The organism is Mycobacterium sp. 852013-50091_SCH5140682 (assembly GCF_001665685.1).
Classification (GTDB): Bacteria; Actinomycetota; Actinomycetes; order Mycobacteriales; family Mycobacteriaceae; genus Mycobacterium.
This window is the reverse complement of the sequence record NZ_LZTB01000104.1, coordinates 1-55,150: the sequence shown is the minus strand read 5'-3', so window position 1 is coordinate 55,150 and position 55,150 is coordinate 1. Positions and strand designations below refer to the sequence as shown.

Annotated in this window: 64 protein-coding genes and 1 tRNA gene (1 of these 65 cut by a window edge); 6 read left to right on the top strand and 59 right to left on the bottom strand. The window is 66.3% G+C overall.

Features of this window, described 5'->3' with window-relative positions; genetic code table 11:
* The 5 genes in view from A5784_RS27140 to A5784_RS27120 are tightly spaced (at most 42 nt apart) and all read right to left on the bottom strand, a layout consistent with a single transcriptional unit that may run on beyond the window.
* Positions 1–571: the beginning of a glutamine synthetase family protein gene (locus A5784_RS27140; protein WP_064947967.1), read on the bottom strand. It extends 806 nt beyond the left edge of the window; the window shows 571 of its 1,377 coding nt (coding positions 1–571); it begins with the start codon at positions 569–571; the stop codon falls past the left edge of the window.
* A 30-nt stretch (positions 572–601) separates the two neighbouring features.
* Positions 602–1,864: an NAD(P)/FAD-dependent oxidoreductase gene (locus tag A5784_RS27135; protein ID WP_064947966.1), complete on the bottom strand. Its 1,263-nt coding sequence runs from the start codon at positions 1,862–1,864 to the stop codon at positions 602–604.
* Between the two features lie 3 nt (positions 1,865–1,867).
* Positions 1,868–2,059 carry a ferredoxin gene (locus A5784_RS27130; protein WP_064947965.1) on the bottom strand — a complete coding sequence of 64 codons (192 nt, stop codon included), beginning with the start codon at positions 2,057–2,059 and terminating at the stop codon, positions 1,868–1,870.
* A gap of 42 nt (positions 2,060–2,101) precedes the next feature.
* A complete protein-coding gene (locus tag A5784_RS27125; protein WP_064947964.1) occupies positions 2,102–3,301 on the bottom strand; it encodes a cytochrome P450 in 1,200 nt (399 codons plus the stop codon).
* On the bottom strand, positions 3,291–4,841 hold the full coding sequence (locus A5784_RS27120; RefSeq protein ID WP_082945095.1) for an APC family permease: 1,551 nt from the start codon (positions 4,839–4,841) through the stop codon (positions 3,291–3,293). The genes A5784_RS27125 and A5784_RS27120 overlap by 11 nt, the downstream gene beginning before the upstream one ends.
* A 249-nt stretch (positions 4,842–5,090) precedes the next feature.
* On the opposite strand from A5784_RS27120, the gene A5784_RS27115 reads away from it, so the two are divergent.
* The 3 genes from A5784_RS27115 (at position 5,091) to A5784_RS27105 (ending at position 7,590) form a co-directional block, all read left to right on the top strand.
* Positions 5,091–5,885: a FadR/GntR family transcriptional regulator gene (locus A5784_RS27115; RefSeq protein WP_353651923.1), complete on the top strand. Its 795-nt coding sequence runs from the start codon at positions 5,091–5,093 to the stop codon at positions 5,883–5,885.
* Positions 5,882–6,610 (top strand): PDC sensor domain-containing protein, encoded by a 729-nt coding sequence (locus tag A5784_RS27110; protein WP_064947962.1) that lies wholly within the window; start codon positions 5,882–5,884, stop codon positions 6,608–6,610. The genes A5784_RS27115 and A5784_RS27110 overlap by 4 nt, the downstream gene beginning before the upstream one ends.
* 167 nt (positions 6,611–6,777) lie before the next feature.
* Positions 6,778–7,590 (top strand): gamma-glutamyl-gamma-aminobutyrate hydrolase family protein, encoded by an 813-nt coding sequence (locus A5784_RS27105; protein ID WP_064947961.1) that lies wholly within the window; start codon positions 6,778–6,780, stop codon positions 7,588–7,590.
* Between the two features lie 108 nt (positions 7,591–7,698).
* Here the strand turns inward: A5784_RS27105 and A5784_RS38505 are convergent.
* Positions 7,699–7,767: transfer RNA gene (locus A5784_RS38505), tRNA-Tyr, on the bottom strand.
* Positions 7,768–7,948: 181 nt separating this feature from the next.
* Here A5784_RS38505 and A5784_RS27100 point away from each other — a divergent pair.
* Positions 7,949–8,242 (top strand): CDGP domain-containing protein, encoded by a 294-nt coding sequence (locus A5784_RS27100; RefSeq protein WP_064947960.1) that lies wholly within the window; start codon positions 7,949–7,951, stop codon positions 8,240–8,242.
* A gap of 29 nt (positions 8,243–8,271) precedes the next feature.
* The gene (locus tag A5784_RS27095; protein WP_156750799.1) at positions 8,272–8,856 is read left to right on the top strand and encodes a DUF4352 domain-containing protein; all 585 of its coding nucleotides are present in this window, start codon (positions 8,272–8,274) and stop codon (positions 8,854–8,856) included.
* Positions 8,857–8,981: 125 nt separating this feature from the next.
* Here the strand turns inward: A5784_RS27095 and A5784_RS27090 are convergent, their stop codons facing one another.
* The 39 genes from A5784_RS27090 to A5784_RS26905 all read right to left on the bottom strand — a co-directional run bounded on the left by A5784_RS27090 (position 8,982) and on the right by A5784_RS26905 (position 47,215).
* Positions 8,982–9,887 carry a hypothetical protein gene (locus A5784_RS27090; protein ID WP_064947958.1) on the bottom strand — a complete coding sequence of 302 codons (906 nt, stop codon included), beginning with the start codon at positions 9,885–9,887 and terminating at the stop codon, positions 8,982–8,984.
* Positions 9,884–10,276 carry a DUF3307 domain-containing protein gene (locus A5784_RS27085; RefSeq protein ID WP_064947957.1) on the bottom strand — a complete coding sequence of 131 codons (393 nt, stop codon included), beginning with the start codon at positions 10,274–10,276 and terminating at the stop codon, positions 9,884–9,886. Before A5784_RS27085 ends, A5784_RS27090 begins: the two co-directional genes overlap by 4 nt.
* Positions 10,273–10,494: a hypothetical protein gene (locus A5784_RS27080; RefSeq protein ID WP_064947956.1), complete on the bottom strand. Its 222-nt coding sequence runs from the start codon at positions 10,492–10,494 to the stop codon at positions 10,273–10,275. Before A5784_RS27080 ends, A5784_RS27085 begins: the two co-directional genes overlap by 4 nt.
* The gene (locus A5784_RS38865; protein WP_082945094.1) at positions 10,494–11,951 is read right to left on the bottom strand and encodes a glycoside hydrolase family 25 protein; all 1,458 of its coding nucleotides are present in this window, start codon (positions 11,949–11,951) and stop codon (positions 10,494–10,496) included. The genes A5784_RS27080 and A5784_RS38865 overlap by 1 nt, the downstream gene beginning before the upstream one ends.
* Entirely contained in the window at positions 11,948–12,253 is a 306-nt protein-coding gene (locus A5784_RS27070) for a hypothetical protein (protein ID WP_156750798.1), read from the bottom strand. Before A5784_RS27070 ends, A5784_RS38865 begins: the two co-directional genes overlap by 4 nt.
* Positions 12,254–12,286: 33 nt before the next feature.
* Positions 12,287–12,973 carry a DUF7257 domain-containing protein gene (locus tag A5784_RS27065; RefSeq protein ID WP_064947954.1) on the bottom strand — a complete coding sequence of 229 codons (687 nt, stop codon included), beginning with the start codon at positions 12,971–12,973 and terminating at the stop codon, positions 12,287–12,289.
* Positions 12,973–13,386 carry a hypothetical protein gene (locus A5784_RS27060; protein WP_064947953.1) on the bottom strand — a complete coding sequence of 138 codons (414 nt, stop codon included), beginning with the start codon at positions 13,384–13,386 and terminating at the stop codon, positions 12,973–12,975. The genes A5784_RS27065 and A5784_RS27060 overlap by 1 nt, the downstream gene beginning before the upstream one ends.
* A gap of 28 nt (positions 13,387–13,414) precedes the next feature.
* On the bottom strand, positions 13,415–14,101 hold the full coding sequence (locus A5784_RS39360; protein ID WP_232006257.1) for a DUF7240 domain-containing protein: 687 nt from the start codon (positions 14,099–14,101) through the stop codon (positions 13,415–13,417).
* A 9-nt stretch (positions 14,102–14,110) separates the two neighbouring features.
* The gene (locus A5784_RS27050; protein ID WP_064947952.1) at positions 14,111–15,421 is read right to left on the bottom strand and encodes a DUF7172 family protein; all 1,311 of its coding nucleotides are present in this window, start codon (positions 15,419–15,421) and stop codon (positions 14,111–14,113) included.
* Complete coding sequence (locus A5784_RS27045) at positions 15,418–16,017, bottom strand: DUF7172 family protein (RefSeq protein ID WP_064947951.1); 600 nt, start codon at positions 16,015–16,017, stop codon at positions 15,418–15,420. The genes A5784_RS27050 and A5784_RS27045 overlap by 4 nt, the downstream gene beginning before the upstream one ends.
* 97 nt (positions 16,018–16,114) lie before the next feature.
* Positions 16,115–16,756, bottom strand: coding sequence for a DUF7172 family protein (locus tag A5784_RS27040; RefSeq protein WP_064947950.1), 642 nt, complete (start codon positions 16,754–16,756; stop codon positions 16,115–16,117).
* Between the two features lie 129 nt (positions 16,757–16,885).
* Positions 16,886–17,314 carry a hypothetical protein gene (locus A5784_RS27035; RefSeq protein WP_064947949.1) on the bottom strand — a complete coding sequence of 143 codons (429 nt, stop codon included), beginning with the start codon at positions 17,312–17,314 and terminating at the stop codon, positions 16,886–16,888.
* A complete protein-coding gene (locus A5784_RS27030; protein ID WP_156750797.1) occupies positions 17,314–17,598 on the bottom strand; it encodes a hypothetical protein in 285 nt (94 codons plus the stop codon). The genes A5784_RS27035 and A5784_RS27030 overlap by 1 nt, the downstream gene beginning before the upstream one ends.
* 14 nt (positions 17,599–17,612) lie before the next feature.
* Complete coding sequence (locus A5784_RS27025; RefSeq protein ID WP_064947947.1) at positions 17,613–18,005, bottom strand: phage tail fiber protein; 393 nt, start codon at positions 18,003–18,005, stop codon at positions 17,613–17,615.
* Between the two features lie 29 nt (positions 18,006–18,034).
* Positions 18,035–19,537, bottom strand: coding sequence for a glycine-rich domain-containing protein (locus A5784_RS27020; protein WP_064947946.1), 1,503 nt, complete (start codon positions 19,535–19,537; stop codon positions 18,035–18,037).
* 10 nt (positions 19,538–19,547) lie between these two features.
* On the bottom strand, positions 19,548–20,882 hold the full coding sequence (locus tag A5784_RS27015; RefSeq protein ID WP_064947945.1) for a glycine-rich domain-containing protein: 1,335 nt from the start codon (positions 20,880–20,882) through the stop codon (positions 19,548–19,550).
* Positions 20,882–23,266 carry a phage upper tail fiber protein gene (locus tag A5784_RS27010; protein WP_064947944.1) on the bottom strand — a complete coding sequence of 795 codons (2,385 nt, stop codon included), beginning with the start codon at positions 23,264–23,266 and terminating at the stop codon, positions 20,882–20,884. The genes A5784_RS27015 and A5784_RS27010 overlap by 1 nt, the downstream gene beginning before the upstream one ends.
* Positions 23,263–24,312 carry a hypothetical protein gene (locus A5784_RS27005; protein WP_064947943.1) on the bottom strand — a complete coding sequence of 350 codons (1,050 nt, stop codon included), beginning with the start codon at positions 24,310–24,312 and terminating at the stop codon, positions 23,263–23,265. The genes A5784_RS27010 and A5784_RS27005 overlap by 4 nt, the downstream gene beginning before the upstream one ends.
* Before the next feature lie 2 nt (positions 24,313–24,314).
* Positions 24,315–25,805, bottom strand: a complete 1,491-nt coding sequence (locus tag A5784_RS27000; protein ID WP_064947942.1) for a hypothetical protein — start codon at positions 25,803–25,805, stop codon at positions 24,315–24,317.
* Entirely contained in the window at positions 25,805–31,216 is a 5,412-nt protein-coding gene (locus A5784_RS26995; RefSeq protein ID WP_064947941.1) for a hypothetical protein, read from the bottom strand. The genes A5784_RS27000 and A5784_RS26995 overlap by 1 nt, the downstream gene beginning before the upstream one ends.
* 28 nt (positions 31,217–31,244) lie before the next feature.
* A complete protein-coding gene (locus A5784_RS26990) occupies positions 31,245–31,784 on the bottom strand; it encodes a hypothetical protein (RefSeq protein WP_156750796.1) in 540 nt (179 codons plus the stop codon).
* Positions 31,785–31,820: 36 nt separating this feature from the next.
* A complete protein-coding gene (locus tag A5784_RS26985) occupies positions 31,821–32,225 on the bottom strand; it encodes a hypothetical protein (protein WP_064947939.1) in 405 nt (134 codons plus the stop codon).
* Between the two features lie 3 nt (positions 32,226–32,228).
* Positions 32,229–32,555 carry a hypothetical protein gene (locus tag A5784_RS26980; protein WP_064947938.1) on the bottom strand — a complete coding sequence of 109 codons (327 nt, stop codon included), beginning with the start codon at positions 32,553–32,555 and terminating at the stop codon, positions 32,229–32,231.
* A gap of 13 nt (positions 32,556–32,568) precedes the next feature.
* Positions 32,569–33,102 (bottom strand): hypothetical protein, encoded by a 534-nt coding sequence (locus tag A5784_RS26975; protein ID WP_232006256.1) that lies wholly within the window; start codon positions 33,100–33,102, stop codon positions 32,569–32,571.
* Positions 33,099–33,863 carry a hypothetical protein gene (locus A5784_RS26970; protein WP_064947937.1) on the bottom strand — a complete coding sequence of 255 codons (765 nt, stop codon included), beginning with the start codon at positions 33,861–33,863 and terminating at the stop codon, positions 33,099–33,101. The genes A5784_RS26975 and A5784_RS26970 overlap by 4 nt, the downstream gene beginning before the upstream one ends.
* Before the next feature lie 102 nt (positions 33,864–33,965).
* Positions 33,966–35,486: a glycosyl hydrolase family 28-related protein gene (locus A5784_RS26965; protein WP_064947936.1), complete on the bottom strand. Its 1,521-nt coding sequence runs from the start codon at positions 35,484–35,486 to the stop codon at positions 33,966–33,968.
* Positions 35,487–35,574: 88 nt separating this feature from the next.
* A complete protein-coding gene (locus A5784_RS26960; protein ID WP_064947935.1) occupies positions 35,575–36,642 on the bottom strand; it encodes a hypothetical protein in 1,068 nt (355 codons plus the stop codon).
* Positions 36,643–36,727: 85 nt separating this feature from the next.
* Positions 36,728–37,063: a hypothetical protein gene (locus A5784_RS26955; protein WP_064948052.1), complete on the bottom strand. Its 336-nt coding sequence runs from the start codon at positions 37,061–37,063 to the stop codon at positions 36,728–36,730.
* A complete protein-coding gene (locus A5784_RS26950) occupies positions 37,060–37,518 on the bottom strand; it encodes a hypothetical protein (protein ID WP_064947934.1) in 459 nt (152 codons plus the stop codon). The genes A5784_RS26955 and A5784_RS26950 overlap by 4 nt, the downstream gene beginning before the upstream one ends.
* Positions 37,515–37,898 carry a phage holin gene (locus tag A5784_RS26945; RefSeq protein WP_197514885.1) on the bottom strand — a complete coding sequence of 128 codons (384 nt, stop codon included), beginning with the start codon at positions 37,896–37,898 and terminating at the stop codon, positions 37,515–37,517. Before A5784_RS26945 ends, A5784_RS26950 begins: the two co-directional genes overlap by 4 nt.
* The gene (locus A5784_RS26940; RefSeq protein ID WP_064947933.1) at positions 37,895–38,383 is read right to left on the bottom strand and encodes a hypothetical protein; all 489 of its coding nucleotides are present in this window, start codon (positions 38,381–38,383) and stop codon (positions 37,895–37,897) included. The genes A5784_RS26945 and A5784_RS26940 overlap by 4 nt, the downstream gene beginning before the upstream one ends.
* Positions 38,384–38,385: 2 nt before the next feature.
* Entirely contained in the window at positions 38,386–39,234 is an 849-nt protein-coding gene (locus tag A5784_RS26935; protein WP_064947932.1) for a hypothetical protein, read from the bottom strand.
* 96 nt (positions 39,235–39,330) lie between these two features.
* Entirely contained in the window at positions 39,331–41,364 is a 2,034-nt protein-coding gene (locus A5784_RS26930) for a major capsid protein (protein WP_156750795.1), read from the bottom strand.
* A gap of 170 nt (positions 41,365–41,534) precedes the next feature.
* Positions 41,535–41,720, bottom strand: coding sequence for a DUF7196 family protein (locus A5784_RS26925; RefSeq protein WP_064947931.1), 186 nt, complete (start codon positions 41,718–41,720; stop codon positions 41,535–41,537).
* Positions 41,720–44,149, bottom strand: coding sequence for a hypothetical protein (locus A5784_RS26920; RefSeq protein WP_064948049.1), 2,430 nt, complete (start codon positions 44,147–44,149; stop codon positions 41,720–41,722). The genes A5784_RS26925 and A5784_RS26920 overlap by 1 nt, the downstream gene beginning before the upstream one ends.
* Complete coding sequence (locus tag A5784_RS38860; RefSeq protein ID WP_197514884.1) at positions 44,149–44,313, bottom strand: hypothetical protein; 165 nt, start codon at positions 44,311–44,313, stop codon at positions 44,149–44,151. The genes A5784_RS26920 and A5784_RS38860 overlap by 1 nt, the downstream gene beginning before the upstream one ends.
* Positions 44,313–46,226, bottom strand: a complete 1,914-nt coding sequence (locus A5784_RS26915; protein WP_232006255.1) for a hypothetical protein — start codon at positions 46,224–46,226, stop codon at positions 44,313–44,315. The genes A5784_RS38860 and A5784_RS26915 overlap by 1 nt, the downstream gene beginning before the upstream one ends.
* 27 nt (positions 46,227–46,253) lie before the next feature.
* Positions 46,254–46,676 carry a DUF1360 domain-containing protein gene (locus A5784_RS26910; RefSeq protein WP_064947930.1) on the bottom strand — a complete coding sequence of 141 codons (423 nt, stop codon included), beginning with the start codon at positions 46,674–46,676 and terminating at the stop codon, positions 46,254–46,256.
* Positions 46,677–46,735: 59 nt separating this feature from the next.
* Positions 46,736–47,215: a hypothetical protein gene (locus A5784_RS26905; protein WP_082945090.1), complete on the bottom strand. Its 480-nt coding sequence runs from the start codon at positions 47,213–47,215 to the stop codon at positions 46,736–46,738.
* A gap of 160 nt (positions 47,216–47,375) precedes the next feature.
* Here A5784_RS26905 and A5784_RS26900 point away from each other — a divergent pair, with 160 nt between their 5' ends.
* Positions 47,376–47,573: a hypothetical protein gene (locus A5784_RS26900; RefSeq protein WP_064947928.1), complete on the top strand. Its 198-nt coding sequence runs from the start codon at positions 47,376–47,378 to the stop codon at positions 47,571–47,573.
* 32 nt (positions 47,574–47,605) lie between these two features.
* On the opposite strand, the gene A5784_RS26895 is transcribed toward A5784_RS26900, so the two are convergent.
* The 14 genes from A5784_RS26895 to A5784_RS26835 all read right to left on the bottom strand — a co-directional run bounded on the left by A5784_RS26895 (position 47,606) and on the right by A5784_RS26835 (position 54,883).
* Positions 47,606–49,084 (bottom strand): terminase large subunit domain-containing protein, encoded by a 1,479-nt coding sequence (locus A5784_RS26895; protein ID WP_502687546.1) that lies wholly within the window; start codon positions 49,082–49,084, stop codon positions 47,606–47,608.
* 82 nt (positions 49,085–49,166) lie between these two features.
* Positions 49,167–49,580 (bottom strand): hypothetical protein, encoded by a 414-nt coding sequence (locus A5784_RS26890; protein ID WP_064947926.1) that lies wholly within the window; start codon positions 49,578–49,580, stop codon positions 49,167–49,169.
* A 5-nt stretch (positions 49,581–49,585) separates the two neighbouring features.
* A complete protein-coding gene (locus tag A5784_RS26885) occupies positions 49,586–49,807 on the bottom strand; it encodes a type II toxin-antitoxin system HicA family toxin (RefSeq protein WP_064948047.1) in 222 nt (73 codons plus the stop codon).
* Between the two features lie 62 nt (positions 49,808–49,869).
* On the bottom strand, positions 49,870–50,199 hold the full coding sequence (locus tag A5784_RS26880) for a hypothetical protein (protein ID WP_156750794.1): 330 nt from the start codon (positions 50,197–50,199) through the stop codon (positions 49,870–49,872).
* The gene (locus A5784_RS26875; RefSeq protein ID WP_064947924.1) at positions 50,199–50,402 is read right to left on the bottom strand and encodes a hypothetical protein; all 204 of its coding nucleotides are present in this window, start codon (positions 50,400–50,402) and stop codon (positions 50,199–50,201) included. The genes A5784_RS26880 and A5784_RS26875 overlap by 1 nt, the downstream gene beginning before the upstream one ends.
* Positions 50,402–50,974 (bottom strand): recombinase family protein, encoded by a 573-nt coding sequence (locus A5784_RS26870; RefSeq protein ID WP_064947923.1) that lies wholly within the window; start codon positions 50,972–50,974, stop codon positions 50,402–50,404. The genes A5784_RS26875 and A5784_RS26870 overlap by 1 nt, the downstream gene beginning before the upstream one ends.
* Positions 50,971–51,264 carry a hypothetical protein gene (locus A5784_RS26865; RefSeq protein ID WP_064947922.1) on the bottom strand — a complete coding sequence of 98 codons (294 nt, stop codon included), beginning with the start codon at positions 51,262–51,264 and terminating at the stop codon, positions 50,971–50,973. Before A5784_RS26865 ends, A5784_RS26870 begins: the two co-directional genes overlap by 4 nt.
* 4 nt (positions 51,265–51,268) lie before the next feature.
* Positions 51,269–51,568 carry a hypothetical protein gene (locus A5784_RS38490; protein ID WP_064947921.1) on the bottom strand — a complete coding sequence of 100 codons (300 nt, stop codon included), beginning with the start codon at positions 51,566–51,568 and terminating at the stop codon, positions 51,269–51,271.
* A gap of 65 nt (positions 51,569–51,633) precedes the next feature.
* A complete protein-coding gene (locus A5784_RS38485) occupies positions 51,634–51,780 on the bottom strand; it encodes a hypothetical protein (RefSeq protein ID WP_156750793.1) in 147 nt (48 codons plus the stop codon).
* Between the two features lie 153 nt (positions 51,781–51,933).
* The gene (locus A5784_RS38480) at positions 51,934–52,392 is read right to left on the bottom strand and encodes a hypothetical protein (protein ID WP_064947920.1); all 459 of its coding nucleotides are present in this window, start codon (positions 52,390–52,392) and stop codon (positions 51,934–51,936) included.
* Positions 52,389–52,859 (bottom strand): hypothetical protein, encoded by a 471-nt coding sequence (locus tag A5784_RS26850; protein WP_156750792.1) that lies wholly within the window; start codon positions 52,857–52,859, stop codon positions 52,389–52,391. The genes A5784_RS38480 and A5784_RS26850 overlap by 4 nt, the downstream gene beginning before the upstream one ends.
* A gap of 391 nt (positions 52,860–53,250) precedes the next feature.
* Positions 53,251–53,622 (bottom strand): hypothetical protein, encoded by a 372-nt coding sequence (locus tag A5784_RS26845; protein ID WP_064947918.1) that lies wholly within the window; start codon positions 53,620–53,622, stop codon positions 53,251–53,253.
* Positions 53,619–54,695, bottom strand: a complete 1,077-nt coding sequence (locus tag A5784_RS26840) for a hypothetical protein (RefSeq protein WP_064947917.1) — start codon at positions 54,693–54,695, stop codon at positions 53,619–53,621. Before A5784_RS26840 ends, A5784_RS26845 begins: the two co-directional genes overlap by 4 nt.
* Positions 54,695–54,883: a helix-turn-helix domain-containing protein gene (locus tag A5784_RS26835; protein WP_064947916.1), complete on the bottom strand. Its 189-nt coding sequence runs from the start codon at positions 54,881–54,883 to the stop codon at positions 54,695–54,697. The genes A5784_RS26840 and A5784_RS26835 overlap by 1 nt, the downstream gene beginning before the upstream one ends.
* Positions 54,884–55,150: the final 267 nt, after the last annotated feature.

Here is a 55,150-nt window from a genome sequence, read left to right as displayed (position 1 = left end):
TCGGCCGCATGAGTTCGAGATTGGCGGTCTGGTAGGCAGCGCTGCCGCCGGGTCGCACTGGGACATCCATTCCTGGTCCATACCAGGTCATTTCGGGTTCGCAGCCGCTCTTGAGGACGAAGCCGGTGTCTTCGGTGAACGCGGCGTGGGCACGCTTGAGGGTGGCACGCGTGTCCAGGCCGAGGTAGCTGCCGCCGACGTTGGCGATGTGGTCGGGCTCGTAGGCGGTGCAGAGGAATCGGGCGACCGAGGTGTCCCAGGGTAGGACGGCGAAGGTGTCCAGATCGGGGATGGCGGTCAGCTCGGCAGCGTCGACTCCCCCGCCGAGCAGGCGGCCTGTGCGGTCGCTGTGCAAGTCGGTCATGGCGGTGCGGTGGAACTGGACGCCTTTTTCGAGGTTGCGTCGAAGATGTTCGGCGGGAACGACTTTGGCGACGGTGCGGCCGGTCAGGGTGACCAGCTGGTAGTAGAGGTATTCCACACCGCGGTCTTTCATCGCCGTTTCGATGTCGGCGATGCGGGAGTCGGTGGTGTTGACGTGGCGGTGCTGGTCGAGCGCTGTGGTGGTCATGTCGGTTCCTGGTGTTCTGGAAGGGGTGGGTCAGGCGGGCTGCAGCTGCGCGCGGGCGGTATCGACTTGTTGGCGGTAGTGCAGGTTTTGAGTGGAGGTGGGGGTGATCATTACGACGCCGACGAGGGCATCGCTGCGGTAGTAGCCCACGACGGTGCCCGGCAGCGGTGGGGTATTTCCGGTCGGGTCGAGAGTTCCTTCCAGGACGGCGCTGCGGTCGGCGTCACCCGGTGAGCCGTAGCCTTGCAACCGGACGTCGTACTGGTCGCTCCAGAACGACGGCAGCGGCAGGAATGGCACAGTGTCATCGGGTTGCCCGGCGAGATCTGCGATCAGGGTTTTGGCGGCACGTTTGGCGGTATCGGTTGGTATGGACCAGTGTTCGATGCGCCGGGCCGCGTCGCCGGTGGTGACATCCGGGAAGCGGGCGACGTCGCCGACGGCGACGGTGCCGCGCTGAGTCAGTACCCGCATGTGGTTGTCGCAGAGCACCCCGTTGCTCAAGTCGAGGCCGTTGCCGTCGAGCCATTCGACATTGGGGTGTGAACCCACCGATTCGATGAGCACGTCCGCGTCGATGGTGATTCCGTTGGTGAGCTGAACACCGCGCAGCTTGTCCGGTTGGGCCGATTCGGCCAGCAAGGCGGCCACCTGGACACCGGTGTGCACGGTGACCCCGTGGGACTCGTGCACACGTTGCAGGGATTGTCCCAATACCGTTCCGAGCGGCCGGATCATCGGGACGGGTTGGGGTTCGACGATGTGTACTGTTGCGCCGATCTTGCGGGCGGTGGCAGCAGTCTCGCATCCGATGAATCCGCCGCCGACCACCACCACTTCGGCCTCGGGTCGCAGTTCCGCGCGCAGACCGATGGCGTCGTCGAGGGTACGGATGACGTGCCGGCCGTGCTGCGGTCGGTCGAACGGCAGCCTGCGTGGGCGCAGGCCGGTGGCGATGACCAGACCGTCGTAGGACAGGACGGTGCCATCGGCCAGCGTGACGGTCCGCGCATCGAGGTCGCTGGATACGACGGGTTGACCGAGCCGCCACGTGACGTCGGCGGTGCTTTTGCGCTGCCGGAAAGCGACGTCGCGGTGCCAGTGGTCCGGTCCTGAGTTGTCGTCGTCGCGGTGCTGTGCCAGTACATCTTTGGACAGCGGCGGCCGGTTGTAGGGCAGATGGTTCTCGGCGCCGACGAGGGTGATGTCGCCGGCGAATCCTTGGGCACGCAGCTGTTCGGCTGCGCGTAGACCGCCCATGGAGGCGCCGACGACGATCACGCGGGATGACATTGCTCAGTTCCCGTCGAGCAAGATGGCTTGCACGGGGCAGACGTCGGCCGCTTCTTCGACCTCGTCGCGCAGACTCTCGTCGACGTCGGTGTCGTATTCGAGTTTGCCGTCGTCGTTCATGCGGAACACGGTGGGTGAGGCGATGGTGCACTGTCCGTGGTCGTCGCACAGTTTGCGGTCAACGTGAACTTTCATGGTTTTCCTTTTCTTGTAATGCTTCTCGGGCCGGCTGCGGACTCACGCGCGGTCAAAGCTGATGGGCAGATAGATCGGACCGGTGTTGCCACTGAGCGGTAGCCAGGTGGGGGTGCCGTCGATGCGGGGATTGCGCAGGCGCCGAGCCAGCAGAGGTAGCGCCTCGCTCATGTCACTGCGGGCCACGAAATGCCCCAGGCAGTGGTGGATGCCGCCGCCAAATCCGAAGTGCGCCGGCCGGGTGGCCTCCAGGTCGAACGGTTTGCCGTCGATGACGCGGGGGTCGGTGCCGGCGGACTCCGACAGCAGGTGGATGGTGGTGCCTGCGGTGATGTGCAGTCCCTGGTAGTCGAAGTCTTCCAACGCTTCACGGGTCACCCAGGTGACGGTTGGGTTGACTCGCATGGCCTCCTCGACAGCGGCCTTGCCCAACTCCGGGCGTCGGGCCAGCAGCTCCCACTGGTCGGGGTAGGTCATGAAGGTCTGCATCGCCAGGCCGAGCTGGTTGCGGGTCGTGTCCATGCCACCGAAGATGAGCAGCACGAGGGCCACGCGCAGCTCGTCGCGGGAAAGATGCTCGCCATCGCGTTCGGCGAGCACGAGCCGGGACACGAAGTCGTCACCGGGGTTGGCCTGGCGTTCGGCGATGAGGTCGTCGGCGTACCCGTAGAGCCCCGCCAGTGCCGTTTCGATGCGGTCCAGGTCCTGCTTGAAGGTGACGCCCAGGGACAGTCCGATGTCGTTGGACCAGGCGGCGATTCGCTTCCAATGCGATTCGTCGATGCCGAGCATGATCGCGATGACGCGCGCAGCGTAGGGCTCGGCGAACTGTGCGGCGAAGTCGCAGTGGCCTTCGTCGTAGAAGGTGTCGATCAGCTCGTTGGCCAGTGCCTGGAATCGTGGGACCAGTCCCCCGATCAGTTTTGGGGAGAAGGCTGGATTCATCAGGCGGCGCAGGCGGTGGTGATCTTCGCCCTCGATGTTGAGCAGGGCCTTGCTCCACCAGTGTGCAAAGGCGCCTTCGGTGACGCCGTTGTGAGCGGGCCAGGCCCAGCTGCCCTGGCGCAGGCGGCGGTCCTTCATCAGCTTGCCCACCTCGTCGTAGCGCAGCACTGCCAGCCCGTATGGGGTTCGGGCATACCAGTTTTCGTCGCGCGCGGTGCGAACGTCGGCAGACTGGACCGAGAAGGCCGGGTCGGCGAGGTTCAGGTACGGCGCGTCGGTGAGTTGTTCAGTGGACATCGAGTTCTCCTGCCAGCTGGGGAGTGGCCACCGGGCGCGCGGTGGTGGGCACGGTGGTGGGAATGGCGTCGCCGTACGGGGCGGTGCCGTTGTTGTGTGAGCGGGCCAAGACCATGTAGAGCAAGCCCAAGCCGATGACGACCAAGGACATGACCGCGACGATGTAGTTGTCATACCAAGGGGCTTCGGGGGTGCGCGGCCAGCTGATGTTGACGATGGCGGCGACGCCGTAGATCAAGGCGCCGATGTTGACCGGCCAGGCCCATTTCTGCAGGCGGTATTTTCCGGTCGCTGTCCAACCTTTGATGCGTGCGCGCAGCGCGGCCAGCACGACCATCTGGAAAGCGATGTAAATGCCGACCGAGCCGAAGCTGATGAGTTTGGTCAAGGCGTCGGTGGACACGATAGAGCCGATGATCAGGGCTGCGGGAATGACCACAGCAGCCAGGAGTGCATACGGCGGGACGTGGCGCTTGTGGTCGAAGCGTGACCACAGTGAGGCGCCGACGATCATGCCGTCGCGGCCATACGAGTAGATCAGCCGGCTGGCTGCGGCCTGCAGGCTCAGCGCGCACGACACGAACGAGATGAGGACAACGGAGAGAACGACTTTGGATCCCACCGTGCCGAAGGCGTTGGCCAGGATGGTGGAGATGGGATCTGCGTCGGCGCCTGAGATGACGGCCCCGAAGTCGACGACGGAGAGGATAAGGCTCAGGCAGACGAATGTCGCTGCGGCGCCGCCGATATAGATGGTGCGACGCATCGATTTGGGGATCTGGACGCCGGGGTTCTTGACCTCTTCGGCGACGTCGCCGCAGGCTTCGAAACCGTAGTACTGATAGACCCCGATGAGGCTGGCCGCGAGAAAGGCGTAGAGGAAGCTGTGGTTACCCTCGGCGCCGAAGCTGTGGAACAGCACGCCCAGCCCGTGGTGACGCTGGCTGATCAGCAACCAGACACCGACGACCAGCGCTCCGATGAGTTCGGCGGTGAACCCGAATATGGCGAAATAGCTGAGGATTTTGGTTCCGGTGAGGTTGATCGTGGTGGCCACGGCCAGGATCGCCAGTGCGCACCAGATCGTGGCGTGCACCGACGGGGTGAAGCCGAGCACGGCCGCAACGAACGGCCCGGCCCCGTAGGCGACACCGGCGATGGTGGCCAGGAGTGCGAACAGGTAGACCCAACCGGTCATCCATGCCCATTTGCGGCCCCAGAGCCGCCGCGCCCACGGATAGACGCCGCCGGCAACCGGGAATTGGGCGACCACCTCGCTGAACACCAACGCGACGAGTAACTGTCCGACGCCGGCGATGAGCAAGCTCCAGATCATCGGCGGACCGGCAGCTGCGATGGCGATCGCGAACACGGTGTAGATGCCGACCACTGGGGACAGGTAGGTGAAGCCGAGCGAGAAGTTCGCCCACAGGCTCATGTCACGTTTGAACTCGGATTGGAAGCCCAGAGCCGCGAGTTGAGCGGCGTCGTCGTCTTCACCGTGGGGCAGCGCGTCCCCGGAAAGTGGTGTGCTGGACATAGCGGTGTCTTTCAGGTCGGTGACCGGACGTGGTCAGTCAGTCGTTGGCGTGTTTGCAGGCGACATACCGCTCAGCGAAGGCCTGCAGGTCGTGCAGCGCCCAGGCGAACAAGGGCGCGGTGACCAGGAGAACCACGACGACCGGCATCGGAGACCTCCTCGAATTGGTGAGCGAAGTGTGAGCTGGATCCTGTGGTCCCGGTCACACGCTAAAACCTATACCACCATAGTTCATAGTTCAAGTCTTTAGTGCTATGGTCGGCTCAGACGTTTCGACGGCAGGAGAAGCCGGTGGCAGTCGACCAACTCGGGGGTCTCACAGCGCTCGACGCCGTCCTGTCCCCTCTCGACGGCGGCGGTCCGCGCACCGACGCCGTCGTCGCTCGCATCACTTCCGCGATCGGTCTCGGCGTGATGGCCGACGGCGAGCAACTTCCCAGCGAGATCGACCTGGCCACCCAACTCGGCGTCTCGACGGTGACACTGCGCGAGGCGCTGGCCGTCCTACGCCAGCAGGGTTTGGTCGAAACCAAGCGGGGTCGTGGTGGTGGCAGTTTTGTGCGCGCGTCCGCTCAAGCCGTCAACAGCCGTTCTCTTGCCCATCTTGAGGAACTGACCGTCGAAGAAATCCGCGATCTGGGCGACGAGCACTTCGCCGTGGCCACCGCCGCCGCGGTCCTCGCCACCCGACGCGCGATGGCCGCCGACATCACGCGGCTGCGCCTCCTGGTGACGCGTCTTGCCGAGAGCGACAACATATTACGCAGCCGCCGCGCCGACAGCCGCTTTCAAATCGAAGTCGCCGTATGCTCGCAATCGGCCCGGCTGACCCGCGCTGAGGTGAATATGCAAGCCGAGTTGTCTTCGATGATCTGGCTGCCCGAAATTGCGGCTGATCCGGCGGCCGAAGCCGCCCGCCACGCCAAGCTCGTCGACGCCATCGAAGCAGAAGACGAATCCAAGGCTCGATCGCTCGCCGAAGAACACGCCGCCGGCACCGTCCGACGGCTGATCGCACTACGCATGGAGCTGACCCACCGATGACCGACAGCAACCACGCCCGCGCGATCGAATCCCCAGCTGTCGAAGCAGCTGTCGGCGAGCTCGTCGCTGCCATCTTCGCCTCGCTGCAGACCATCGCGGACGCCACTCGCGACCTGTGGGACCGGCTCGAGAGCACAAGCACCGCACCCCGGACAGTCGATCTCGCCGGCCTTCGCGAGGTGATCGTCGGTGAACTCCAACGCCGGGGAACGATGTTCAACGGCACCGGGGTGGTCGTCGCAGACCAACTCCTGGCCGACAGCCCGCGCTACCTGGAGTGGTGGCGGACCGACCACAAGCATGGCGGGGCAGCTCAAAAGTTGAGCCTCGACCTCAATCCCAACAGTGAGTACTTCTACGACTACACCTCCATGGAATGGTTCGCGGTCCCTCGCGACCGCGCAATCCCCTGGGTGTACGGGCCTTACCTGGATTACACCGGTGTCGACCTCTACGTCTGTACCTTCGGCGTGCCCATCACCTCAACAGGAGGGCGGTTTCTCGGCGTCGCCGCGGCCGACGTGCCGGTCGCCGCACTCGACGCCAAACTCCTGCCCACCTTCACGGCCGCGTCACAACCGGTGGCGTTGATCAACGCTGAAGGCCGCGTGATCGTGGCCAATCATGTCGACCATGTCACCGGATCCAAGATCCGCACGAGTGATCGGCTGCAAACCCAGCAGATACCCAACACCCCGTGGTCACTGGTCCGGCTGAACCCCTGACGCCGGATATCGGTTGAACGACGGTGCCAGCCCGGTAGCGCTCGCAGACGATCCGAAAAGCATTGTGGGCGAGACGTTTACACGATGTTGGCAGGAATGTACCAACTCTCGGTCACATCCCCGACCCACCGCAACGCACCACCTCTACTCAGATAGGACAACCCACGATGAGCACCCTCGCCCCCATCACGCTGGCTGATGTTCTGCCCGCGCACCCCGTCGTCGACGCCGGCGCCGCCCTGATCGGCGTGGTCATCCCACTCAACTACCCCGACCTCACCGAAGAGACTCGCGAGCTCGTGGTGCGCTTCACGCGGTCGACGCTGCAAACGCTGACCGATCTGGGAGCCCGACTGGTGGTCATCGATCCCACTGCCGAGACGCCAGACCCCATCGACGGCATCGACGGCATCGACGGACTGGTACTGCTCGGTGGCGGTGACGTCGACCCGACGCTGTACGGCCACCACGACGACGTGCCCAGCCTAAACGGGGTCGACCGGCGCTGCGACGAGCGCACCCTCGATGCCATCCGCCAAGCAGTCGCGCGCCAGCTTCCGCTTTTCGGCATCTGCCGCGGCGCGCAGATGCTCAACGTGGCCCACGGCGGCGATCTCATCCCCGATCTCGGCCCCGACACCCCCCACCACGGTCACGGCGAGGATCCGCTGTTCGTCGACGACACCGTGCTGATCGAGCCCGACACGCGATTGTCGGCCATCTTGAATGCGACGACCGCCACCGTGCGCAACGGGCACCACCAGGCCGTCGGCACCGTCGCCCCAGCGTTGCGGGTTGCCGCCCGGGGCGTCGACGGAGTTGTCGAGGCCGTAGAACACCGCGACCCGGCCATCTGGCTGCTCGGTGTTCAGTGGCACCCCGAAGACACCGATGGACCCGCTGCCGACCGGCACGCGTTGTTCTCGGCTTTCCTGGCGCGTGTCGAATCGGACCGGAAGACCGCCATCGACCAGCACTGAGGGGCACCGACTTCGTTGCTTGCGAAAAACAGTGTCGGACAGGCCGGTACACCTGCCCGCGCGGCCGGAAACACGTCAGGCCCCCTCGATGAGGGGGCCTGATCTGTGTGGCAGGTAGTGGATTCGAACCACTGTAGGCGTAAGCCGACGGATTTACAGTCCGCCCGATACCGTCGCATGGCTTCGCGCCGTGTCGCGAAAAAGGTGTCTGATCAGGCGTGACGGTCGCATGCATTCGCATGGTTTCGCCCAGTTTCGCGCGTGCGTTGTCACAACTCTGGCACAACTCCGACCCGCGCCAGAACGTGTCAACGAGGAACTGTCACAGGCGTCAAGACTGTGTCGTACGATTCCGCGCATGTACAGGTGGCTCACAGGTGGGCTGGTCGCAGGGGGCCTGGCGGCCGGTTTGGGGCTGGCCGCGCCAGCCAGCGCCGGGTGCGAGACTCAGCCGTTCGCGCAGTACTGCGACGGCCCGGTTCGTCCAGACGGCACCTGGGACCGGTGCTTCTCGACACAGCCGCAGGCCATCAACGGCCAGTACGGACAGATCACCGGATGGGTGCCATCTGTCGGCCGCTGCTACCCCGTCGACCCGAACGCCTGGCCACCGACGCCGCTGGGCCAGCCGCAGTACCACATCTACCCATGACGGGCCTTCGCGTCATCGCCATGCCCGCAGTGATCACCGCGCTGGCGCTTCTTGCTGGCTGCAGCCAGCCCGCCCAGCAACCCGCGGCCACCACCGTCACGGTCACCACTGAACGCGGGCCCGAGCAACCTCCCGTGGCGCCGACGGGCGAGCCTCGACGCGACGCCAGCGGCGCGATGCTCAAAGCGATCGGGGAAGGTGCCGGTGTCGGGTGCCCATCACCGACCGCGCCGTGCGATCTGGAGTTCACCGTCACGGCGATCGAACCGGGATATCAGTGCTCGGATCCCTACCAGATTTCACCGCTCGCTCCTGGGCAGCAGTATCTGCGGTACTCGGTTGATGGTCAGGCAGCGAACAAGCTCGAGTGGTCTGGTTCGGCCGACGCCCTGCGTATCAACAACTGGGCCATTGAGGATGGCGACGGCGTTCTGCATCGCGACCTCGATATTGCGTCGCCCTGCACAGAGCACGCCGACGCCGTACTTCAGACGTTCGTCCCAGGAACTCGCATGCGGGGCACCGTAACGGTGATTGCCCCAGCCTCGGCGAAAGAGCTGAGGCTCATCGTTGGGGACATGTCCTGGGTCTGGCCGATCCCCCCGAAGACGTAGCGCGCCGCGACCACCACATGAGTTAAGTGCGGCGGTTGCGCCACGCGAGAATGAACGCCAGCGCCACGCACGCGGTGCTGTATGCGATGCCGACCCAGCACATCGCGTAGACCGCGGCCATGGTGTCAGGCCGCTGCTGGTGTTGCGGCGGCGATAGCGCCGAGATGGTCGACGGCGTACTGGATTCCGGTTCGGCCGTCGGCGGTGACGGCCCGCCATTCGTAGGTGATGTGCGGGGCAGTCGGCGGGTTCTGGGCGACGAACTGCAACGCCACCCCGAGGGACTTGCTCAGCGCAACCACGTTGAGTGGGTTGGCCAGCAGCTCGAGCACCTGCTCCGCCAGGCCGCCCTTGCCGGTGAGCGCCGACAGGATCGCGGTGGCGGCGTTGATATCGAGACCGAGCTGGATCGCCGCCATGTAGCAGGCGGTGACGTTGTCGCCCGCCTGCTGGTCGAGCAGCTTCGGCCCGGCGGGCACCGAGGTGTACATGTCGCCGGGGTTGCCGATGTCGACCCACGTGGCCGGGAGGTCGGCGGGCAGGCGGTTGGCGGCGATACCGCGGCCGCCGGGGTCGATGAGACCGGACCCTGTATGGCCCTGCCCACGCATCGGGTTGCCGAGCGTGTAGCCGCCGATGAAGTTGTGCCGCAAGTGGTACAGGCGGCCGCCCGGGGTGATGATCTCCAGCAGCACACGCGATGCCGCCTCGGCGCCCTGGGAGTAGCCGCCGAGCCCGAACGTCTGCAGCGGGTGCGCCAGGATCCAGGCGACCGCCCACTCCACCGCGATGTCGACGGACTTGGCGTAGCTCGGGGCGTTCGGGTTGGGTGCGCCGATGAACCCGAACGACCACGGCGCCTGGACCGGGACCTCGAACACGGGGGCGTCGAGAGTGTCGGCCGCACCCGCGACCACCCAACTGGGGTAGCCGGTGCCAGGCTTGGCCCAGGTGCCGGCGAAGGTCAGGATCGCGTGCCGCACGAACTCGACGCCGCGGCGCGCAGCCAGCAGTTCGGCCATACCGGTCATAGCCACACCACCGCGGCGACGTTGATCAGCATGTGGAGCACGTTGTCGGCGATGATCAGCAGCCACACCGACAGCCAGTCCGGTCGGTCTGGGCCGTGACCGGTGGCGGTGTGCGGCGGCCGGAACGCATGGGGCGCGAGCTGATTCTTGAACCACACGACGTGCCGGGCCAACCGGTATCGGTCGATCACCGCGTGGGTGCCGACGATCACCAGTAGCGCCAGCGGCGACTGCGTTACGAACAGGAACGGCAGGCCATACGTCACCGCGTGCGCGATCGCCGGCCACCACCGCTTGGTCTTCTCCTGGGCCATCCAATCGGACTGGATCAGGTAGTCGCCGACCATGTGCGCCAGGCCGGCGGTGGCGATGGCGGCCGCGATGCTCATTTGCCGCCGTCGATCAGGGCTTGGCGGACGAAGCAATCCTTGGCTTCCAGCAGCTTTCGCAGACCCGCCGACAGCTCGGGGCCGTCTCCCGCCAGGTCCAGCACGTCGTCGCGGAACTTGGCCGTGAGGGCCGCGAGGTCAGCCATCGGCCCGGCGGGCAGGTTGGGATTGGGGTCCAGCAGGTCTACCAGGTGCTGGACGCTCTGATGGCGGGCCATCAGCTGTCCGCCTTGAGCACGTCGCTGGCCGGGCTAGTGGACTGGCCGGCGGCCTTGCGGCGAGCGATCAGGTCCTCCATCAGCTCGATCATCACGTCACCGTGATCCCGGACGATGCCGTCGGAAAACTCGTTGCGCCAGGCGATCTGCTCACCGATGGTGACGGTCTGCTCGTCGCTGTCGGTATGGCCGTTCTGCCACGACCCATCCGGCTGCACCCGGCCCCACGGCCCGCGGGCCGGGTCCTTGACGATCGCGTTGAACGGGCGTGCGAAGCGCGAGTAGACGAATCGCCACGGCTGCGGCCAGCCCGACCGCTTCGCCTGATCGGACGGCGGGAATACGCCGCGGGACTGGGCTTCAAGCTCTTCGGCTGCAGACATGGTGATCTCTCCTGACTGGGTGGGGGTTTCGAGGTTGAGCAGGGCGCGGAGTTGCGCGGGTGTGCCGCGGAACGCGTTGGCGTCGACTGACTTTCCGGCCACCAGGGCGCGGTCGGTGAACTGCAGAATGTCGGGGGTCCGGCCGCCGTACGCGCCCCACATCGCCCAGGTGTTGCCCGGGTAGAGCACCGAGGCGTATCCGCTGCCGGAGACGTATTCGGAGCGGATCAGGCCTGGCACCTGCGACAGGTCGGGCTTGCCGATCTGCTCCCAGTACCAGTCGGGGATATACGACAGGGCGACCCGGACGCCGAGCTTCTCGATCTCGGCTTTGACCGCCCAGAACTGGGCCATGTCACCGGATCCGGCTTCAACGTCGAGCATGGCGGGGATGCTCTTGTCGCCGAGCTGGTCTACGAACAGGCGCGCCTGCGCGGCGGGGTCGCCGGTGCGGACGTAGTGATAGCCGGCGAGGATCAGGCCGAGGCGCTGCGCGTCGTCGCGGGTGCGCGGCCAGAACGGATCGCGGTAGGTCGCGCCCTCGGACACCTTGGCGAACACGAAGTCGAAGCCCTCGGCCTTGACTTGGTCAAGGTCCATGACGCCCTGGTGGTTGGAGATGTCGATTCCGTAGGTGACGGCGTCGGCCGGCGGCGGCCCGGGGGCGATGTCGCCAGGCATCGGGATGGGTGCGCTTTGACGCGTGTGGACGTGATCGCGGTGGCCGCCATAGTCGCTGGCGTAGTAGCCGGTGTCGGTGACGTCGCGGCCACCGGCGACGCCGGCCCGCTGCCCGGTGTTGGGGTTCTGCCAGATGATCTGCTCCAGCGAGCCGCGAACGGTCATGAGGTAGTCGGCGAATCGCTGCATGTTCTCGACCGGTCCGGCCCAGTCGATGCCGCGGTTGAGCTGTTGTGGGTTCGGCGCGAACCCGGCTTCGTTGCGGTTGCTCTCCTGGTGGCCCGGGTAGGTGCTTGCGCGCAGCCCGAAGACTTGGGCGAGCTGGTAGACCCAGTCGGGAAATCCGTTGGCGCCGTAGTTGACGCTGGCTCCTCGCGGCAGTCCGTAACTCATCGGCCACCGCCGAGCAGGCCGCCGAGCCCGCTGAGGGGGTTCTTGGCGATCTGCTGCAACTGAGCCACAACGGCGGACAGGCCGCCGAGGTCAGGCAGCTTGGTGCCGACCTGGTCCGCGATGGCCTTCACGAGCTTGTCGTCCCACTTCCACGGCGTCGCGGCCGTGGCGTGGGTCGCGACGAACGTTGCAGCGGCTTCGATGTCGTCGCGGTTGGCGGGGTCCTTCAACCACTCCACCGCGTAGTCGAAGATGGCCTTGCCGAGGATGGGCACGAGCGATGCGAGCAGTTTCTGGAGCACGACCACGGACGGTAAAGCTGCTGGGTGCAAGCCCTATCCGGCGTTGATCCAGTCGATCGACGGTGAGAACCGGCGCGGCCCAAGCAGATCCTTCGACGCGTCCACGCGCGCCCCGATGCTGCGGTAGCCCGCGCCCTTCGCCGCGGTCGCGGCGTTGTCCGGCCACTCCCCCGCGAAGGCGCCGTTGCGGCGCAGCGTATGCAGATTCCCCACGCCGGTCAGTCGGCAGATGTCACCGGCAGCGTAGGCGCCGCAGTCCGCCACCATGATGGTGTCGACGTTGGCGACGCGACGCACGATCGCCAGCTTGGAATTGATGAGCTCGACGCCAACACCGTGCGTGAAAGCACCGTTCGACACCCTGGCGAACACCTGCGTGCGGTGCTGCGTGTTGGTGATGCTGTTGCCCGAACCCTGCGAGCCGATACGGAATTCGAGGTAGTAGTCATCCGAGCCGGTGGTGCCGGTGTTGAGCCGCACCCGATCGGTCTTGAGTGCCGCGGACACGAGACCGTCGGGCATGTCGAGTCGAAGCGAACCGTCCACGATGCCAGCCACATAGTCGCTGGCCGGGCCGTAGTGAACCCAGTTGGCGCCGAGCGTGTCTCGGTCGAAGTAATCCCCCAGTGACGACGTGGACCAGACCAGCTGCCCGTCGCGGCGGATCTCGACGATGTCCTGGCCGTCGCGTTTGATCGCCACGATCCCCGGGATCGGCATCAGCCAGCTCGCAGCATGTAGGTGACACCCGGCACGGGCGTGATTGCCGCGTACTCGGTTTGAGTCATGAACACTATCGGCGCCTCGACCGGGTTGCCGTCCTTGTCGTAGGCGGTGACGACCCCGATGCCGGCCTTCGCCGCGGTCACAGAGTCGTCGTCGAGCTTGGCGGTCGTGACGGCACCGGGAGCGAGGTTGACGGCTTCCACACCATTGGTGGCGATCTTCTCTGTGGTGACTGCACCATCGGCGAGTTTTCCCGTGGCCACGGCTTTCTCTGCCAGCTTCGCTGTGGTGACAGCCCCGTTGACCAGCCCGGACGGTGCGACCTCTTCGATCTCGGCGCGCATCTGCGGCGACAGCCGTTCGCCAACCGGCTTTTCCGTGTCGAGGTAGGGCACCAACTTCGGCATGCCCGCAGGTTATGGGCCCCGCGTGCAGCTACCGCATTCCCGACATCGCCCGGGTGAACGCATCGAACGATGCCTCCACCTCGCCAGGGGTGAAGCCCTCCGGCGGTTTGACTTGCGCGTGATAGTCCTTGCCGTTCAGGCGTTCCGCGCCCTCAGGCGTCGGCGCGTACAGCCGGTCCATCAGGTCCTCGCGGGCAAGCCGGTCCAGATCCTTGTCGCCGGTCGACGCGGTGCCCTCCAATGCCAGCGTTTCGATCTCATCGATGACGGCGTGCATGTGCGGTAAATCCCGCATCGGGTCGGCGATCCCGTCCGATCGCATCCGCTGCCGAACAGCGCGCCAGTTGGTGCCGGCCATGACGGCCAGGATGATGACGGCGACGTACGGGCGGGCGGTGCCCCACGTCGCCAGCTCGCGGGCCACGAGTGTGGTGGTGTCGCCCGGTAGTTCGTCGGCCATCATGCCGGACAGCAGCCGCTCGTACTCGCCATCGTCGAGGTGGTCCCGGACGAACTGGGTCAGGTAGTGGTGCCGTTCCTCGGATGTGATCTTCGGGTTGCCTGACATTGCCAGCGCGGCCGCCGATCTCGGCATCGGTCGGCGTGCACGCACGACGCCGACGTCCGGCACATCGAGGTCGAAGACAGGCCCCGAGAGGGGCGCTAGTACAGCGTCGCCCAGCATGTCGACGAAACCCTCAGGTGGATCGAACATCTGGCTCGCTTAGATCACGGGTGTGCCGGGCACCAGCACCGACAGGGCGATGGCGCGGCCGGACCACTCCGGTTCCTTGGTCGGTGTGAACGACCGGTCCAGCGTGGGCCGCGGCGGCGACGCGAGCATCGCGACCGCCATGGTGGAGCCGGTGGCGTCGACATCGGACAGGCTGGTCATCCCCGCCGGGGGTGCCTGATTTATCGGCGCCTGCAACACACTGTGCGCCACGTGAGAAGCGCACAACAGCAATTGGCCGCGACTGTCGATGCTGGGGCACACGTGGCCACCGTCGCCGCGCTCCCAGAACCGTTTCGACAGTGTCGACGCAAACCGCCACTCGGTGAAATCGGTAGACGCGTCGCGCAGCACCACCAGGGTGACGATCTCCTCAGCCAGCACACCGGTGGTGAAGTGGTACGACCCCGGTTCGGTGGCCGACGCAATCCGCCCGTAGACCTTCATGTGAACATCGCCGATACCCAACAGGCCGTCGTTGCGGACATGCAGCTCGGTCCAACCGGATTCAGACGCCGTGATGTCAGAGGCCAAGCCGATGTTGTTCGCCACGATCGCCAACATGGTGTCACCCGCGGCCGTCCCGGCCGGCACGTCGACGTCAGTGGGGAACGTGTTGTTGGTCGAGTGCTCCACCCCCACCACCGTGGGGATCGGGCGTGACGGCAGCGGACCACCTGCGACGCTGGGGATTCCGAACAGGTCGACGCGGGTGTCGCCGGAGATGAACAGCGACTCGGTGTTCTGGTCGCCGCCGTCGATGGTGGTGTTCTCCCAGAAGTCCGAAACGAACCGGACGGTCACGCGCGCGAAGAACGTCTCCCCCGGCGCCACCAGAGGCCACCCGGGTGTCTGCGGCATCAGCGGCGCCGACTGGCTGTTCTGACGCACCTCGTGCAAACCGAAGCTGGTGCCGAGCGCCAGGGTGCCGCCCTTGCCGATATCCATGCCGCACCCGAAGCGGGAGACCTCGACCATGTCGAAGCTCGACGGTGGCGTCGCGTTGGGCCGGATATCGATCCCGTGCGTGGTGACGAGGTAGCCGCGGGACCGTGCCTGCAACGTCACCTGCGCGCCGGCCCGGGTCACTAGGCCGTAAACCTGCTGCGGCACCGGGCTGTTGTTCGTCCACTGAATGTCGACGGTGTGCACCAGGTCGTTCTTGTTGCCGCCACCCGAGGTGTCGTAGCTGCGTGATACCGATGCGGCTGTCTTGCTGGCCAGCATGCGGTACTGCGTCCACGGCTGCGGTTCGATCGCCTCGTCGACGATCGCGAAGTGCTCGCTGTTGGCGCCGCTCATGCCGACCCCACCGGGGTGGCGAACACCAGTAGGCGGGTCCAGCGGGCGTGCGCTTCCCACCGGGGTTCGAACTCGGACGCTGACGTCCACACGCCGGGGGTTTGGACCGCGGCGAGGTAGCGGAAGTGCAGCGAGTGTTTCGCCGGCAGTATGCCGATCGGCACCCACGCCTGCGATGCGTCACCGTCGATGAACAGGCGCCCGTATTTCAGGTCCTCGGCGGTGGCCTCCGGCCGGTCAACTTGGGCGCGGCCACCGAATGCGTCCTGGACGATGCTGGGATAGTCGGCGGTGGGGCTGACACCCTGCGCGTACGACCAGGCGTCGTGAATCACCACGGTGCCAGGGTTCTGCGCCACGATGCTGCGCGGTGCCCTGTTGACCTGCACGGCAACGACTTGCGGGTCACCGGTGTTGTTGTACCAGTCGATGTCGCCGCTGATCATCGTCACCGGATCCGGGGCGCGGCTGATCGTGCCGTCCTTGGTGGACTCGAGGAATCGTTCGGCGACGATGCGGGGAAACCAGTGGCGGGCCATGTCGATCCCGTCGACCGTGGCCAGCATCCCCTCCATGGTGCAGGGTTTGACGGTCATCGCCGGCCCCTCCAGTAGCGGACCCACGCCACGCCCCACGACGCAACGTAAACCGCCGGCCAGACAGCGATCCCGATCATGATCCCAACGAACAGGTTCATCCGGTCACCACATTTCCTTGCTGTCCGAACGCAATTAGTTGCAGCCGAGCCCAATTCGCTCTCGCCTCATGCTTCGGTTGGTTCTTGTTCGCGTTGTCCGAGAACGGCGGCGGCGTCCACACATAGCAGCGGTACCAGGCCTTGAACAACTGTCCGGGCCCCACCGGGTACGGCACCCACTCGTCGACCATGTTGACGTCGGTCCACATCCACTGCTGCCCCGGCTCCGGTTCCGCAACGCTGTTGGTGCCGAGGTCGATCGCTGATCCGGTCTGCCCGTTGAAGATTCCCGACGTGATCGGCGGCCCCGGTTCGGCGTCCATCGCGTAGGTCCAGCGGTCGCGGAACTGGATCGCGTTCGGGTTCGACGTCAGCCAGTACCGTGGGCCGCGCACGACCCGGATCAGCACCTGCTGCTCGAGCGGGGTGTCATTGCGCCACCCGGCTTTGATGTCGATCAGCAGCTTTCCCGGCAATGCGGTGGTTGGGTACACCTTCCCGTCGCCACCAGAATTGCCGCGCACATCAGCGACGAGACGCGGGACCGCCCACGGCTGTAGACGGAGTTGGCCGGCGTCGTCGGTGGTGAGGTTCTCCCCGACGCAGACGTTCGGCTCGGTGTACTCCGTGATCGGCACGGCCCGACAGTACGGAGCCCGGGTGCTATCGCTCGTGCGGTGAGCGGCTGGTCATGATGGCCATCGTGACGGTCCAGCTACCAACAAGACCACCGAGCATGAACGCGAGAATCAGCAGGTGCCAGGGCACTACACCCGAGTCCAAATCCTCGCCGGCGAGGTGGCCAGCTCGAAGTCCTTGGCGTACTTGTTCGTCAGGTTGGTCTCTTTGAGCGTCTTGAGCGCGGCCCGTGCGTCGGCTTCACCGCCCGGCAGAACGGTCAGCGCCGTCTGCCAGCTCGCGGGGTTGGTCAGCACCTGGTCCACGATCTCCTCGCGGGCCGCGACGGCCGCGTGGTAAGCCTCCAGGTCGCGCACGTACTGGTCCTGCAACGCCTGCTGTTCGGCGGTCAGCTCCGGTGGGATCGGGTTGCCCGTCGCTGGGTCGTAGGTCGGCAGCGGCAGCGAGGGACGGGCCGGAGGCTCAGGCGGAGGCGGAGGCGGAACCGAACCGTCGTCGGGCAACGTCGCGACCTGCCAAATGACAGCCCATTCCACTTCGGTCTCCAATTCAGGCATCAGCTGGGCTGCCCCACACTCTGGACGATCATCTGGATCTTCGAACTCGTGGTCGGATCTGTTCCAATCGCCCACAGTTCGTCGTCCGGTCGCAGCCTGAATTGAAGGGTGGTGCCTTCGACGAGTGCAAAACCGCTGTTCTCGTCGACAGCAAAATTCGGTCCGATGTAGGCGGGAAGCGATCCTGGGGCGAGTTGGATGACCACCTCAACGTCACTCCCTAGTGGCTGGAGCAGCGGACCGGACGAGATGCTGTTAACGGTCATACCGGGTGTGCGGAACATGCGGATCTCCTTGGCTAGTTTGCGGCAATGGGACTGAACGACAGGACGTCGGTGGCGATGCGGATGATGTCGCCGTTGACGCCGCCCTTTGACACGCTGGCCGCGGCGGTCCACAGGCAGTTCCCTCCGGCCGGGCCAGCGGAGTCCCAGAACGACACATGCGAGATGGTCTCGGTCGCGTTGAGCGTCCATTCCGGCGTGGTGTTCGCACTCATGGAGCCTGACGCGGCGGCTGCGAAACTCAGTGCAAGCCGGGTGGTCTGGGCGCTGGCAGCGAGAGTGCCGGCCGCTCCGGGGTCTCCCGTGTGCGCTTTCGCGTACACCGTGGTTGGGGGTGTGTACGACACGTTCCGGCCAACATGGTTCAGCAGCGCATTGGCCAGGTATGTCGTGATGCCCACGGTCATGACGGCGATGGTGTCAGGGCGGGGTGTATCTACTGGCGGGCAAGGTAACTGGCTTGCCCACGTGCGCCCGCGCCGCCAGCACCGAACGTGTGCTGCGCCCCGGCCCCACCGCCACCGGGAGCGTTACCGGCACCGCCATCAGAGTTCTGCTGGGCCCCACCAGTCATCGTGAGACTCCCCTGTGTCCGGTTGCCCGGGCTGACACCGGCGACTGCCAGCGCGTTGGCCGTGGTGGAGCCGTTGCCGCCGTTGCCGGTGAGGGTGGCACCGCCGGTGACGACACTCGTGGTCGCACCGCCATTCCCGCCGTTGCCGCCTGACGTAGACCCCGCCGTGCCTCCGGTGCCGACGGTCCCGGTGATGGTGGTGACCGAGTAGTCGATGCCGCCAGGTCCACGCGTGATCGTGTCGCTGTCGTATGAACCGGGGTCACCGCCCGCACCCCAGACGCAGCAGATGCCGAGGCCCTTGCCGCCACCACCAGCGCCGAGGACGATGCGGTCGATGATCTCGCAATTGCGAGGAAAGGCGTAGCTGTAGGCGCCGGTGACAGTCCGGTCGAATGGCAGCGGCAGACCCGTCGACGGGAAGGCTGCGGCGACGCCTGCCGACAGGGCGACGGCCTGGGCGAATCCGAGGTCCAGGCGCTTGGCCAGCTCCTGAGAGCTCGCGAGTGTGAGCGCACGCGAAAGGCTCAGCGTGCGTAGGCCGGTCAGCGTCACACTGCCGGCCAGGGAGAGGTCGCGGGACACCGACAGCGGGCCGATACGGTCCAGGTCGACCACAGCGGCGGTGAGAACCTGGCGCTGCAAATCGACAGCCCGCACCTTCTCCAGATCCACCGTGCGCCCGGCCGAAAGTGTCTGTGCCAGATCAATACCGGCAACACGCAGCAGCGTGAGCGCCCGGTTCACCGTCACGGTTTGCGCCATGTCGAGCATGGCGATCTTGGTCAGGCTCACCGAGGAGCTGGCGACGATGGACCGCGCCAGGTCGAAGAACTTGAGCGTGATCAGGTCGACGACTCGGCCGGCCTGCAGCGTCTGCGCCACGTCGACCGGGCCGATCTTGGTCAGATCGACCTGGCGTCCCGCGGAGATCGTGGTGAGCAGACCGAACGCGGTGAACTGGGCGAGCTCCACCGCGCTGGTCGTGACGATGGGCGCGTTTACGTCGATGGTCGAGATGCGGGTCAGGGCCACCGACCTGGCCAGGGCGACCTGCCGGGTGACGTCGAGGCCGCCTACGGTCGACAAGCTCACGGTGCGGATGACACCAAAGGTCTGCTGTGCGGCGATCATGCCGAGCTTCTGTAGAGCCACGCTGCGGTTGAGCGCGACGTCGAGCACTACCCCGAGGTTCTGCAGCGCTCTCAGCTCGACGGTGCTGACCATGTGCAGCGACAGCGCACCGTCGATGCCGAGGACTGCCCACCACGACGGCGCGACGACCTGGCTGCCGGAGTGGTTGGCTGCACCGCCCCACCCGATACGCAGCAGGGGTGACGTTTGACGCTCGGGGAACCACGGCATGCGTCTCTCCTCACACCTGGTAGGCGTGGATGAACAGGCGACCGTCGCCGCCCTTGCCGCCGTTCTTGCCTTGGAAGAACAGGGACCCACCACCACCGCCACCGGATCCGGGGCCGCCGTCGCCGCCCACGGGATCGGTGAGGTTGAGGTCGCCGCCGTAGAGGCCTCCCAGACCGCCGATGTAGTCGTCATCGAAGTAGGAGTGGATGCCGGAGCTATCACCGGCCGTGGCCGTCCCGCCGTTGCTCGCTGTGGCGCCCAGCGCGACGAATCCGACGGTGGTGCAGGTGGTGTTGCTGCCGTTACCGCTGTTGATCGCACCGCCAGTCCCGACGACCCCGACGAGCGTGCCACCGACCGGGACGTCAACGCCGACGGTCAGCGCGACGTCATTCCACGCACCCGCGCGCCCGCCAGCACCACCCGATGTGGAGCCGCCCTTGTCTCCACCTCGGCCGCCGCCAAGCCCGGTGAGCCGAATCTTGTCGCCGTTGCGCAGCCAGGACGGCAGAGTCCAGGACCACGAGCCCGCGAGGAACCGACCCCAGTAGTGCCGCTTGTCGGTGAACGTGACACGCGCATATCCCGGTCCGCCCACACGCCCCGAGCCGTCCACCGGGGTGCCCTGGATCTGGCCTGAGCCCCCGCCTCCACCGGCTCCGTAGCCACGCCCGGCGGCGCCGCCGCCAGCGCCGCCACTGGGCTTACCGGCCTCGGGGACCGGGTCGGGCGATAGGTACGGACCACCCGCCTTGAACAGCGAGTCACTGCCCGCGGTGCCGGGGGTGTAGCTGACGTTCTTGTTGCTGTCGGTTCGCGCGGTGCGGCCTTGGCCGCCACCGGCCGCACCGCCCAGCGTGTTGGGGCCCAGCGATCCCGGCGCCGAGAAGCCGTATCCAATCCCGGAGATGGACGGGGTGCCAGCGGCACTATTGGTGCCAGCGCCCGCATTGAGTTGGACGGAACCGGAGACGAAACTCGATGCCGTCCCTGGGCTTCCGACGATGACGCTGAACAGTGGGCCGAGGTCTTCGATCGGGATGAAGAACCGGAGGCCCGCGGTTCCGATCGCGGCGGCCCCACCGCCCCCGTCCCCGCCTGCAGCCACGACGTTGTTCTGCGAGGGCATGACCGCGCCCGCCTTGCCGGGACCGCCGCCACCGGCCAGCTCGACGATGGCGCCCGCAGCCTCGGTTGGCGTTTCGGCGTCTGTGAGGTTGGTGTTCTCGATGATGTACGGGAACGAGATCGGTGGCCAGATACGGTCACTGCCAAGGTAAACGGCGTCCTGCAGTTCGTTGCCGACATAGATGCTTGCGGCGTCGCCGCCGATGTAGATCGGCATTAGTTCCTGACCGCGTAGATGGTGTTCGGGTTCTTCGTCGGAATGGCCGCATACTCAGCAGCGGTGCCCTTCCAAACGATCAGGTTCGTGGGCCCCGCAGCGGTCATGCCCGCAACGACGCCGGACCCTGCAGACGCGCCACCGTCGAGCATCGACCAGGCAGAGATGGTGCCCGTCTCGTAGCTGGAGTCTTTCCTCAGACCCAGGCCGCACAGCCGGAAGCTGCTGCCGAGCTGAGTCACCGGGGCAATATCGGTCGCCGACGTGACGATGTCATCATTGACCGCGACGTGAAAGTACCGGGGCTGCAGAGCATTACCGCCCTTGAATGCCACACGGCAGCCGCCGGTGACGATGTCGGACTGGTTGACAGTGGCCAGCACTGTCGTGGTGCCGGTGTTGTAGGACATGATTCGCACGCGGTCCCAGCCGATTTCGGCGATGCACATGTTGTTGCCCGCCGCGTCGGATCGGCCGATGAGGTAGATGAAGTTGTTGCCGTCGGCGCCAAACCACCCGTGCGACGGCACAGTAGGTAGAACGACGTTCACCTCGAACAGATCCGTCTGCAGCGGCCCGCCATTGAACAGGTACCGCTCATCACCAGCGCTGCCGGACCACACCAACTTGCCGCCCGACGTGACGATTCCACCGGAGCCCTGGTCGAAAACCTTGGTGAACATCGACGGCGGGGCACCGGCGTTCACATACTCGCTGAAGTTGACGATCTCCGATGACGCCGCCGGGTCCAGGCCAGCCAACTGCGATTGCACGTTTAGCGCCGCGGCGTTCGCGCCCGCCGTGGCCTGGCGTAGACCAGTGAGCTGAGCCAGGGCGTCGAGGATCCCGAAGCCCGTCCCGGCCAGACCACCCGCGCCCTGAGTGAGCGTGTCGATCGCCTGCTGCAGAGCGTCGCCGATATCGGTCGCGCCAGCAACCGTGGTCGCGACACCCGTCGACGGCACCTGGCCGTTGAGCTTGGTGGGGTCGAAAAGCCCACCCAGGGTGAGAAACTGCGTCTTGCTGCCGGTGCCGGTGATGAAGTCCTTGGCCTGCTGCAACGCCGAGGTGATCGGCGTGACGGCATGCCCGGCGATGATCTCGATGAGCTGTACGGCCTGGGTGTTGAGATCTGGCAGCCCGGTGATCCGGGTCATGTCGAGCATCCCGATCACCGTGGCCGGTGCATTGGCCAGTGCGTCGCGCAGGTTGCCCCACTGATTCGTCAGCCAGTCATTCCAGTCGCTGATCCCGAGCTTGTCGGCCAGCGCGTCGAGGGCATTTTGCGCGCTGGCGAACGCATCCTCGGCGGCGTTCTGCAGATCCGAGAGACCGTCCTGGAAGTCGAGCAGCTTGTCCGCGAGGCTGCCCATCGCGGGAATACCGAGCGCACCGAGCCCGGCGTTGACCGTGGCCTCGATCCATCCGAGCAGCGACTGGAGATCCGCGGGCAGGTCCTTGACGTAGTCCTGCAGGAAACTGCCCGTCTTGCGGGCCTCGGCGTCGTCGAACTTCACCGTTCCGGCGGTGGCGGTGGCCATCACGGTCAGCTCGACGGTCACGATCACCGCGGTGGCGGGCACGGTGTAGGTGCCGCTGATCGTGGTGCCCCACCCGTTGGTGCCGCCGCTGTTGCCCGACGGGCTGGCCACCGACGCCACCATCGTGGGAGCGCCACCGATCATCACACCGCTGGCGTCGTACGCGGCGACGTTGAGCCGGATCGCGTCGCTGCCCGCCAATGCGGTCAGGCCGACCCATTTCACCGCCACCGAGAGGTTGAGTTTGTCGTCCTTGGCGACCTGAATGTCGTTGCTGTAGATGATGTGTGACCTGCCGTCGGCGGTGACGGTCGCGCAGCCTGGCTTGCTCTTGCCGTCGGTGGCGTCGTGGGTCCAGTCCGGCAGGCCCAGCAGGGTGTCGCCGGTGTCGAACCCACCGTCGAGGATCAGGTTCCGGTTGATGTCGCGGATATGCGTCAGCGGGATCAGCGGGATGCGATCGGCGGTGATCGGCCCGCCCAGCTCGATCCGGAAGAAATCGGACAGGCTCTTGAGCGCGTCGACCGGGTCCAGCTGGCCGGTGAGCTTCTCGTAAAGCTCCTGCCACGCCGACGTTTTCGCCTCGTTGATGACCTCTTCACGGTCGGTGTTGGTGAAGCCGCGCAGGCTGCCGAGGTCGACCGACACCGGACCAGTGGGGTTGTCCAGGTCGACGGACTGGCCAGGCCGCGTCGCGATCAGCTTCCCGTCGACCGAGTTGATCACCCAGTCCACCACCCGCAGTGACCGCGGGTTCTCGAGCACGTCGAGCCGACGCGAAATCTGCCGCGCCCATTCCTGATCGGTGCGCGGCGGCCGGCTAAGCGTCGCGACGCCGCTCACCGGCGGCCCTGCCGTGCCTGCTGGTCAAGCTCCACCAGCTCGGGCAGATCGTCGTTCACCGACTCCAGGTCGATCCCGACGGTCACGCCGCTCGACGAGCAGTTCACCGTCACCCCAGCCAGTTCCATGGTCGACAACAGCCCGTACGCCTCCACATTCAGCCGCACCGACGGCACCAGCAGTTGCATGGAGATTGGCGTGTCACGGTGCAGCGACGCCCCAGGCGGCACCTTGATGGCGTCGCGGATGACGCCGTTGTAACGGGCGTACTTGTACGCTTCCCGATCGGTGTTGGACACACCGAACATCGAGTCGATGTTGACGATGCTCTGCAGGCTCAGCCCGCCCATTTCGACGCGGCCGCGTGACACCGCGTCCGCGGCACGCAGCAGCACATCGTTCGAGGTGTTGGCGCCGTCGCGGATCACCGACAGTCCGCCGTCGACGAAGTCGTCCTCGCTCAGCGTCGCGAGCGCTTCGAACTTCGCCGGGCCGAGCAGCGGGATGCCGGCCACCACCGACCAGTACAGGCCGCGGTCGGTCAGGTCTTTGATGACGTTGTCGGTCATCGCAGTGTCTGCGGTGCAGGAGAATTCGAAGCGGTCACCCCGCGGATCGGGCCGCCAGATGGGCTTGATGTTCAGGCCGTGGTGGTCGATCGCCGCGTCCCACAGTTCCCGCGCGACCTCGGCCGGGTCGGCGGCGTCCCACCGTTTCGTCAGCGGGCACCGTGTGCGGCCCAGCAGCGAACTCGCGTCGCGCGCCGAGAGCGCCAGCCAGTCGCGGCCCTGCTCGGCGGACTGGATCGGGCCGGACCAATACAGTTCGCGGCCCTGCCCATCCCACACGTCCACCCAGTGCATCCACGGCGTGATGTCGGGGATCCGCACGTAGCCGGCCTTCGGTGGAACCCCGAGGTTGCAAATCGACACCTCGCGCAGCTCCCGGGTCCACTTCAACTGGGAGTAGCCGCTGGATAGGAACTGGTAGAGCTGCTTTCCGCTGGCGGTGCGGACCGACACGATCTGCTCGTCGTCGACGATCACGGCTAAGCCTCCCGGTCGGTCAGCACCATGTCGACCTCGAATTCAGCCGTGCTGGCGGCCTGGATGATGAATTCCCAGCAGCCTTCCCGGTCGATGATCGGTGGCCGCCACGGCGCACCGTTCGGGGTGCCGACCACACCGATCACCGCGCGGGTCCGCTCGTCGTAGTGCGCCCAATACCGGCCGGTGATGCCGTCGAGCACCAGTTCCGCCCCGGCCGGCAGGCCTGAGATCTGCAGGGGGAACCGATTGTCTTCGCAGCGGATATCGGAGCCGCATTCACGCCAGAACGCCTGCAGCGTCAACGATGTCTCGCCGGTGTTGCGGATGACGGTGGTGACCACGGTCTCGCGGCACCGGAACGCGTAGTCCATCGTGGGCACGCGGAAGCTGTACTTGTCGATCTCCCCGACCGGCAGGCAGCCACCGCACACCGGTGGCGGCGTGGTGATCGCGGCGATCTCTTCCGGCGCGCATTCGGTGGAGAACATGACGGGCATGTCCACGCACGTCTCCGGCTTCTCGCAGTCGGCGGCGTGAATCCAGTTGATCGACTGGCGGGTGATCTCGTCCCAGTCGACGTGCACCGAGACACCGGGCAGGTAGGCGTACGGGCTCAGAACGGTCATCTCCCAGGAGATCCGGTAGAGGGTGGCCTGTTGGTGCTGGCGGGGCTCTGTGTTGAGCTCCTCGACGATCGTGGGGGCTTTCGTCAGGACGACGCCGTGCACCTCGCGGACCAGGCTGGCCGGATCCACCGCGGAGTGCGACGGCGACGCCGCGAGGTAGCGCAGCGTGCTGGTGGTGTTGTCGGTGGTGTCGCGCAGCAGGCACGACAGCCACTGCAGCCCGTACTCGACGCCGGCGTGAGTGCAGGCGATCAGCAGCGCCTCGAACGTCAGCGTGCGGGCCGTGTCACGGTTCGGTCCGGCCGCCGACCCCGGGCCCGCCATCGGGGTGATGGACCGCTCCACCGGCGTCGGGCCCAGGCCGTCGAGGCGCGTCAACCACACACCGCCGAACTCGCCCGACTCCGGTAACTGGGTCGTGTACCACGGCGCCAACTCCGGCCGATACTCCGTGTCGCCCAGGAACTCCCGCAGACCCGGCCAAGTGTCGTCGTAGACCACCATGGTGGAGCACGACCCGCAGATCGCGGCCGGCCCCCAGCAGGTGCCGTCTACCTCGAACAGCCCGGGCCCGTACCGGCGGGCACCGTTGGGTGGTGTCAGCAGCCCGGGCAGGACCTCGACGGAGCTGTCGGGGATCTCGAACATCCCGGGGTAGTCGACGGACTCGACCAACGCGCACGGCCCGCCGCCGGGGTGCAGGTCATCGTCGGGATACACCTCCCCGCCGGGATACGTGAATCCCGAGTCGGTGATGAAGATCCCGACGTCACTGGTCGGTGTCTCCGCGCCCAGGTGGGCGATCAGCCGAGAGGTGTTGGCGATCTCGACGCCGTTGAGTCCGATCCATCCTCTGTAGGCCATCAGCTCATCAACTCCAGTAGCCCGTCGCGGACGTTGCGGCCAGCCTCGGGGCCGCCCGCCACCTGAATCGCTCCCTCGCCGATCTGGACGATCGTCTGGCCGCCGTGCCCGCCGCCGTTGCGTTCGAGCGCCGAGACCATCCGAGCGAACAGTGCCGTCTGCTCGGGGTTCAGCACCCGCTCGGGGCGGATCGTCGCCTTGGGCATCACGCCAATCCCGTTGGCGATACCACCGTTGTCGAACGACGCGCCGCCGACGAGAGCCGACAGCGGGGCGAACAGACCGGTCAAACCGCCTGTGAGAGCGCCGATCATGGCCAGCGGCATCGCCAACGCCCCGGCAAGCGGAGCGGCGATCAGGTTCTCCATCATGGCGCCACCGAAGATGGAACCCACCGCGTCGGGGAAGTACGACTGCAGGCCCTCGGCCACCATGTCGATGATTACCGCCGACGACTGCACCGCGATTTCGCTGCCGATGTCGGCGAGGATGTCCACGCCCGCTGAGCCGCCCGAGCTGATCAGCGCCGACACGATCCCGCCAGCGCCCGGGGCCTGGCTGTTGACCGCCGCGCCGGCCGCCGCCGCGCCCGCGTTGATGGCCGCGTTCGCCACCGCCTTCGCGATGGGGACGATGACCTTCTCGATGATGTACTTGATCAGCGCCTGGAGCACGATCTTGAGGATCCGGATGCGTTCCTGCGCAGCGATTTCCTCGCTCGACTGCGACCGGTCCATCAACGCGCTCGTGTCGTTGAGTAGTCGGCCCGACGCATCGAACGCCTGGAAATCCCCACGGAACTTTCGGAATTCGTCGGTCATCTCGTTGAGGGTGTCGCGGGCCTCGATGTTCACACCGAGCACGCCGAGCAGGATGCGCACCAGCAGGTTGACGATCGCGCCCAGCACAGGGATCTGGGAGACACCGAAGAACTCGGCGCCCACGGTGTTGTTGACGTTCACCCCGCCACCAGTGGCGAAGCCCCGGACACCGCCGGTGCGGGCCAGCGCCTGACGGAACGCGTACACGCCTTGTTGGCCGCCCATGCGTGCGACGTCGCTGGTGGTGAGCACGTGCTCACCCGGCATCAGCATGGCTGGCACCGAGTCCTTGCCGGGGGTGCCGCCGTTGACACCGCCGCCGGAGGCGAACAGGGCACCGACCAGTGCCTGACCCGTGCTGCTGCCCCCACCGTTCTGCTGCGACGCCGCCACCGCGGCGCTCACCTTGCTGTTGACCGCCTCGGCGATCGGCGGACCGGCGGCCTGTCCCATCGTGGTGCCGATGCTGGCCAGGGCGGCGTCCTTGACCTCGCTGACGCCCTCCGCCACAGCCGATTTCAGCACCGGCTTCAACGCTTCCTCGGTGAGCTTGTCCCGCACCTGGGAGAGCACGTCTTTCATCTGGTCGAAGCTGGCCTTGATCTGCGCCGACAGGTTGGTGAATGTGCGGTCGATCAGCGCGCTGGTGTCCGAGTACAACTGGCCCTGCGCGTTGAATGCGGGCCCGTCGTTCTGGGTGAGGTTATCGGCCGCGCCCTGGCTGCCGGTGCGGTTGTAGTCCCCCACCTTGAATCCGGCCAGGGCGGCGAGCGCGTTCGGGTTGCGTTCGGCGAGCAGTCGTTCCGCGTCGACCGTGTCCTTCGGAACGTCGCGGAATCCGACGCCGAGCGCGGAGGTGAGAACGTCGCCACCGACGTCGGCCGCGGCACCGCCAGCCGCGGTGGCTGCCGCGTCGGCGATCGGCTTGAAGAACTCGGCGCCGCGCATCTGCCCGTCGAAGTTCGTGACGTATACGGGCACAACGCCACCGGACGTGCCCGGCAGGCCACCCGCTCCCAGTGGGACGCCGTTGACCGGCAGGCTCATGATGTTCGGCATTCCGGCCGCGCCCTGGGCGTTGCCGCCGTACGTCGCGCCTTGGCCGGTGCCGCCGCCGCTCTCGAAGTTCACTCCGTTGGGCAGGGTGGCCCGCATGTGCTCTGCCGACCAGCCGATCTGGAGCGCACCGGGCACCGCGCCGGACACCGCGCCCAACGAGCTGAGCACCGAACCGGCATCGGCGGTGGAGAACAGCCGCTTGGACGTGGCCTGGCCCTGCGTGATGATTTCCACCAGGTCGCTGACCGCGCCGGAGCAATCGCTCAGCCCAGCAGCGAGATCGCTCGCACCCCAGCTGTATTGCCCGCCGCTGTGGGCCTGGGCGTAGGCAGTGACCGGATCTAGGACGCCTGCAGGCAGCGCCGACATGGGAAGGCCGGTAGCTGCCGCCGCCGAGCCCCGCGACCGTGAACCCGCCGGTTTCATCAGCTTCTCGCGGAACGTCTGCAGCGAACTGATCAGGCTGCTGTTCGTCGAGTCGAGTGTGCCCGTATATCCGCCGCCACCGACAACCTGCGTGACCAGGTCGGCGATCGTGTCGTCGCTCAGCCGTCCCTTTTTCTTGTTCCGCGCTGTCGTGATCGCTTTGACCACAGGATCGTTCGCATCCAGGCCCAGGCCGGTCAGGTCCGAGCCGAGGTTGCCCGACTTCGCGAATGCCGCCAGCACGGTGGCGTAGCGGCTCAGGTCCGCACCGCCGCCCGGCAGGCCAGCGGCGGTGATCGGGTTCGGCAGGATGCCGCCCTGAGCCATGCTCACCGTGGCCGGGTCAGCACCGAGCCATTTCTCCGGATCGCCGCCGAGTGCTTGGATGGCGGCCGCTGCGGCTTCGTAGCCGCGGTGCCGTGGCTTGATCGGCGTGCCGAACGGGCCCAGTTGGGTGCCGCTGCTGGTGGCCGCCTTGTCGACGGCCGTGCTCATGTTGCTGGTGTTCGCAGCCGTCGCCGCCAGCGGGTTGCCGGCCGTGCCGCCCTTGCCGGCCAACAGATCCCGGATCTGAGACAACAGGCCGAGGACTGTGGTGTCCTGCGGTAGGCCAGGCACTACCCCGCCATCGTCGAAGCCCACGATGCCGCCGCCGGCGTAGCCCCTGCGGGACAGGCCGGACCGGAAGCTGCTGTTGAGGTTGTACAGCCACCGGGAGCCCAGTGCCCGCATCGCCTCCGGAATGATGACGCCCTCGCCGCCGGACATCGGCACCAGCATGTTGTCGACGCCGGGCGAATAACCGGGCAGCACACCGCCTTCGGCGCGGCCACCCTTCGGCACCGTGGTGTCGCCGGGGAACGCGGGAATGAACCCGGGAGTGCGGAGCTGCGACGGATCGATCGGGTTACCGTTCGGATCCCGGAATACCACCCGCACGGTGACGTTGCCGTCGGGCAGCTTCTGCACCTCGTAGCCGAGGTCCTTGACGCGTTGGATCGCCTCGGGTGTGTCCTCTTTCAGCACCACCTGGCCGTCGGGCAACGTCTTGATGTCGTTGGCCAGCAGCTCGGTGTTCTTCCGCGCGTTGGCTGCTTGCTCCGCAATCTGCGCGAACGTCGCGTCCGCATTGGCGGGGTCGACGCCTGGGATCTGAAACTTGCCGTCCTTGACGTCCTGCAGCATCTGTTCGTAGAGAAGCGATCCCTTCTCAGGCATGCCCAGGTTGGCCGGATCGGAAGCGTTGGGCAGTCGGCCCAGGTCGGGGTAGAACTTCTGGACGGTGGCCTGGTCCTTGACCTCCTGCGGCACGTTCGGATCGCCCTGCAACTTCACATAGTCGTTGTCAGACTTGATCTTCTCGACCAGCATGGTGATCGTCGTGAAGAGCGCAGTGAGTCCCAGCGTGACGGGATTGAACGCAGAGGCGAACCCGGTGGCCGAACCCTTTGCCTTGCCCGGCATTCCGTCGAGCAGGCCACCCATGTTGGTCAGATGGCCGATGACGTCGGTGATGCCGGTGATGGTCTTCCACGCCAGGAACGCCGTCACGACACCGGTCACTCCACCGGGCATCGCCGCGATGATGTCCGTGACGGTCTTGAGGATCGGCAGCAGCACGTCCGCCCACTGCTTGGCCCCGTTGTACACGTCGACCAGCGTCGAGCCGACGTTCTTGAGGATCTCGATCCACCGCCCCAGCTGCTCTTTGCCCTCGCGGAAGAACTCGGTGAGCTTCGTCTGGCCCTCGGTGCTGGTCAGGAAGTTGTGCAGGTTGGTGGTGGCGTCCTCCAACCACTTCAAGAATCCGCCGTCGCCGCCAGCCGCGGTGGTGAGGTCGTTGAGGATCTTGCCGATGTTCAGGAACGTCTCACCGAGGTGGCCGGCCGCGTCGATGCCCTGGTTTATCCACTTGTCGAGGTTGCCGTTCTGTACCGACTCGGTGATCCAGTTGTCGAACCGAGTGGTGACGCCCTTGAGCCCGTCGGCGAGGCGCGGCAGGAAATCGCTCGACTCCGACGTGAGCGTGCCGATCGCGTGCACCAGCGGCTCGATCGCCGCGTTCGCGCGTGTCTGCGCCTCCGCGGTGTTGCCGAATAGCTTGTCCAGGAACGACTGTGTGGAATCGAGACCGCCGACCCGGCCGAGTTCCTTGAACGTGCCGTTCCACGCTTTGGAGATCCCGCCCAGGCCCTTTTCGAGGGTCGGCATCGTCTTGTTGGTCAGGTCGGTGAACGCCTTGTCGATGCCCTCGAACATGTTCTGCTGCACGATGTCGCGCTGCAGATGCTCGACCTGTGGCCGGACCGCGACGATGGCCTTGACGGTCGCTTTCGCCGACTCGGCGAGGTCTTTTTGCGCCTCGACGGCCTTCAGCAGATCCTTCGGGTCGCCCGACTTCGACGCTTCCCACGCGGCCGTCACAGCATCCGACAGCCCCAAGAAACCGAGCTTCGCGGTGCCGACCGACGACACGATGCCGCCGATGACGCCGGGCAGCAGTCCGCCGACCTGGACGAGCTGCTGCACGGCACCAACGAGATTCAGGGTGGCCACAGAGGCGGCCGGCAGGCTACCTACGCCGAGCGCGATGCTGTTAACACCCAGCGGGCTGGTGAAGAATCCGCCACCACGGCCACCGCCACCGCGGCGGCCACCGCCGCCGCCCCGAGAGCCTCCCCCGCCGCCCGGTGTGCGTGGCGGCGGAGGCGGCGCGGTTGGCTTGGGCGCCGCCGCAGCCGCCGCCTGTGCTACTGCCAGCCGAGACCACGCCGCGGCCTGGCGATCCAATGCGCGTGTGACAGCGTTGATCTGCCGCGTTGTCAGCGTCGCCGAGGACTTGGCTTTCGCTGCTGTCTTGGTGTGCTCGTCGCCGACGTGCTCCACCGACTCGGCAACAGCCTCATTCGCCGTGACCTGCTTGGTGGCCGACTTCTCGGCCTCCCGGGACAGATGCTGATAGTCGCGCTCGACCTCTTCGAGCCGACGCTGGATCTCGGCGAGGACCGGCGCCAAAGCGCCCTGAATCTCGCGCAGCGTCTCAGCCGGCAAGTCCGACCCGTCGATCTTCAGGTCAAGCTTGATCGATCCGACGGGCGTGGTCACCGGGCCAAGCTAGCGAGACAGGGTGCTACTACTTGGTTTTGCCGCTCTGCACTGCGAGCAGCGCCTCAGCGTCCTTGACGGCGCGCTTGCCGCCGATCTCGGCGATGCGCTTGAGCAGGTCACCCCACACACCACCCGCCACACTGGTGTACGCCTCGTCGTCGGGGTCGGACATACGCTCGAGGACCCGCTCGATGCTCTCCTGCGAGATGTGCCGCTTGACGAACTTCACCGTGAGGTCGGCCTGGAATTCGGGGCTGCACTGCTGGCCCGCTTGGAACAGTGCGGTGAGCGCGTTCTGGTGCGGGACACGGAAAGCGAGCTTGTCGCCCTTGTAGTCCAGCCAGTCGTATTTCCACTCGGACTGGTGCACCCACTTCGCGTCGTCTGCGGGCTTCTCGTCGTCGACGAGCGCCACGTCCGTCACCAGCTCTGCTTCCACGGGCTCAGCAACGACCGCCTCACCATTGACGACGTGAGCGGGCTCCGGATCGGGCTCCTCTGCGACCGGAACATCAACGACGGGAACATCCAGGATTTCAGTGCCATCCGAGGCGAAAGTAGACATGCCGAGCATGGTGCTGCGGCGCGGTGCAAACCCCGGTCAGCGTTCCCGGGAGGCGATGCGCAGACCCGCATTACGCAGGAACGGCCGCCCCTTCATCGGACCCTGCACGACCCGCTTGGCGAACACGATGCGGTTACCGATCTGGAATCGCAACGCCTGCGCCCGACGCGGCACGATCACGCGGGCGCGGCGACCCTCATGGACCGGAGCCGCGTACTTGGCCAGCGCGTGAACACTGCCCGCGACGGTGCGAGGCCCGGTGAACCGGACCTGCCCCTCACCGATCGACTGGCCCAGATGCCCAGTGTCGACCGGCACGTCGGCGCGCGCCTGATTGGCGACACGCCGCTGCAGCGACCGCATCCGGCGCGCCTCGAACGCACGCACCTGATCGTTGAGTTCGCGTTCGTTGAGCTCGACGTGAGCACGCACGGTGGCCATGGGTTACGGCTGCGGTTCGTCCGGTTCGCTGGCCTTGCGAGACCGTCCACGCTTCGGCGGCTCAGCCCCCACCTCCGCGGCGGCCGGGAACTCTGAGACCTGAGCGTACGCATCATCCTCGGCTGCGTCAGCCGCCAGCTGATCGAGAATCTCGCCACGGTCGCCGTACGCCGCAGTGTCAGGCTCATCGAGGCTGCCGGCCACCACGATCGCGCCGCCGATGGCCACGAGCTTACGGATGTCGGCGGTCACCTCGACGGTGCGCCGCACACCGCGGGGCAGCCAGTCAGTCGGGGTAACACTTCCCTCGATCGTCACGTGATGCGTCACAGCACAACCTCTCTCAGATTTGGACGTAGGCCATTCCGGTCCACGCGATGATGCCGCCTTCGGGCCCGTGTGGCTCGACGGTATCGGTGGCCACTGCACGCTCTTTGCTCTTCAACCGGCTGGTGACGGCGCACAGGACTTGCTCGATGCGCCACGAGTCGTCAAGGCTGATGATGGCTTCGTCGTCGAGGGTGTCCCAGTCCGGTTGAGCGTCCATGTTGGTGCAGCGCGCCACGCCGACCTCCACTGCCAGCACACGGATCGGTTTCTCCCGGCAGTCGTCGACGTCACGCGCGTAGGCCGCCGGGAAGTCCTGCCGCAGAGAGCGATACCGGTGCGCTGCCCTGACCCACAGGAACGGCCCTGCGCACCCGTCGGTGTCTGGATCCCAGTTCGGCAACGCACCCTGACCGGCGAAGAATCGCACCGTGGTGATCCCGCCGCCGTCCGGCGGGCAAGGCGACGCGGGGTCGAACCCTTGCCGCATACCCTTTTTGAACGCGGCGATGATCTCCACCGCCGGGTCGACGCACGCCGGGCTGGTCACAACACCTCCGGAGCCTGCGCGAGATGATTCGGGTTGGCCGCAGCGAGCCACGAATCCACCTCGGGCAGCCCGGTCTTACCGGCGGCCAGCATCTTCGCTGGATCGAAAACGTGAGTCACACCTTGCCGGGTTGTGGACACCACCGTGCGGGGCAACCGGCACTTGGCGGTACCGCTGGGGTCGCAGGCAACCATGAATTCCTTGGCCAGCAGCCCGACCAGCTGCGCCACACCAGGCGGAACCGGATTGCCGCGCGTGTAGGTCACCGACCATGTGCCGGACTCGCCCAGTGGCCGGCCAAGATCTTGTCGCGGCCACGACGTGCCCTTGCGGTACAGGACGTTTCCCTCCACCTGGTATTCGTCGGGGTCGAGCACCACACCGTCGATCGTCACCGCCGTCACCTCAGCAACCGGGCCGGGCAGGTGCACCACACGCGGGCCCGAGACGGTGCAGCTGCCGACGCATCCGCACGGCCAGTTGAACCAATGCCCCTCATCGAGGGTGAGGACGAACGGTGACGCCCACGGCATTGCGTAGCCAGCCAGGCTCAGGTTCTCCGGGCACGGCCGCACTTTGGTCTCGCAGACGCCGAACTGCCGCCCGGACAACGCCCACAGCACGAAAACAGCCCGGTCCTCAGCGGCGTTGCGCTGCACCAGCGCCAGATCGTAGGCAGCCTGCTCGTCCGCAGTCGGCGTGTCCGACGGCACCGGCAACTCCGGCAAGCAGGTGCGGTCGATCGGCCAGTCGCAGGGCATGCGCGTCACGGTAGACAGCCGGGGTGATGCAGCCTGCATCACCGGAGAACGACGGAACGCCCGGGGGCACGTGACCACCCCGGGCGTTCCGCTGGACTTACCTCAGTAGCCAGCCGTGTTCACGATGGTCCCTGCCCACTTGGCCGCCGCCGCGTCGTACCGGTACGTGCACACGTGTGTCTTGCCCGCAACGGTGGTGGCGAGCAGTGTTCCGACGAAGCCGGTTCCGTGCGTGATGGCCTGCGCAGTGCCGTTGTCCTTGAACCGAATCGTCAGCTCTTGTCCATCGACTGGGGTCCCGGTGATGGTGATGCCGGTGATCGGTGCGGCCATGCCGGTGTAGTTGACCTGGTCCCATGCGTTGCAGTTGATCGACGGCGTGGCGCCTGGGGCGTTGACCGTGGTGGCACGACGGCGTGTTGCCGCTTGAAACTCGACGCCCAGGTACGACTGCCGCAGGGTGTTCATGCCACGCACATCGTTCGCCACATCGTGGACCTTCAGGACGCCACCCGATGCCACATCGAAGTAGAGGCCTGTTCCCTTGGTAGTGGGCGACGACGGTCCGTGAATGGCGTTTCCGGACACGATGACCTGGGCGTCCGTCTGCGCTGAACCCGACTTGGCCAGCAGGTAGATGTATGCCCCGACCGAAGACGATGGTTCCGTTGTGCCGATGAAGTTGTTGACGATCTGCGAACCGCGGCCGTCGAGCTGGGTGAGCGTGATACCCGAGTACCAGACGCCGTTGGTGGCCTGGAGTCCGAAGTCCTCGATGTAGTTGCCCTCCACGACCGTGGCGAACGCCTTGGAAATGTCGATGGCGTTGACGCCGATGCCGTAGAGGTGGTTGCCGCGAACCTTCCACCCCGCGCCCTTGTCGAGCAGAATGCCGTTCCCGGCAACGGTGGAGATGAGGTTGTTCTCACAGAACCCATCCATGTTGGAATTGCCGTTGCCCGACACGTTGCGGATCGCGTCGCCACCGATGTTGTCGAACTTGCACCACTGAACCACGTTCTCCGAGCAGGAGTTCGACACGATGTTGGCGCCGTTGGCCGTGGTATCCGTCAGGCGGATGCCGTCGCCCTTGACGTTGAAAACGGCGCAGTTGATGGCCCGCGCCCAGAAGTTTGTCAGCACGATGCCGTGCGCGGTCGATGTCGCGTTGTTGGCCGAGTTGCCATCCACGCAGATGCCTTGCAGCAGTACAGGATTGTCACAGGTCGCGGCGTTCGTGTTCCACGCCTGCGCCACCAGTAGACCGCCAGTGAGGTTCGTGCCGTTCTTCTGCTTGATGATCGCCGCACGCGCACCCACAGCAGCGCCCGCGCCGAGATACTGCCGATCGGGATACAGCACGATCCGGTTGGATGCCAGATAGGTGCCCTGCGGGAAGAAAATCGTTGAGCCGACTGGGCTATTCGCGATCGCGTTGTTGATCGCGGTCGTGTCGTCGGCGACACCGTCACCCTTGGCCCCGTACGCCCGGTCTTTGACGTTCACGAACACCGGCGCCACATAGGCGCTGGCAACGCCTTGCTCGATCCGATTCAGTTCCGCAGCGGTGATCGGCGTCGACCTGTCCGGGCTGTCATGCCAAGTCTTCGGGGTGAAAGTCACGCGGCGCTCCGAATCAACCGTGGGGAAGGTGAAAGACCCTGGGCGGGTGGCACTCCCTAGCAGTGAGTGCCACCCGCCACTAGGACTGCTACAGAGGCGTGACGACAGCTGTGCCGCCGGTCAGGCCGGTGCTGTCCGCGGTCAGCGCAGGCAGCGACGGATCCAGTGTGACGGTGTAGTTCCCCGCAGTACCAACCACCTGCACCTGACCCACCTCGACGTTGGACAGCGCCTCGATCGCCGACTGCACCGCGGCCGGCAGAGCCGTGTGCGCGATATTCGCCGACGGCAGGGTGCCGACCTTGGCCTTCCAGTTGCCGGTACCCCCGACCACCACGGTGTACTTCTTTCCGTTGCAGATCGGCTGCGGCGGAGCGACATCCGCAGCAGGCTCACCGGCGGGGCCACCGAAGTAGTAGTTCGGCGCGGTGAACACCGAGGAGATGTTGAGCTCGCACGCACCGTCAGTGGGCTTGGGCGGCTCGATCGGGGTGCGGAAGAACAGCAGGTGGTTGTCGTCTTCCTTGCTGTACGCCGGGACCAGCAGGCGGCCCGGGGTGCCATTGCTGTCGATCGCTGCGACGTTGTCGACGCCGCGGCCCCAGCCCTTCGGCGCGATGGTCCGGCCAGTGAGGGTGAACGTGGAGACCTGGGCACCGATGGGAATCGCGCCCGACACGAATTCGGTGCCGGCGAAAGCCAGGTAGCCGTACTGCTTTCCACGTGCCGACGCGGTGAAGATCGAATCGTCGGTCGGGGGCGGGCAATCGTCGTCGCCTTCGCCGCCGGTCCAGATCTCGAACATGACACCGGTGTCGGTGTCAACCGACTTGCGGTCGCGAACGCCGATCGGGTTGCCGTCGTAGTCGAGAATCCGCGCCCAGGACAGCACCATCGACCACAGGTCCGGGTCGACGCCGCAGAGCTGCAGTTCGGTGTTCCACCAACGACGCTCGGGCGGAGTGCGGTCGCTGACGCATTCCTTGCCGGCGGCGTTCTCCTGCGTGAGCTCGTTGGCGTCCTTCATGTTCGGGTCCAGGTTGGCCTGGATGAACCCGTCGGTGACGATGCGGTTCGCGAGGCCCGGAAGGGGCGTCCCGCAACGGTCAACCTTGGTCGCTCTGAGCGAGAGTCCTTTTACGACTGCGAATGCCATGAGCTGGCCTTCCTCCTGCTATCAGGCGCTTCGCGCCGGTCGGTATCCGAGGCTGCGCCGAACAGTAAGAGCAGTGGGTGCATCGTCAACGGTCGGCGCGGATCTCGTCGAGGCGGTCGAGAAACGGGTCCACTTCACGGGCGGTGGCGCCCCGGGTGCGCAGAGCGTCAACCAGGTCGAAAACCAGGTCGATCAGGTTGGCCTTGATGCGGCGCTCGATGATGAGGTCGTCGCGGATGCCCGAGTTGACTTCGTTGGCCCGGGTCATCGCCGCGCCCATGAATTTGTCGTATTCCACCCCGGCCTCGCCGGTGGCGCGAAGGCGTTCCGCCCGTTTGGTGTTCAGCCACGCCAGCCCCTTGGCCACTGCCGCCAACCCACCGCCGGTGAGCAACAACTGACCGAGGAACTCCCAATTCACCGCGTCACCCACGCCAGCCTGGCGCGGATGAGAATGGCTACGGCGATCAGCCCGTAAATGAGTACGGACGGCCAGGATTCCGGCGCATCGTAGGCCAGTGCATCCACGACGAACGAACTGGAGAACATGCCAAACAGGATGGATAGCAACGTGAGTGAGACCGCGAGCAATCTCGACATCGACCTGTGGAACGCCCACAGTGTCGACGTTCCGAGGATCAGAAACGCCGCGCCCCAGCTCTCCGGTGACCCGGGGACCTCCAGCGCGGTGGTGTAGGTACCTTCGTACCCTTCGAAGCTCCATGCGTCCTGGCCCAGCCACAGAGTCATCAGGCCGTACCCGATGGCCAGCAGCGCCCACAGCATGGTCTGGCTGCCGATGTACACGGTGCGGTGCTGGTCGTGGACCTCGACATCGTGGGTGGCTTTCGCCAGCTCGCGCTCCGACTCGGTCATCGCGCTAGGTCGTAGTCCCGCTGCACTGTCTTCGCGGCGGCGGTCGTGATGCCAAAGGCGTACGCCACCGACGCGGTGATCGCCGCCCAACGGACGTCGTTCATCAGGCCGTAGAACATCAGGACGCCGCCGAGCGGACCGGTCACGGCGTACAGCACGACCCGCCACGTCGAAGTGGCGTAGATGAGCGCGAACACCAGGGTGACCACCGAAATGACCAGTTGCGTCCACAGTGCCGCCTCCTGTTCCTCCAACAGGCCGAATGCGGCCAGAAACGCGACGGTGGCGCCGGCGATGCGGTACCAGCCTTCGCGCGCGGACTCAGGGATCAGCGCGCGAATCCGGTCCAGCCAGGCTGGGCCCTGCACAACCTCGGTCACGACGCAGCGCCCTTGATCGCGGCGAGCACCGCGTCCTTGTTCTTGAACTCGCGGGGGTCGATGCCCTTGACCGCCTGGGCGTATGCGTTGAGCTCGGGACGCGTCCAGTCGTCGTCTGGCTCACCGTCGGGCCACGCCTTCGGCAGGACATCCTCCCCGGACGTGCCTAGCGCCGGCAGGGACCCATCCGGCAGCGGCCCGCCCTCAGCGAACACTGTGTCGGGAACCGGTTCGCCGTCGGGAATATCGACGGTGCCAACGATGGCATCCTGCGCGTCGGCTTCGTCGAGCAGTCCGGCCTCGCGGGCATTGCCCTCGGGCACCACGTACACGGCGCGCGGCCCCGACCGGGTCAGCTTCTCGATCGCTTCGGGTGGTGTCCCGATCTCGAACAGCTTCGCCAGCGCCGGGCCGCGCTTGGCCTTGTCGACGAAATCGATCGTGGCGAAGCCATTCTCAACCACAACCAGCACACCAGCAGGCATGACTATCCTCCGCTCGGGAAATTCGCACTACCAGGGAAATTCAGCAGTCCAGGGAAGCCGTCGCCAGCGACCGGCGCCGTCACCTTGACAGCAGCCACCAGTGCCTCGTAGCCAACGACAAGGCTCCGTTCAGCGACGGCAACAAACTCGTTGAACCCCGCGGTGGGGGCGTCGCGCAGCGCCACCGGGCCGCGCCAACCAAACGTCGGTGACGTCGCCACCAGAGTCGAACCGAGACCCTCGACGTAGCCGCCACCGAACACCCACTGGTGTCCGAGAGGGGTCACCAGCTTGCTGCCGTTGTAGCGCACCAGATTCGCGTACGCCGCGAACGTCGCCCACTCCGCTGATGCGTGAATCTGGCCGACCGTGTTGGTCTTCGCCAACAGCCCCTCGAGGAATGCCACGGCGGCCACCACACCCGCAGCAGTTTCCGGCGTGCCGGCGTCGGCCAACATTCGAGTGGCCAGCTTGGATTCGACCGCGTTGGGTTCCTGCAGTCGGTGCACCTGCTGTGCCCGCACGCGAACCTCGTTGCGGCTGAGCTTGGTCAGATCGCACTCATCCGAAGCCCAGGAGGTGAATGCGGTGAACGTATCCGGAAACTGCGGGCGTACACCGCGTTTGGCGTCCGTCTCGGGATCGAGATCGCCCTCCGACACACACCACGGGTGTTGCCACACACCGAACTGGGCTCCGCCACCGTAGTTGAACACGCGGATGTCGACACCGGAAGCCAACCAGCGCAGCGGCCCGTCCTCGTCGGTCCACTGGGTCGCTCCGAACAACCCGTTCGGCGCCGGGTTGACCAGCGGAGCGTCGAACACCACCGGAGAAAATGCAGTGGTCATGGCGTGCGGTCCTCTCTACCGGGAAGACGGGCGGACGTGAACGCCTCGGATTTGTTCACGCCGCCCGCCTCGTCCATTGCGATACCCGGGCCTCGACTAGGAGATGTTCACGCCAGCGCCGGGCTGGGTGCCGCCGGTCAGCGAGTTGACGGCCAGTTGCAGGTCGCCCAGCTTCGCCGGGTAGGTCACCACCAGCGGAGCGCCCGGCAGCGGGCCACCCGTAACGGTGATGTCGCCCGCCTGGGTGACGCCATCGTCGATGGCGGTCAGCGCCGTGTCCGCGTTGGCCGCGGACGCGTTGAACGCAATCGACCCGGACGGAATGTTGTTGGCGGAGAACTTCAGAGTGATCCCGCCACCAGTCGGGGTGCCAGGCGTGGCGACCGTCTTCGTCACCGTAGCCGAACCACACACGATGGTCTCGCGGGCACCGACCGCACCGTTCGTGCACAGCGGCACACGGATCAGATCTGACGGGCCGCAACGCTTCCCGACCAGGAACGAGTCCTCCAGGAACCCGTGGGTGTAGCGGTTGAGCTGCACCTGCTCGATCGGGTACTGGACACCGAGGGTGATGACGTTGTCCAGCGACCGGAAGAACGTACCTGCCGGGTACAGGATCACGTCGACGCTGCCGGGCCACCACGAGGTGTCGAGGTGGCCGGGCTGTCCTGCGCCGAGGGACTGCCAGGTGCCCTCGTACTGCAGGTAGATGCCGCGGACTGCCAGCCAGTTGTCGATCTCGGCGTCGGAGACGGACAGCATGTCCTTGCCGTCCCGCATCGCCAGATCGGCGCGCAGCACGTCGCGGAACCACACCGGCGCAACACCTTCGACGGTGTCCCGGCGGGTCTTGAGCTGAATGTTGCGGGCCCGCACGTGCAGACCGTTCAGGACGCCGGTGGTGGCGCCCAGAACCGCATCGGTGGGGACGACCTTGGCCGCGCTGGACTCGGCCAGCATCTTCTGCACGGTCTTCGCCGAAACGCGGTACTGGTGGGCCACCAGGAACTCATCGACGAACTTTTCGATGAGCTCCGGCCACGCCTGCCGCTGCAGGATGCCGGCCTTGACCGCCCAGCCGATCGCCTCGAGCCGATACTCGATCATGTCGTCGGGGCAAGGGATCTCGACGAATTCCTTGACCGCAGTGGGCTGACCGTTGCCGTCGGTGGCTTCCAACTGCGGCTCGGTGAAGTGGAAACCGGTCTGCAGCGCGGTGAAATCCGGCTCAGCGGGGAACCGGATACCGCCACGCTTGATCGCGATCTCCGGCAGCGATAGCAGGTTGGCCGCCGCCGGGGTGGGGCAGAAGTCGTACAGCTGCTCAGACGGTGCGCACCAGCCACCAGCAGCGACCAGCGCCTCCGCGGAAACCTTGCCGCGCCCGGGGATCTCGGCGGCGACCCGGTCCAACTCGGCGTGCAGATCCTGTGCGTTCTCGATGACCTTGCCCTGCGGCCGAGCCATCTTGGCCAGCGCCTGGGTAGCGAACGCCTGACCACCAAGGGTGGTCTCGCCGGTCGGCTGGCGACCGGTCCGCTGACCAGCCTGCACCGAATCGATCGCCTCAGCGATCTCGCGGGAGCTGACGTTGGCGCCGCCGAACTCGGCGAACTTCGGCATCGAAGCCAGCGGAGTCCACCGCTTCGGCTTCTCGCCGGCTGGGGTGTCTGCGGGGATGTCACTGTTGCGGACGGCCCCAGCGAACGTCGCCCCGCCATTGCCGCTGGACGCGGTGACGGCCGCAGCAGCATCCTCGGCGGCGGCGTCGGCGGTCGCGGCTTCGGCCTCGGCGACCACTTCAGCAGCAGCATCCGCGTCGGCGGACTGCTCAGCGGTCTCGGAGGTCTCGGCCTCCGCGGCAGGCTTGGCGGCTGTCCGGGCGATCAAGCCGTTGAGCTTGTCAGCGTCGGACTGGTCGGCCGCAGCGACGGCGTCACGCTTCTCGGTGACCTTGTCGTGCGAATCGGCGAGGTACTCGAACCGGTCGACCTCTTCGGCGGTGAACTCGTCACCGACGGCGTGGCGGGCCTGGAAAACGTTGATCTCAGCCGCGACGGCGGCGGCCAACTCCTCCAGCTCGGTGACGGTGTCGGGCAACTGATCGGGCAGCGTCGTGAACTTCACTGCAATGGCTCCTGTCTCGGTGATAGGGGTACTGCCTGTTTCCGATCGCTCCCCGGCACATAGCGCATGGCAGGAACTCTCTGGCGCCGGACAGTAAGAGGGCATGGTGCAGCGACCTCGGAACACGAGACGGCCCCCGGTGTGAAACCGGGGGCCGCCTGGTCGATTACCTATGTGCTGCTGACGATCGTTTTGATCGTGCCGCCGCCATTGCGGAGCTGCTCCTTCTTCGCTTCCAGGTAGATCAGGAACGTCCTCACCGTCTTGTCCGGAGCGGTGTACTCATAGCCCTCGACCGTCGAACCCGTCGACGTGCGGGCACCGGCACGCCCACCGCCCCTGCATCCGCACGCCATTAGGCACGCTCCGCCAGCATCTGACCAATCCGCTGTGTCGGGGTCAATTCAGGCGGCGGATCCCCCACGGCGTTCCGTGCTCGTGCCAACACCGCGTCGGTGCGCTCCTTGTGCGCGAGCGCCGCATCCTGGTGGGCGCGGCGGCGGTCCACGGTCTCGACCACCTCTGTCAGCAGCGTCTTGAGTGACTCGCGATCCATGGTGAACCCACCGGCAGCTCGCTGTGCTTTTCGCGACGGGCCGAGGCTGGCGATGAGCGCAAGGTCGCGGCCGTCGGGTCCGGTGACTGCGCTGTAGATCGGGAATCCCGGGCTGTTGACGGCGTGCGCTGCGATCATGTCGAGCTGCGTACCGCGCCAGTCGCCCGACAGCGGTGCGGTCATGCCCATCTGGAAGACCTCGGGGTCAACACCTGGTGCAGGCACACCCGAAAACCAGATACCGAAGCGGTCCTCACCGACGCGCACCAGACCGAATGCCGTGCACACGTTGTCGTAGTGTGCTCGCGCTGTCGCGAGCGTGACGCCGAGCGAAGTGTCGGCGTGCCCGCCCTGCACCGTGAGCCGTCCCACCGACAGCTGTTTGCCGTTGTCGAGTTGCACCTGGCTGGTGTGGAAGTTGGCGTACCCGTTGTGGTTCCGCGGGGTGAGCTCCCCGTTGCCGCCGCGGATGGCGTGCCCCCACTCAGCCAGATGTCCGTAGATCCGACCCGTCTCGTTGTTCATCGTCGGCGCAGTGGGCCGCGCCAGCTTCGGATCCTCGAACAGCGCCGGGTCGTAGGTCTTCACGCGCGGACCGTCGACGCGGGCCACGATGGACGCCACCAACGCGAGGTCTCGGGTCTCCCGTTCGCCCAGGGTGATGTCGATGCCGTCGAACGCGGGGGTCTGCACCAGCGTGAATCCGGTCTGCTCCGCCTTGGTGAAGTACGTGAACGGCTCGCCGTTCTCCTCCCACCAGTCGTAAAGGTCGCCCTCGATCTCTTTGCCGTTCTCGTCGGTGAAGATGTATTCCGCGGCGGCGAGGTCGAGGCTGGGCGCGGAGACTTTGTGCTTGACCTGGTCGGCCGCCTCCATCGCCTCAGTCGAGTTGAGGAAATAGCCGCTAGCGAACACCCGGTCGCCCTGGATCTCGGCCGTCTCCACGACACCCACGGTGTAGCTGTCGTAGTGGCCGCCGCTGGCCTGCTTCTGCCACGCCATCGGGTGCGGAAACTCGCGCATCGTCAGGTCGATGTCGGCGGCCAGTATGCGTCGATCCGACGTCGCCACACCCAACTTGCCGATGTACCCGCTGAACGTCAGGAAGGTCTCTGCGTCCTCGGCCATGTCGTACTCCTGTTCACTCGATGCGGCCCAGCCGCCGGACGCCACGCGCCCAATCCCGTCTTGGTCGTCACGCGCACGAACATTGCCGGCGTCGGCGCGGCGTTCAATTTCCTCCGCCTGGGTGCGACCATCGCGGTTGATCACCACGCTGTCGCGGCCGTTGAGACGTTCGGTGTGCCGGTCGATCTCGTCGGGCAACTCTTCGTCGACGGCGAGAATGCCGACACGGCAACGGCAGTTCTTCCACTCGGCGGCCGACGCCGACCGATCCCCCGGAACGAACATCTGCTCGCCACCAACGGTGAAGTGCCCCATCAGCGGCACCCGCTGACCGTCCGCCGCCCAGTGCGTCGGCCGCGTTTTCCCATCGATCGTGCAGATCCACGTCTTTTCGAGCTCGTCGGCGTCCTCCGACTGCCGGGCAGCCGCGACCACCGCGTGGTTCATCACGCCGGCGGCCTGGTATCCGCCGCCGCGGGCAATCTCCCGCATCACCGCCGACGATGGGTTGAGCACCTTGGCGGCTTCGGCTTGCAGCACCGCGGGACGGTCTTCGGGAATCACCGACACAGTGATCTGCGGATCGGAGAGGGCCGCCGTGACCTTGTCCCGCACCATCTTCGGGGTGCTCGTGAAAATGTCCTCACGTTTTGAGGACAGGAAGTCATCGCGCGCAGCGGCCAGCGACGGCGTGGCCTGCACATATTCGACAGCCGCGTTCACCTCTGCGCGCGACTGCTGCACGGACACCAACAAAATGTCGATCACGGACCCATCGATGTCGCTGACCGCGGCCGCCCCGCCGCCACCGATATCGATCGGCAGGCCAAGGCCCGTCACGGTCTCGTACACGGCCACCGCCCACAGGACCGCCAGGCCGGCTACGATCACCGCTTCGGCGCTCGTCTCCCACTCGGATTGCTTCTGCGCGACCGCATCCGGATCCGGCGGCAACTCCGACGCGGCGGCCGTCAGCGCCGGCAACACCGCGTCCTGCACGTCCGGTGCCCACCGGCGGATCGCCTCGGCGTACAGGTCGCTGATCGCCGTCTCCGCCTTGATGGTGTGCGACAACGCATCGTCACGCCCGGGGAAGAACATCAGCACACCTCGTCTCGGAGCGCCTTGAGCGCGGCGATCGCGTCAGCGAAGCTGGCGTTGTCGGCGACGACCACCACTCGCCGACTGGCCGTGTAGTGGCTCGCCGTCGCGTTGCCTTCCCGTGCCCGGACGACGCCGGGGTGTGTCTTGTCGATCTCGGCCATCAGACCACCTGCCCGTCGACGACCTGGCTGGTTAGCTCACGCCGAGCGATGCGGCGAACGGCGGAGCGGACACGCTCAGGGTCCAGACCGTGTGCGGCGGCGAACTCGCCGTCGAGCACGTCGTCAAACCCCTTGATCAGCCGGCTCGCTTCGCCGTCGTCGACCGGAGGCATGAACCGGTGATAGTCGCGGGGCGCTACGTCGCGCAGACGCGCATGCTGCACGCGGTCGTTCGTCCGGACCCGCCGCTTCCCCGCCAACTCCAGCGCCCGCCCCACGAGCAGATCCACGACAGCCAGTTCGACGTCGCCACGCAGACCGGCCGACTGGTCGCCGCTGCTGTCCTCGGTGTCGGGTTCCTGCTGCCTGTCAGCGCCCGATCCCTCATCGGACTGCTGATTGTCTGCCGGCGGCAACGCGGGCTGCGGCTCGGGGAAGTCGATGGCCTGCACGCTGGCATCGAGCAGCGGCAACAGCGTCGGCAACAATGTCGGGTCCCGCGAAACCCGGTCCTGAGCCCACTGTTTCCAGCCGTCCAGGCTGGTGAAGTCGTAGAGCGCATCGTCCGGCAGGCCGTACTGGCGGACCAGCGCCTCAGCGGTGATGGCGCCGCGGTCGAACGCGTCGCGAGCCTCGTCGGTCTTGTCCGGGTCGGCGGTCAGACGGCTCGCGTCGTACCAAAGGACGTACTTGTCCGGATCGATCCCGGCCGCGGCCAGCATGTGGCGTAGCACGCTGTCATAGATGGCCTGGCAGATCGTTTCCAGCACGGGCGACACGTGGATCTGCACGTCCTGATCGGACCGCAACCATTCCGACCAGTGGTTCGAGTTGCCGAGCCCGAGCAACTGATCCGGCGACATGTCCAGCCCCATGGCCAGCCGCGCGATGGCCTCGGTGCGCGTCTTGAGCGCCGTGTCGCTGACGTCCTTGCCGATCTCCTGATGATGGATCTTCGACAGGTGCTCACCGGGAGCGGCGACGACGACGGGCACGAGCGCCGCCATGCTGTCCGGATCCTTCGCCGCCGTCTCGCCGACGCGAACGATCGTGCGCTGCAGACTGTCCGCGACACCTGGCCGGCGTGCCGGTGGCGCAGGCGACCCGGCCGGTTTGTCCGCCGACACCGGAGCGCCCGCCGAATCCGGCAGGCTGGCCTCCGACGGCACGAACAACAGCCCGTTGTTCAGCAACCGCGAATTGTCGGCGTTCCGGATTTTCTTCGTCGTCCGGACGATCTCACGCAGCGAGTCCAAGCACGCCTGCACCGGCGAAGTCGGTAGAGCGGCATCCTCGGCGTCCTGATTCCAGACCCGGAACATGCCGTCACCCGCCGCCGCATCGAACTCGTGCTTCGACCCATCCGGCAGCTTGATCACAACACTGTTGCGCCGCGCGCCCTTCTCGATTTCCTTGCGAGTCACCACGAACCACCGCTCGGGCAGCAGTGACCCGTCCGCCCAACCCGCGGCTGGGCGCACCAGGATCGCGATCCAGTGCTCCCCCGGCACCGTCAGGCACTCGGTGGCGCGCTTGATGATCTTCGCCTGCCCCAGCGGACCGCCGGCGATCTCGCGCACAATCTCCGCGAACCGCATACCTTCCGCGTTGTCGGGATCGATGCTGCCCGTCGGCAATCCGGTATCGGGGTCGATCTCCGACGCGACGAGCCGCACCCGGGAGCACGAGTTGGCGCGCCACCGCACGTAATAGCCGAGCTCACCAACCTGGCGGTACATCTCCCAGGCCTCGGCCTGCCAGTTGTCGCGGCGACCCATCGTCGCGGATCCAAACACCTTGCCCGGGTCGCTCACCGGTGCACTGGCTGCCGTCAGCGCCGCGGGACGCCCAACGGACGCGACCAGCGCGGTGCCCTTACGGCGTCGAACGACGCGCAAATCCGGAGCTGCCACGAGCGAGACGGTAGCCAAGCTGGGTGTTTACTCCCCGTTCGCGACGATCTCGATGTCCTCGTCCGCCGACAGCGGAGCCGCGATCCCCACGAGGTGGCTGGTGGCCAACGCGACCCCGAACAGTGCCCACCACGGCCACCCGATGATCAGCACCGGAACGATCGCAGTCGCCAGCGACAGCCAGAACCCCACGCACCACGGGCATCCCAGGAAATAGGCCAGTGTCGCCCACTGCGTTTGACGGCGCCGGAAGTGCACGGCAACAGCGTTGTTCTCGTCATCGCGCTGCTCCGTCTGGTCCGCGATCGTGCGCGCCGCGACAATTCGGCGTTCTATGGCCAGCCGTAGCGGGTCCAGCACGGTATCGAAGTTGATCAGGCGCACGAGCCGCATTACGGCCAACACGTAGACGAAAAGAGCCAGAATGGTAAGTCCGAGGCTGAGATTCATGAGACCGGAGGCTATGCAGCGAGGGTGAAAACTGGCCTCACCGGTGAGGACACCGCAGGTCAGACAGCGGCTAACGCCTTGCGTCGCTCAGCTTTCCGTTCACGGCCACAGGTCCGGCACCACTTCCGGCCGCCATGCTCATAGGTGTTGTACGGCACCATCGGATGCCCACACCGCTTGAAAACCTGCAGCTGCCCAGTCATGTGGGCATCGACGATCTGATCGAACTGGGCACGCAGCCGCTCGAGATCGGCTTGAGCCTCCGCCAGATTCCGGCGCGTCACCGCGTGCTCGCAACGCTCCGTCCGCAAATCGTCACCCAGCGTGCGGTTTTGGGTCTGCGCCACCACCGCGAACTGAGTCAAGTCCTCGGCGCGGATCGCCCGCACCAACCTGAGCGAGCACCGCATGCGGTCCGCGATGTCCTGCGCCGTCACACCCGCCAATGTCAACCCGGCAACCAGCCACGCCCGATCCATCTCGGACAGCTGCGTCATCTTCCGCGACGACTTCGGCGTCGACAGCACCGCGGCGATCATGTGCTCGTCCGGCTGCCAACGTTGCGGATGACTCACAAGGCCAACGGTAAGGCGGCATTGACGCAACATTCCGCCGCTCAAGACTTGTCTAGGTAAACTGTGACATTCGCAGTGACCAGCAACACAATTCGGCTATACCGAAGTCATCGAGGAGGGTCTAGTGACGCTATACATCAACGGTTCCTGGACAGGGTGGAACGGCAACACGATCGTTGAACTCACGGACGGTTCGATATGGCGCCAATCCCAATATCACTACGAGTACCGATACGCCTATCGACCCAAGGTGACGATCCAGAACGGAAAAATGCTGGTGGATGGCATGAGTCGTGCCATACCGGTGCAGCGGCTGAAATAACCGCCCCCGGCCGCGCCGAGCGCCCGGCAACCTCAGCTGATCTTGCGCGACATCCAATCGCCCAGGTCCACCACCGAGCCACCGCGATCCGGGCCATCCGCCGAGCCCTGGCCCTCCGTCAGCGGTGCCGCCATGTCCCACTCCAGCCCGGCCGCGTGCACACACTCGTCGTGGCCAATCACCAGTGCCGCCAGATTGTCCGGCTGATGCTGACCCGCCTGCCACGCCACCGCACGCGCCTCGAAATCAGGGAAATACCCGGCCAGTCGGCAGGTACCGACCTCCAGCGCCTGCAGCAGCGCCGCCGACCGAGCCACCGCATCACCCACCCGAGCACGGCCCTTCGGCGGCCACGACGTCACCGCGATCGGGCGATCCAACGTCCCGCCCTCCACCGCACGCGCAATCGCCTCCCGCACAACCCGCGTGTACGTCTCCCGCGCCGCGAACCCCTCCACCGTGATCTGACTCGCCCCGACATCGACCGCCAACCGCACCGCAGCCCGCGCCCACTCATCCGACGTCATCGGCGCCGACTTATCCGCGATCATCGCCACCCCACCCCCAGCAGTCGACGACACCGCCACCAAACCACACGAGTCGCCCTGCCCACTGTCCGACGGATCCACCGCCACCACCGTGAACACCGGACGAGCAGGCGCGACCGACAACCGCCACTCGTCCAACCACTTCTGCTTCACCAGGCCACCCGCCGGGGCCTTCGGCACACCCATGTACATCGCGTACCAAGCACGCTCACCCGACGTCCGGCGCATCGCCGCGAAATGCTCCGGCGTGTACCCCAGTGCGGAGATCATCGTGACGCCGGGCGGCCGGCGCAGCGCATCCGCAATCCCCGACTCCGACACGGCGGGAATGTTGGTGTGACGCCACCGGTCCGGCTCCTGCGCCAACAGTGCGCCGGCCAGATCTTCCTCATGCCAACGCGTCATCAACACCAGACACGACCCGCCCGGATGGATACGTGTCGCCAACGTGCTGCGGTACTCGTTCAGGATCCGCTTCCGATGCGCGGCGCTGTCCGCCTCAGACGCGTCCTTGAGCACGTCGTCAATGATCATCAGATCGGCGCCGTGGCCAGTGATTCCGGAACTGATGCCCGCGGCCAGCACACCGCCCTGGTGCCCCTCGACGTTCCACCGACCGACAGCCGTCTTGTCCGCCGCGATGCTGAACCCAAGAAACTCGCCGTGCTCCCGGATGATCGCCCGCACCTTCCGCGAGTGCGTCTGCGCCAGATCATCACCGTGCGACACGACGACGATCTTCAAATCCGGGTCACGCATCAACGCCCACACCGGCGTCCAGATCGCGAATAGTTCCGACTTCCCGGTCCGCGGTGGCGTGTTCACGATGTCGCGCTGGTCAGGTTCCGTCACCCACCGCACCGCCGTATCCGACAGCAGCCGAATCGTCGGCGTCACACGGAACTTCGGGTCCAGGCGACGCGCCAGCTCCGCCGGGGTCGAAGGCCGACGCAGGGCACGCATCGCCCGCACGTGGCGGACAGCCGTCAACAACGAGACCGGGGCGGACACCCGCGAAGAGTGTCACGCCCCGGTGCTCAGACGATCAAGCCGAGATCAATTGCTGGGCACGCTGAAACGACACCCCGAGCACCTCACCCACATCACGCACGGCAACGCCATGCTCCGAGAGGCTGCGGGCCAACATCTTGGCGCCCTCCTGAGCCGCAGCCGCGTGCTGATCCGCCAGTTCCCGCTCCCTAGTCACCTCGTCAGCAATCGCCGTCACGTCGATGTCGTCGACACTGATCGAAATTTCTACTCCGACCTCCGAGGGTGCAGCATCGACCACCGTGCAGATGAAGTCGAGCGCCTGCCCGGGGACTTCGGCGAGCCGGCGCGCCTGAGTGGTGTCGGAGAGGTTGATCGAACCGTCGGCAGTCACGTACCCGTCGAGCTCGGGCACGGTGATCATCCACCACTTGTCGTCGCGGGTGACGTTGACCTTGTAGGTGTGCATGTCAGTCAGTCCTCCTCGTTCTTGCAGTCGGTTGCGCACCGATCGATCACGTTGTTGACCTGGCGGCGCACGCCCGGGCTGATGGTCCGGCCGCCGGTGTCCACCGAGACGCTGTAGCGGCCGTGCGGGCAGGTCCACACGGTGTGGCTGCCCTTGCCGTCACGCTTGGTGAAGCGTGCGCCTTTGAGCTGCTTGACGATTTCTCGGGTGGGCGCCGGTGCGATCATGAGCATAGTCTAGCGCGCTAGACGGTTTCTAGTCAAGTTGGCTAGACAAAATAGATTGCAGGTCAGAGCCGACCCGTGAACAGCCTCCATAACCCCACCAGCAGCAAGGCCACCCCGCACCACGCGATGATGTGCAGCAACACCGGCCGCGTCGCCGGAAACAGACCGAGCAGCACCACCAGCACCACCGCCCCGATCTGCAACTGACGCACCCGCTCCGCCCGACGCGCACGCTGACCAACCCTGATCAACGACTCGTAGTAGGCCATCTCAGCCTCCACGAACTCCGTCACGTCGTGCTCGCACCGAGCGCACTGCACACGGCCGGCGGCGTCCGGGCCGACCAGTTCGAGCACCACCATGCACCGCGGACACCGCGCAGGATCACCCATCACTCATCACTGCATGCCTTCCGCACACGCGCGTTGCTGTCCATGTCGATTACCTCGGACACCAGTCGCCGCCTGCCCTCATGGTCACGCACGAACGGCTCGGTACCGCGCGCCAGCGACCCGTCATAGAACGCGCGCCGCGACTCCCCACCGATCCGCGCCATATCGGCCAGCGGATCCGCATCCGGATCAGACCAGCCCATCACTCGCTCCCCTCGGCGCGGTTCTTCACGTTGTAGACCGTCGCACGCGCCACCCCGAACTCTCTCGCCAAATCCGCTGCCGACTCGCCAGCATCCAAGCGGCGAACCACCTCGCCGATCTGCGCGTCGGTGAGCGCCGGTTTGCGGCCCTTGTACACACCCTTCGCCTTCGCGATCGCGATACCCTCCCGCTGCCGCTCCCGGATCATCGACCGCTCGAACTCCGCCACCGCGCCCAGCATCGACAGCAGCAGCGTCGACATCGGCGAGTCCTCACCCGTGAACGTGAGGTTCTCCTTCACGAACTCGACCCGCACACCCCGCGCGGTCAGCTCCCGCACAGTGCGCCGCAGATCCTCCAGCGAACGCGCCAGCCGATCCATCGAGTGGACCACCAACGTGTCGCCCTCGCGCACGTAGCCGAGCGCCTCCGTGAGCGCCGGCCGCGCGGTGTCCTTGCCGCTGGCCTTGTCCTCGAACCGCTTGTCGAGCTCGATGCCGTCGAGCTGGCGTTCCGTGTTCTGGTCGACCGTCGAGACCCGGACGTAGCCGACCCGCTGCCCGTTGCTCATTGGCCGGCCGCCAGCCACGCGACGAGCTGGTGAACGAGCGCAGCAGCGTCCTCGCGTCCGATGGTCACCGTGACCTCTTGGTCCGCGTCGGCTGCCCGGAACGTCGCCACGTCAGGCCAGGCGCTGTCGGTGAACGTGCTGACGTCGAGGCGCGGCCAGCCGAGCAGCTTTGCGTCCCTGTCGTCGGTCTCGATGTCGCGGAACGTCTGCGTGGATCGGCCTGGGTGGCTGGACGCGGCGAAGCCGCCCCCATGGGTGGGAGCGGCTTGCCCTGCGTGGTTGTCGGTCACAGGCTCATCCTTCGTAGACGTCGGCGTCGCCGGTGGCGGGGTTGACGACGAGGTGGCACGGCCAGGGGGCCACGACCTCGGCCTGGTCGTTGTAGCACGCGGCGGCCAGGCCCTGGGCGTTGTCGGGCCCGCAGATCCGGTTGCCCATGGTGCGGCAGTCCCAGCCGGGCTGGTCCTCCTCGATGGCCTGGGCGACGGGTTCGGCCTGTGCGGTGCCGACGACGATTGCGCCGGCGGGGATGCCGAGCGCGACGCCGACGAACAGGCCGGCGGCGAAGGCGACGCGTTGGGTTGCAGTGAGCATGGGTTTCCTTCCGGGGTTGGGTGGTTGCCGGGGCCTCAGGTTTGAGGCCCGGCGGGGCGGAGCGGTTAGGCGAGGTCGGACCAGTCAGCCCAGGTTGGGTGGGGAGCGTTGTCCCATTGGACGATCGCGATGGGGCGGCTCTCGTCGTTGAGAAGTGCGCCCTTGATTCCGGTTTTGCGGTCCTGTACTCGGGTTTCGGCGCTGGTGATCATTTGGGCCTCCACGCTGGTCGATGTCTATTTACGTTCTAGACCAGATTAGACCAGCGTCCAACAATTCGTCAACCACCTTTTTTAGACAGTGATTGCACTGGTCACACCCAACATTCCGAGAATCCCGGATAGTTCACCACGGGTACACCCCAGTTAGACAGGGGCCGGTGGTCCTTGGACCTCGATTGGCACGTCGGTGTCGTTGACGATCGACTCCCCCGGCGGCAGCTCGCCGCCCGCGTCGAACGGCGGCGGCCAGGCCAGCACCTCGTCGCACGCCTCCGCCGTCCAGTCGTCCTCGGCAGCCTCCGGCTCGGGCGCCGCGCCCTCAGCGGCCCGCGTCACCGCCAGCCACTCCGCCAACTCATCGGCCGGCAACCCACCACCGACCGCGAGCACCTGGCGGGCGATGTCGACGTGCAGCTCCCACAGTGGATCGTCCGGGCCCTCGACACGACCGAACAACGCCCGGGCCTCAGCGACCGCAGCGGCGTCGAGCGCGGCCGGGTCGAGCCGGCCCGTCGCGATGTCCTCAGCCAGCGACATCGCCGCATCCACGCCAGCTTTCTTCGCCGCCTTCGCGGCAGCCTTGATCTGCTCGGTGGTGGTCACGCTTCGCTCCGTTCGGCCGGCAGTTCGACCACCTCGGCGTCGATCGCATCGAGCAGCCGAGCGCGGGTGTCGGTCAGGATCTCGGTCATCGTCTGCACGTTGACGTCGACCACCTGCGGCACCGCGATGTGCAGGCCCTGCAGCTTCGCGCGCTTGTCCAGGCCGTCGAGCACCACCTTGCCCAGCTCGGCGACGTCGCGGTGGCGGCCCGCCTCGTGTGCCTTCTCCAGGCTGTCGAGCAGCGTGTGGATGACCATGGTGAGGCTGTCGCCGGTGGCGCGGCGTAGGCGTTCGATGTCGTCGGTGGGGTTCTTCTGTAGCCACTTCTCGACGGCCTTGCGCGCTGACTGGCGGGAGCGGAAGCCTTCGGCGTCGGCGACTTCTTGCCAGGTGCGTCCGCGGAGTGAGAGCCGCCAGGCGCGTTCGGCGCGTTCGGTGCTGGATTTTCGGTCCATGACTGGTGGCATGTGGGTGATTTTCTGGCTCGGGGGTGCGGGTGTGGTTTCGGCTGGGTTGGCCCGTTGGGTGGTTTCGGGGGCCTGCGAGTGAATTACAGGCGTGTTTTTTGCGGCCCAGCGTCGACGGGGGGCGACGATTGGGGTTGGTCTGGTGTCTTGGTGGCGGGCCAGCCCATTTGGGCTCTGATTTGGTCGCTGTGTCGGCGGGCGGTTTGGCGGTGGTCTTGGTGGTCGCAGACTTGGGTGTCTCGGTAGCCGTCTGGGTCGCAGAGTCCACAGTTGGCGATGGCTTGGGCTCGGTTGGCGCGGGCTTCTCGGGCTTGTTGCGCTTGCCAGAGTTCGGCGGGTGTGGGGCCGTCGGATTGGCGTTCGTCTGCGTACGGGTCGCTGGGGTCGCGCATCATTCGATGGCCTTGCCGAGTCCGCCTGTGATGGCGGCGAGTTTGGCTTGGTTGCGGGCTTCGAGGGCGGCGTCTTGGCGGTCTTCGCGGGCTCGGCGTTCGGTGGGGGTTTCGCGTTCGCCTCGTTCGCGTCGGATGTCGCGGGCGACGGCGATGATTTCTGCGGGTTCGGGTGCGTCTGCGTGGCTGAGTGCGCGGCGTTTGACTCCGGCGATGAGGTCGGGGAGTTCGAGTTTGTATTGGCTGAAGAGTTCGGCCCAGATGGTGGCGGTGGCGAGGGTGGCTTCGCGGTCGTCCATGCGGGGTGCGGTGCGGTGGTGGCAGGCGACGACGAGGGTCATGACTTCGAGTGCGTCGGCTGTGGTGGTCACGGGGTGAGTTCCTTTCTCGGGTTGGTGGTTTCGGCGGCGATGGCTGCTTGCTGCTCTTGGGCGCGGACTTCCTGGGCGAGTTCGGCGAGTCCGCGCATCTTGTGGACGGGGCGGCCGCCGTTGTTGTGCCCTGGTTGGGCGCGTTGGTTTTTGACGATGTCGCCCAAGACGGTGTCGAGCCATTCGGGTCGGGCGTCTGGTCGTTTGTCCCATTCGATGAGTGCCTGGCGGATGAGTGCGTCGGGTTGGCCTTCGCGGGTGAGGTCTTCGACTCGGCGGGCGAGCCTGTCGACGAATGTGCGTGGGTAGGCGGCGAGGGTGTCGCTGCCGAGCGTCTGGCGCACCACGGTTTTGGCGGCCTGGCTGGGTTGGCGTGGTGTGGGTCGGGCGGCGTTGTCGACGTGTTGGGGTACGGGCCCGTAGTCGTCGTCCGGTTCGGGTTCGGGTGGTAGCGGGTAGTCATCGGGGTCGTGCGCGTTACTTACGTGAGAGTCGTCTTTTAGGTGAGTAGAGATCTCTTTAGTTGGGTTGGTGTTGGGTAATACCCGGGACTCCCCGGGGGACATTTGGGTGGTTGCGCTGGTGGCAGCGTTTTCGGCATGCGTGTTTTCGTCTACGTACCGCTCGTTGTATTGCGTCTGTACCGTGCGTTGTGTCGCGTGTTTTTGCGTGCGACCGTTTCGCCTGTCCCCCTGGGACACTTGCGGGTTGTCCCCGGGGGACTCCCCTGGGGACGCGGCGCGTTGGGCAGCCTTCTTCTTCCGCCACTTCTCGCGGTCGGCTTCGATCTGCGCGCGGGAATCCTGGCGGCCGGGGCCGGTGAATTCGTGGAACTGGTAGCCCTTCTCGCCGTCGCGCTCAGCACCGCCGTGCCAGAGCCCGGCCGCGATGAGCCGCTTGGCCTTCGCTACGCCTTTCGGCTGCTGCCTGACCCACCAGTCCGGCACGAATCCATCAGTGAGATACGCCATGCAGAACGATCCGGCACGCACCCACATGCCGATCGCATCGTCGCCGGCGCGTTGGGCTTTCGGGTGTCCGTGGAGTGCGTCGTCGACGCGGAAGTGCGGCACTACTGCACCGCCGTCTCTGCGGGGGTGAGCATGGCGTCGACTTCGTTGAGGTCGTAACGGATGAGCCGCGGGCCCACGGTGTGGGCGGTGAGTTCGCCTCGCGCGGTCATGCGCTGAACGGTCTTGACGCTGACGCGGATGTGTTCGGCCACTTCCTCTTTGGTGGCCCATCGCCGGGTGTTCGTCACCTGTCCCCCTGCGGTCGTGTCATGTCCCGTTGTGTACTCGGCTGGGGTGCAGTGCCGTCGGGATCGCTATCCCACGTTGGGCATTCGGGATGGTGGCCTTGGGTGGGTGGGTGCCATCCGCAGTCGGCGCAGCGTTTCATCGCGATGAGCTGCTGTCTCTTATACACATCTGACGCTGCCGACGATCGCATAAGTGTAGATCTCGGTGGTCGGCGTATCATTAAAAAAAAAAGGGGGGGGGGGGGGGGGGGGGGGGGGGGGGGGGGG

Coding starts and splice junctions, on each gene's coding strand:
- A5784_RS27135 (WP_064947966.1), bottom strand. CDS start 1,864: ATGTCATCCCGCGTGATCGTCGTCGGCGCCTCCATGGGCGGTCTACGC.
- A5784_RS27130 (WP_064947965.1), bottom strand. CDS start 2,059: ATGAAAGTTCACGTTGACCGCAAACTGTGCGACGACCACGGACAGTGC.
- A5784_RS27125 (WP_064947964.1), bottom strand. CDS start 3,301: ATGTCCACTGAACAACTCACCGACGCGCCGTACCTGAACCTCGCCGAC.
- A5784_RS27120 (WP_082945095.1), bottom strand. CDS start 4,841: ATGTCCAGCACACCACTTTCCGGGGACGCGCTGCCCCACGGTGAAGAC.
- A5784_RS27110 (WP_064947962.1), top strand. CDS start 5,882: ATGACCGACAGCAACCACGCCCGCGCGATCGAATCCCCAGCTGTCGAA.
- A5784_RS27105 (WP_064947961.1), top strand. CDS start 6,778: ATGAGCACCCTCGCCCCCATCACGCTGGCTGATGTTCTGCCCGCGCAC.
- A5784_RS27100 (WP_064947960.1), top strand. CDS start 7,949: ATGTACAGGTGGCTCACAGGTGGGCTGGTCGCAGGGGGCCTGGCGGCC.
- A5784_RS27090 (WP_064947958.1), bottom strand. CDS start 9,887: ATGACCGGTATGGCCGAACTGCTGGCTGCGCGCCGCGGCGTCGAGTTC.
- A5784_RS27085 (WP_064947957.1), bottom strand. CDS start 10,276: ATGAGCATCGCGGCCGCCATCGCCACCGCCGGCCTGGCGCACATGGTC.
- A5784_RS27080 (WP_064947956.1), bottom strand. CDS start 10,494: ATGGCCCGCCATCAGAGCGTCCAGCACCTGGTAGACCTGCTGGACCCC.
- A5784_RS38865 (WP_082945094.1), bottom strand. CDS start 11,951: ATGAGTTACGGACTGCCGCGAGGAGCCAGCGTCAACTACGGCGCCAAC.
- A5784_RS27065 (WP_064947954.1), bottom strand. CDS start 12,973: ATGCCGATCCCGGGGATCGTGGCGATCAAACGCGACGGCCAGGACATC.
- A5784_RS27060 (WP_064947953.1), bottom strand. CDS start 13,386: ATGCCGAAGTTGGTGCCCTACCTCGACACGGAAAAGCCGGTTGGCGAA.
- A5784_RS39360 (WP_232006257.1), bottom strand. CDS start 14,101: ATGTTCGATCCACCTGAGGGTTTCGTCGACATGCTGGGCGACGCTGTA.
- A5784_RS27050 (WP_064947952.1), bottom strand. CDS start 15,421: ATGAGCGGCGCCAACAGCGAGCACTTCGCGATCGTCGACGAGGCGATC.
- A5784_RS27045 (WP_064947951.1), bottom strand. CDS start 16,017: ATGACCGTCAAACCCTGCACCATGGAGGGGATGCTGGCCACGGTCGAC.
- A5784_RS27035 (WP_064947949.1), bottom strand. CDS start 17,314: ATGCCTGAATTGGAGACCGAAGTGGAATGGGCTGTCATTTGGCAGGTC.
- A5784_RS27030 (WP_156750797.1), bottom strand. CDS start 17,598: ATGTTCCGCACACCCGGTATGACCGTTAACAGCATCTCGTCCGGTCCG.
- A5784_RS27025 (WP_064947947.1), bottom strand. CDS start 18,005: ATGACCGTGGGCATCACGACATACCTGGCCAATGCGCTGCTGAACCAT.
- A5784_RS27020 (WP_064947946.1), bottom strand. CDS start 19,537: ATGCCGTGGTTCCCCGAGCGTCAAACGTCACCCCTGCTGCGTATCGGG.
- A5784_RS27015 (WP_064947945.1), bottom strand. CDS start 20,882: ATGCCGATCTACATCGGCGGCGACGCCGCAAGCATCTATGTCGGCAAC.
- A5784_RS27000 (WP_064947942.1), bottom strand. CDS start 25,805: ATGGCCTACAGAGGATGGATCGGACTCAACGGCGTCGAGATCGCCAAC.
- A5784_RS26990 (WP_156750796.1), bottom strand. CDS start 31,784: ATGTCTACTTTCGCCTCGGATGGCACTGAAATCCTGGATGTTCCCGTC.
- A5784_RS26985 (WP_064947939.1), bottom strand. CDS start 32,225: ATGGCCACCGTGCGTGCTCACGTCGAGCTCAACGAACGCGAACTCAAC.
- A5784_RS26970 (WP_064947937.1), bottom strand. CDS start 33,863: ATGCCCTGCGACTGGCCGATCGACCGCACCTGCTTGCCGGAGTTGCCG.
- A5784_RS26960 (WP_064947935.1), bottom strand. CDS start 36,642: ATGGCATTCGCAGTCGTAAAAGGACTCTCGCTCAGAGCGACCAAGGTT.
- A5784_RS26950 (WP_064947934.1), bottom strand. CDS start 37,518: ATGACCGAGTCGGAGCGCGAGCTGGCGAAAGCCACCCACGATGTCGAG.
- A5784_RS26940 (WP_064947933.1), bottom strand. CDS start 38,383: ATGCCTGCTGGTGTGCTGGTTGTGGTTGAGAATGGCTTCGCCACGATC.
- A5784_RS26935 (WP_064947932.1), bottom strand. CDS start 39,234: ATGACCACTGCATTTTCTCCGGTGGTGTTCGACGCTCCGCTGGTCAAC.
- A5784_RS26925 (WP_064947931.1), bottom strand. CDS start 41,720: ATGGCGTGCGGATGCAGGGGCGGTGGGCGTGCCGGTGCCCGCACGTCG.
- A5784_RS26920 (WP_064948049.1), bottom strand. CDS start 44,149: ATGTTCTTCCCCGGGCGTGACGATGCGTTGTCGCACACCATCAAGGCG.
- A5784_RS38860 (WP_197514884.1), bottom strand. CDS start 44,313: ATGGCCGAGATCGACAAGACACACCCCGGCGTCGTCCGGGCACGGGAA.
- A5784_RS26910 (WP_064947930.1), bottom strand. CDS start 46,676: ATGAATCTCAGCCTCGGACTTACCATTCTGGCTCTTTTCGTCTACGTG.
- A5784_RS26905 (WP_082945090.1), bottom strand. CDS start 47,215: ATGATCGCCGCGGTGCTGTCGACGCCGAAGTCGTCGCGGAAGATGACG.
- A5784_RS26895 (WP_502687546.1), bottom strand. CDS start 49,084: ATGCGTGCCCTGCGTCGGCCTTCGACCCCGGCGGAGCTGGCGCGTCGC.
- A5784_RS26890 (WP_064947926.1), bottom strand. CDS start 49,580: ATGCACACCTACAAGGTCAACGTCACCCGCGACGACAAGTGGTGGATG.
- A5784_RS26885 (WP_064948047.1), bottom strand. CDS start 49,807: ATGATCGCACCGGCGCCCACCCGAGAAATCGTCAAGCAGCTCAAAGGC.
- A5784_RS26880 (WP_156750794.1), bottom strand. CDS start 50,199: ATGGGTGATCCTGCGCGGTGTCCGCGGTGCATGGTGGTGCTCGAACTG.
- A5784_RS26875 (WP_064947924.1), bottom strand. CDS start 50,402: ATGGGCTGGTCTGATCCGGATGCGGATCCGCTGGCCGATATGGCGCGG.
- A5784_RS26870 (WP_064947923.1), bottom strand. CDS start 50,974: ATGAGCAACGGGCAGCGGGTCGGCTACGTCCGGGTCTCGACGGTCGAC.
- A5784_RS38490 (WP_064947921.1), bottom strand. CDS start 51,568: ATGCTCACTGCAACCCAACGCGTCGCCTTCGCCGCCGGCCTGTTCGTC.
- A5784_RS38485 (WP_156750793.1), bottom strand. CDS start 51,780: ATGATCACCAGCGCCGAAACCCGAGTACAGGACCGCAAAACCGGAATC.
- A5784_RS26850 (WP_156750792.1), bottom strand. CDS start 52,859: ATGCCACCAGTCATGGACCGAAAATCCAGCACCGAACGCGCCGAACGC.